Here is a 55,453-nt window from a genome sequence, read left to right as displayed (position 1 = left end):
CGGCTGGAGGGTGCGGATCATGGTGACCCAGTCCGTGAAGTTGTACTTCTGGTTGGTGTTGGGCCAGGGATTGGCGCCGTCGAGCCATACCTCGCTGATCTCGCCGTACTTGGTGAGCAGCTCGTACAGGGTGTTCATGTAGTAGCGGTTGTAGTCGTCGGCGGTGAAGTTGAAGGTCGTGCCGTTCCCGATACCCTTGCTCGGGATCCGGGTGGGCTGCGGTGTGCTGCCGTTGCCGTACCGGCCGCCGTCGTCCCTGGTCTCGTACTCGTGGCCGTCCGCGGGGGAGAGGTAGAAGCCGACCTTGAGACCGTACTTGCGGGCCGAGTCGGTGAACTCCTTGAAGACGTCGCCCCGGCCGTTCCGCCAACTGCTGGAGGCCACCCCGTGATCGGAGTATTCCGAGGGGAACAGCAGCATCCCGTCGTGGTGCTTGGCGGTGAGGATGACCTTCTTGAAGCCCGCTTCCTTGAACGTCCTCGCCCACTGATCGGTGTCCAGGTGGGATGGGTTGAAAACGTCCGGGTCCTCAAGTCCCGACCCCCACTCCGCACCGGTGAAGGTGTTCGGGCCGAAGTGGACGAACCCGGTCAGCTCCTCCCGCTGCCACGCCAACTGCCTCGCCGACGGCGTGACGGACGCCGCCTTCTCAAGGATCTGCGCCTGCGTATCGGAGCTGTTGATCCCGACGACCGGATTCGGCGCCGCCACCGTCACGGGCGGCGCCTCGGGGTGTGCGGCCGCGGCGGCGTTGCCGCCGAGCGCCGCGAACATGCAGAGCGAAGCGATCACGGACCTCCACACGCGCCGGCTTGTGGCTGATTGACCGATGGGTCTCTTGGACATGCGTCCTGCTCCTCCGGATCGGGGTGGAGTGCATTGCCTCGGTGCGCGAACACGGTAGGACCAAAGACACATCCGATCAATACTTCCGACGCAACCGCCCCTCAGCCACATGTCCCCCGAAAACTTCAATGAAGCAATCAAATTAGTCGGACCATTTGCCCTGCGGTGACCATCGTTGGACCAATCGGCGCCGGCGGCGGCAGTGACACGGGTCGCTACAACGCCGCGTGCGTTGTCTCTCCCGGACGGGCTTCACGGCCCCGCGAACTGTGCCGCGGCCAGCGCCGGGGCCACCGCCGCCGAGGCCGTGGCCGCCCCCGAGCACTTCGTTGAGGGCCCCGGCAGCACGTGTGCTTGGGTTCAGGGTCGGCGGATGTCCAGGTGAGGATTCCGGTAGGCGCCGGGGAAAACCAGTAGTCAGTCCTCGTCAGCTCCGGCAACGCTCGCGAACCTGTCGAGCTGTCGCTGCAGACTGAGTTGCAGATGCTCCTCCATGGCCTCGGCCGCGCGCTGGGGGTCGCGTCTGAGCACCGCACGCAGGATCCGGTGGTGTTCCTGGATTGTCGCCGGGCTGTCACCTGCGATGGCGCTCAGACGGAAGAGATGCAGGTGCGAGTGGAGCCGCTCCACCGCTGCGGCCAGCAGTGTGCGCCCCGACGCGACCGCGAGCACATCATGACGTGATTCACCGGTTCGACGAGGTCAGCCTGGACGAATCCGCGCAGATCCGACTACCAAGATCCGGAACACTCACGGCCAGAGTCAACGAACTGGCTGCCAACGACGCGTTGACTGGCATGGATAGGGACTTCGCGACCGTCCCGTCATCACCTCGACTCCGGGGTACCGGACGGGGCAGCCTTGTGGGATCACCACAACGCCCTGCTTCCCTAGGTGAAATCCCCGCGCCTGGTGGGCCGTGTACAAGCGCCCACGTGCCCGCTCCACCGCCACGAGTCAGCAAGGGCCCCGACTCCAAGGACGGCCCAGCCTGCTCAACACAGGCAGCAAACCAGCCAGAACACCGTCCGACAGGGCCTGACGCCCCGTCAGTAAAGTCAGCATTGGGTCAGCATCAGGTCTACTAAAGCTGCTCACACACGACCGCACCTTGCAATCCCGGGCACACGCGACGGACGCTTCCAGAGAGGCGCGAGACCGATTCCGCTCTTGAGTAGGGGGCCGAGTTGCCGCAACTCAAGACACACCTGACCTGGCACACATCAATGCAGATCAGCGCACCCTTCCCCGCGGTTTAAGCGCCACAGGGGGCAGTTCAGGGGCCGGCAGCCGGCCTCCCTCGTACCCATGCACTTCCCCGAATCGAGCACCGGTCGCCCAGTCCGCACGCGCCTGTGCGATATCCTCATGGGACCGCCCGATGAAGTTCCACCACATGACGATCTCCTCCTCGAAGGGCTCGCCGCCGAGGAGCATGAGGCCCGCATCAGTGTCCGCACGCAAGGGGAGTTCGGTGCGGCCGCAGCCGAGGTAGAGCATGGAGCCCGGCAGCATGGGTACGCCGTCGACCTCGGCCTGGCCGGACATCGAGAGCACCGCATACTCGAAGTCGGGATCGAGCGGCAGGCGGGCCCCGGCGTCGGCGGAGAGCGACAGGTCGGCGCCGACGATCGGGGTGTACGCGGTGCCGGGCGAGGTGGCGCCGTCGAGTTCACCCAGGATCAGGGTGGCGGTGAGGCCGGCGGCGGTGACGGTCGGCAGTTCGGTGTGGTGCTGGAAGTGCGGTTCGATGTGACGGTGGGCATCCGGCAGGGCCACCCAGAGCTGGGCGCCGTGCAGAAACCTCGCGTGCGACTTCGGGCTCTCCTCGGAGTGACTGATGGCCCGGCCGGAGGTCATCAGTCCCAGCTCGCGCGGGCGGATCGTCCGGAGGCTGCCGAGGCTGTCCCGGTGCAGGACCTCGCCGTCGTGCAGCCAGCTGACCGTCTGGAGGCCCATGTGAGGGTGGGGCGGCACTTGCATCCCGGGTTCGCCGGCGATGTCGTCGGGGCCGTAGTGATCGACAAAGGCCCATGCGCCGACCATCCGGCGTCCCAGATTGGGCAGCAGCCTGCGGACTTCGGTGGACTCACCCAGCTGGACACGGCGAGGGGTGAGAAGTTCGCGTACGGGCTCGGCGACGACGAAGCCCCGTCCTCCGCAGACGGAGAGTGCGGCCTGGCGATCGAGATTGCTCATGACGCTCAACCTATTCCCGTGTGGGTCCGGGGTGCCGGTACCCACGCCGATTATTTAGTGGAATATTCAACCAGTGCGCCATGTTCCGGTGACTGGAGCATGGCTGAGCGTGTGGCTGGGTCAGGGGCAGGGCGGGTCCCGGAGCAATCCGGGGCGGTCCGCGAACAAGGAGGTCAGAGGTCAAGTGAGCGACACCTATTTCGAGTTCGGCACGGCCGCCGACCGCTGGGACCGTGCGCAGATGTTCTTCGAAGCGAAGGAGTACCTGACCGCGGCCCGGATTCTGGAAGGTCTCGTCGAGGAAGTACCGGAGCAGGTATCCCCGCGGCTGCTGCTGGCGCGGGCCTACTACCACTCGGCCCGGCTCGGCAGGGCCGAGACGGAGCTGCGGGCGGTTCTGGAGCGCGACCCGGTGGAGCCGTATGCCCGGCTGATGCTCGGCCGGACGCTTGAACGCCAGGGGCGGAGTGCGGAGGCGACGGGTCATCTGCGGATGGCGGCGGCGTTCTCCGGTGACCTGGACTTCGACGCGGACCGTACAGGGCTCTAGCGGTCGCGTGGGGCGTTCGACAGGCGGTTCAGCCATTCCGTCAGGAGGGCGCCCTCGGCCGCGCCGAGTGCCGGATCCGGCGACTGTCGCAGCAGCTCGTTCGGCCGGGCCGCGGTGGACGGCACGTGGGCCTCGGACACGGCGGCCCCGTGTCGTCCCCGTCGGCGGAGGCGCCGGACACATCCGGGGTGAAGACCGCAGCGTGTACGGCGTCGCGTACCCGCCGTGACACGCTCGCGTCGCTGAAGGTCGCGGGGCGGGCGACGAGCATCAGTGCCACGCCCACATTGGCCGACATCACCATCTGCACGGCCAGTTCGGGGGTCAGCCGCAGCTTGCCCACAGCCGCGGCCCGTTCCAGGTCCCTGGTGAGGATCCGGTGGGACTCAAGGGCCGCGGCCGGTGGCGCACGCATGGCCGGTGACCGCCCCGCCCTTGCGCAGACGGCGGGCCGACTGCTGGTGACGACGGCAAATCCGTCGGACGCCAGTCGCTCGGCGCTCTCGCGGCCGATGCCCCGGGATCCTCCGGTGACGATTGCTGCCCGGTGCGTGATGGTGTGCTGCTCGCTCATGACGGCGTCACCTGTCTCAGGTGGGCCGGTGGATTCCGTAACCCGGCGAGAGCAACGCCAACACCAACATCGTATCGACGCCACCTATGCCGCGTAACGGCGCTACGTCCACCGCTGCCCCGGTCCCTGCAAGCCCTCAGCAGGACTCCGCCAGAGTCCCCGCCCCGCTTCGGACGCTCCCGTCGGACAATCCGTATGCCTTCCACCCGCCCCGCGTGATACTTCAGTCGGTCATGACCGACCTTGAGACTCCCCGCCTCCTGCTCCGCCTGATGAGCGCCTCCGATGCCTTGCAGGTAATGGCGGGCAAGCCGGGAGACGGTGCTCGCTGGGCGCCCGGATACCCGTCCCCCGGTGAGATGGCCGCGGCCGAGCGCTTCCTCGGCACATACGCGACGACGGGTGATCCCAGCCCCTTCGGTTCGTACGAGATACGTCGCCGCGATGACGGAGAGGTGATCGGCGGGCTGGGATTCCATGGCGCTCCGGACGAGAACGGACACGTCACGATCGGCTACGGCCTCGTCCCCTCGGCTCAGGGCATGGGCTACGCCTCCGAGGCCCTGCGCGCACTGCTCCTGTTCGCCCGAGATCAGGGTGTGAGCTGCGTACACGGCGACACCGATCTGGACAACCTCGCGTCCCAGCACGTCATGACCTCGGTCGGCATGCGTCTGGTAAAGGAGGACGCGTTGCTGAAGCACTACCGGATCGACTGGGACCGGCGGGCCGACAAGTAGCCAACCGGCGGCCGTCGTCCCTCTCTGCACGGGCGGGCAGGTCCGACAGGACGGCGGAGCCCGCCGAGAAGGTCCCGGCGGGCTCCGCTGTTGTCCGGTGGTCAGTGGTGCGTCGGTCAGCCGGCCGCCGTGGCCGCCCGGTTCGCCCCACCGCTTGCGGCGGTGACGGTGCCGGCCCTCGGCACGAGGAGCCGTTCCGTCAGGTAGCCGAAGACGAGGCCGAACCGTCCGGCGTCACGGTCGCGCTGGGCTCTGGGTACGACAGCGCTGATCCGGTGACACTGCGGCTGGTGACAGGCCCGGACGCCGCGCCAACGATCGTGCGGCCATCACCAGCCACCGCCGCATACAGCCGGGCCTTCCAGAGCATTCACGGTTCGGTCAGCCGGTTCGGCGGGAGCGGGAGCGGGAGCGGGCCAGCCAACCGAGGGTGACGGCGATCAGGCCCACCAGCATGGCGACGTAGGCGCCGCCCAGCCCGTTGCCGGTGCCGAGACCCCCGTCGGCGGTGGCCGCGACCGACCAGCCGACGACCACGGCGATCAGACCCGCCACGAGAGCCGTGACGGCCCCGTTCCGCCGGGCCCAGGTGCCGATGCGACCCTGACCGGTGGGGCGGGCCAGGGCCAGGCCGCCATTGACCGCGCCGAGGAGGCCGACCAGCGCGGCAAAGGAGGATCCGATGCGGCCGACGCTCAGGGTGTAGACGCTTGCGGCGACCGGCTGGACACAGGGGTCCTCGGCCGCCGGTTCGGCGAGCGCGAGACCGCTGATCAGGGCGGCTCCGGCCACGACAAGCACAGTGCGGACTGACATGAGGTGCTCCTTCTCCTCACGGGAACTGGATCAGCATGTCCGCCTGACCCGCCCCTTGCCGTCGGCCCCTTCGAGAACTCATCCGATCAGCCCAACGAGGCGCCCCAGCAGCAGGAAACGGCAGGCCCGAGCCCCTCGGAACCTACCGGCGGGCTACTTGTTCCCTGGCGTCCGAGCCAGGACTACTGGGCCGTGACGGCTCGCCGCCCACGTGAGCGCGACAACGGCCGCACCGCGGTGCTGGAGCGCTTCGCCGCGGCGCTGGCGGAGACCACCATCGCAGTCACCCTGAGGCGCGGGCAGCTGGTCGTCGACCAGCGGCGTATCGCCCATGGCCGTACCGCGCAGGGACACCAGCTGGAGGCGTTGATCGGTTCACCGTTCCGGTCGCCGAACTGTGCCTCGATGTCGAAGCCCGCGTCGGCCAGGAACGCGTTGAGTGCGACTACATCGAGGAAGCGGAGACTTGCTCGATCGATGCGAAGCACGGTGCCGTCCGGCGCAGCCGTCGTCCCATGAAACGTCCCGTTCGAGTGAAGTGCAGAGAAGCACCGGTGACCAGAAAGGCCCTCATGCCACCCCGTCCGGGGAGCCGCCCGGGACGGGCGGCTCCCCGGACCCTACGCGTCGCGGTACGCCTCCAGCAGGCGCAGCCAAGCCTCGCTGATCGTCGGGTAGGCGGGGACGGCGTGCCACAGCCGGCCGATGGGGACCTCACCCGCCACCGCGATCGTCGCCGAGTGCAGCAGCTCGCCGATGCCCGGTCCCACGAAGGTGACACCGAGCAGGATCTCCCGGTCGAGGTCCACGATCATGCGGGCGCGGCCGCGGTAGCCGTCCGCGTACAGGCCGGAGCCCGCCACCGCCGCGAGGTCGTAATCGACGACGCGCACCCGGTGGCCGGCCTGCTCGGCCTCTGCGAGGGTGAGGCCGACCGAGCCGGCCTCGGGGTCGGTGAAGACGACCTGGGGGACGGCCGCGTGGTCGGCGGTGGCCGCGTGGGCGCCCCAGCGGTCGGTCTCCAGCAGCGGCACTCCCGCGGCGCGGGCGGCGATCACGGCGCCCGCGATACGCGCCTGGTACTTGCCCTGGTGAGTGAGGAGCGCCCGGTGGTTGACGTCGCCGACGGCGTAGAGCCAGGTGGTGCCTTCGACGAGGCAGCTGTCGTCGACGGTGAGCCAGGAGCCGGGCGTGAGGCCCACCGTCTCCAGACCCACGTCGTCGGTGCGCGGGGCGCGGCCGGTGGCGAAGAGGATCTCGTCGGCCTCGACGCGCTCGCCGTTGTCCAGTTCCGCGACCACCGGCCCGTCCGGGACCGTACGCCGTACGGAGGTCGCCGAGACTCCGGTACGGATGTCGGCGCCCGCCTCCGTCAGCGCCTGCGCGACCAGTTCGCCCGCGAAGGGTTCCATCTTCGGGAGGAGTCCCTTGCCGCGGATCAGCATCGTCACCCGGGCACCGAGGGCCTGCCAGACGGTGGCCATCTCCGCCCCGACCACGCCGCCTCCGACGATCACCAGGCGGCCGGGCACCTTCTTGGCGCTCGTCGCCTCCCGGCTGGTCCAGGGACGGACCCCCTCGATGCCGGGCAGGGCGGGGACGACGGCGCGGCTGCCGGTGCAGACGGCGACGGCCTGTCGGGCCGTGAGCCGGTGCACCGTGCCGTCGGGAGAGGTGACGGAGACGGTCTTCTCGCCGGTGAGCCGGCCCCGGCCGCGGTAGATGTCCGCTCCGATGCCCTCCAGCCAGGCGGCCTGTCCGTCGTCCTTCCAGTGCGAGGTGTACGCGTCGCGGCGGGCGAGGACCGCCGCCGCGTCGAGCGGTCCCTGGACGGCGTCGCTGAGGCCGGGCAGGCGGCGGGCGTCGGCGCGGGCGACGGCCGGCCGCAGCAGGGCCTTGCTGGGCATGCAGGCCCAGTAGGAGCACTCGCCGCCGATGAGTTCCGTCTCGACGACCGCCGTGCTCAGCCCGGCGGCACGCGCCCGGTCGGCAACGTTCTCACCCACCGGACCTGCTCCGATCACCACTACGTCGTATTCGGCGTTCAGGGAAGCTTCTGTCATGGGAACAGTCTGATCGCGGGTGTGCGCGGCGGCCACATGGGCAGGCGGAATAGCGCACGTACCGGCACGGTTGTGCCGAACAGGTCCGAGCGGGCAGAGGAAGAGGTAGCAGAGTATGAGCACCGTTGAGCTCACCAAGGAAAACTTCGATCAGGTCGTCAGTGACAACGACTTCGTCCTGATCGACTTCTGGGCTTCCTGGTGCGGCCCGTGCAGGCAGTTCGCGCCGGTCTACGACGCGGCGTCGGAGCGCCACGACGACCTGGTCTTCGCCAAGGTCGACACCGAGGCGCAGCAGGAGTTGGCGGCGGCCTTCGAGGTCCGTTCCATTCCCACGCTGATGATCGTCCGGGACAACGTGGCGGTGTTCGCTCAGCCGGGGGCGCTGCCGGAGACGGCGCTGGAGGATGTCATCGGACAGGCCAGGAAGCTGGACATGGACGAGGTCCGCAAGTCCATCGAGAACCAGCAGAAGGAGCAGAAGTAGGCTCCACGCGCGCATGAGCGGGGTGAGGGGCCCGACCGGACCGCGGACGCGGACCGGTCGGGCCCTTTTCCGTGACATCGGCGGCCTGCGCGGCCTCAGCCGCCGGCGCTGCTGTCGGCACCGTTGTCGGCGCTGCTGTCGTCGTCGGCGTTCTTCTCCTTGATCCGGACCGAGAGGCCGTAGTCCAGTTCGGCGCCGTCGACCAGCAGGGCCTCGACCGCGTGCGTCGCCGGGTCGATGTCCGCAACGACGCCTTCACCCGAATAGCGGGGGTAACCCGATGCTCCCGTCTCGCCGGTCGCCGCCACGACCGCCGAGCGGATGGCGCCACTGTTCCCGGCGGCTTCGGTGGTGTCCTCGACGTGTTCGGGGACCAGCAGGATCTCGTAACTCTGCGGATGGCTCATGGTCATGACGCTAGGCAAGCGGCACGCGGTGCGCACTTTGCCGCGCTGTCGTGCGGACCCGGCGGCTCAGCTGGATTCGCGGTGGACCGTCCTGGCCCGGAGCAGGTCGTGGTGCTCGGGGGCGCTGCCGGGGTGCCGCACCAGCCGGTGGACGAGATCCGCCAGCGGCTGTGCCGCGGCCATCTCCAGCCGTACGCTGCTGAGCCGGGGCCGCAGCAGCCTGCCGAGCATCAGGTCGTCGGCACCGATCACGGCCGTCTCGCGGGGCACCTCAATGCCCGCGTCCTGAAGGGCCCGCATCAGGAGCATCGCGTATGCGTCGTTGTACGCGAAGACGGCGTCGAGGCCCAGGGTGCGCCAGCGGGCGGCCAGCCGGTCGGCCGACTCCTCCTCGTACCGCAGCGGCAGCGGTTCGATGACGGCCCCTTGGCTCTGCGCGGCCTGCCGGGCCCCGGTCAGCCGGGGTTGGGCGAACAGGCCGAGGCCGCCTTCCTCGGGCATGATCACGCCGATGCGACGCCGGCCGCGCGCCAGCAGATGCCCGATCGCGACGCTGCCGACCTTCCGCTGGTCCATGAGCAGCGCGTGGGCGCCGTCCACCGGTCGCGGGCCGAGGGTGATGACGGCCTTGGCTCCGGCTCGTCTGAGTACGGATATGCCCTGCGGGGTGAGGGCGATCGTGCCGGGTGCGATGACGGCGACGGGACGGAGTTCGGCCCAGGCGCGGGGTGCGTCGTCGGCGTCCAGGCCGGTGCTGCCGTACTGGACCACCGTGTAGTCGAGGCGGCGCAGCCCGGATTCCAGTTCGTGGACGAAGCGTTGGTGGAGCGGATCGGCCGGGAAGTTCACGGTGGGCAGCACCACCATGCGGGTGTGCCCGGCGCGCAGGCTGCGGGCCGCTGCGTGCGGTACGTACCCCAGCTCGGCAGCGGCCTCCCTGACCCGGCGGCGGGTGGGCTCGCTGATCCGCACGGTCGCGATGTCGTTCAGTACGTAGGACACGGTGGCCCGGGAGACTCCGGCGAGCCGTGCCACGTCGGCACTGGTCGGAACGGGGCCTTCGGTGGGCTGATTCGGTAACTGGCTCATGGCGTCGGGCAGTCTTCCAGACCTGCGCGGCGTGGGTACGCTCCGGGTCATGGATGACTCCTCGATGGTGGGACTGCTCGGTCGGGTGACCGGAACGGTGGGGCCGGGGCTGGTCGGCGAGGTGATCGTACGGATCCGGGGCGGCGCCGAGCACTTCCTCGCACATCCTGCCTCGGCGAAGGACCGCATCGAGGTGGGCACGGTGGTGACGGTTATCGAGCATCTGCCGCCGCGCACGGTGTATGTGGCTCGCGCGTACGGCAGTTGAGGATCCCGTGGGAGGGACTTCATCCTCTTCGTGGTCAAGAATGCGGCAAGGATCCGCACACGTCTTCTCGCCCGCCCCGGGCAGGAGAAGACTCCCTCTGTTCAGCGGTGCCGACTGGGCACCGCGACAAGGGGGCGCATGCCGATGGTCATCGGCGTCACGGCGGGACTCGTACTCGCCGCCATCACGGTGTTGATCGGCCTGTTCAAGCTGATGTGGCGCGTGGCCGAGCCGAACGAAGCACTGGTCATCTCCGGTTCCAAGCACGAGACCGAGGGGCTCGGACAGGGCATGGGATTCCGGATCGTCACCGGTCACGGCACGCTCGTCCTGCCCGGGGTCCAGGCGGTGCGGAAGATGTCCCTGGATCTCAACGAGACCGAGCTGTCCGTCGATTGCGTCACGCATCAGGGGATTCCGTTGCGGGTCCGGGGCGTTGTCATCTTCAAGGTGGGCGACGACTTCGTGTCGATCGCCAATGCGGCCCGCCGCTTCCTCGATCAGCAGAAGATGATGCCGGAGCGGCTGCACAACGTGTTCGCCGGTCATCTGCGGTCCATCGTGGGCGGGTTGACGGTCGAGGACATGATCCGGGACCGGGAGAAGCTTACCGGGCAGACCCGGGCGGCGTGCGGGACCGAGATGGAAAAGCTCGGGCTGATCGTCGATTCGCTCCAGATCCATGAGATCGAGGACCCGACGGGCTACATCAAGAACCTGGCGATGCCGCATGCTGCGGCGGTGCAGCGGGATGCGCGCATCGCGCAGGCGGAGGCCAACCGCCGGGCGACGGAGGCGGAGCAGCAGGCCGCCGCCCGCATGTCGGAGGCGACCAGGGACAGCGAGATCCTGCAGGCCGGGTACCAGGCCGAGCGCGACAAGGCCGCGGCCAGCTCGCGGCAGGCGGGTCCACTGGCCGACGCGGCGGCCCGGCAGGAGGTCGTGGTCCAGGAGACCAGGGTCGCCGAGCTGGAGGCCCACCGGCGTGAGCAGCAGTTGCAGGCCGATGTGCGAAAGCCCGCGGACGCGCAGGCGTACGAGAAGCGCACGCTGGCGGAGGGCGAGCGCGACGCCCGGATCTCGGCCGCCGAGGCCAAGGCGCGGGAGACGGAGCTCGCCGCGGTCGCGGAGGCCAACCGGGTCAAGACGGCGGCGCTCGCCGAGGCCGAGGCGACGAAGGCGCGCGGCGCCGCCGCCGCGACGGCGACCAGGGCGACGGGTGAGGCGGAGGCCGCCGCGGACCGGGCCAAGGGGCTCGCGCTGGCCGAGGCGAACCGTGCCAAGGGGCTGGCGGAGGCGGAGGCGATCAAGGCGAGGGCCTCGGCCCTGGCGGAGAACCAGGAAGCGGTCGTCGCCCAGCAGTTGGCCGAGAAGTGGCCGGAGATCGTCGAGGCGGGCGCGGGCGCCTTCAGCAGCGTGGATCACATGGTGCTGCTGAACGGGGCCGACGGGCTGTCGGACATGTTCGCGAAGGCGCTGACGATGGGGGGCACGGGCCTGGGACTGGCCCGGCAACTGCTGGCGACCATGGGGCAGGACAGCCCGGCGCAACCGCCACCGCGGGTCAAGGGGGACGCACCGGCCGTGCCGTCGTCGCCGCGCAAGCAACACATTCCGGTGACGGATGATCAGGCCGCTCAGGCCGCTCAGGCGGACGGTGCGCCTTCCTGACCGGTCCGGTCGGCGGTGGCCGGTGCGCCCCCCGCGGCCTCGGGCGGGCGCCGGCCACCACTTCCGGTCTCGAAGTCGAGCGACCGCCGGGCCGTGTCGAGTACGACGGCCAGACCGGGACGGCGCGCGCGGACGCCCGTTCCGACGCGGACCGTGAACCTCGATCCGAACCTCTGGTAGAGCTTCAGCTTGACGCCGGGGCAGCTGTGTACGGTGCGGGTGAAGCGCCCGGCCCTGCGGCCCGTTCACCGGACCCGCTCCACGAAATGGGCCGTACAGGTCCTACGGTGTGGGGATGAGCATCCAGCACCGTGACCACAGCACCGACAGCCAGGCCGGTTTCCCCGGCCGCCCCGGACCCTGCGCGACCTCCGAGGCCGACCCGCGCGACGTGGGCCCGGTCCGCACCGCGTACGCCCCCGACCGGGACGGCGACCCGGACCCCGGCGAGATCGTCTGGACCTGGGTGCCGTTCGAGGAGAACGACGGGCGTGGCAAGGACCGTCCGGTTCTGGTGGTGGCCCGGGAGGCGGTGGGCACGCTGCTCGCCGTGCAGCTGTCGAGCAAGCAGCACGACGGGGACCACGAGTGGGTGGCGCTCGGGGCCGGACCGTGGGACAGCTCGGGCCGTCCGTCGTGGGTCGATCTGGACCGGGTGCTGCGGGTGCACGAGGACGGGATGCGGCGTGAGGCGTGCGCGCTGGACCGGGACCGGTTCGATCTGGTCGTCGGCCGGCTGCGGGAGCGCTACGGCTGGAGCTGACCGCCGAACGTCCGGCTGAAGGCGGACCGGGTGGCGGAATCGGGGCTGCGGTCGAGGATCCCGAAGACGATCTGCTCGAAGTGCCCGGCGAACCTGCCGGCGTCCAGCAGCAGCGCCCGGAACGCACCGGCCACCTGCGCCGGGTCGTTGCGGAACACGCCGCAGCCCCAGGCGCCCAGCACCAGCCTGCGGTACCCGCGTACCGCCGCGACCTCCAGCACCCGCTCGGCACGGGACGCGAGCGCGGCGGGGATGCGGTGGGCCTCCTCGGGGGTGCGGCTGCGGATGACTCCGGCATTGGGTGCCGGAGAGGTGAGGAAACCCGCGGTGTACGGGGCGTCGAGCAGCCGCCCACGGTCGTCCCGGAACACCGGCACCCCAGGTGAGTGAATCACCCGGTCGGTGTAGAAGGCGCTGCGTTCCGCCCGGTGGTGGGCGTAGTAGTCGGGAGCGCGCAGCAGCGTGGCGTACAGCGCCGAGCCCCGGCACAGGGCCTCTTCCTGGGCCTGTGCGCCGTTGAGGTATCCGCCGCCGGGATTGCGGGCGGAGGCGTAGTTCAGGACGGCGACCTTACCGGGCCCCTCACCGGTCATCCGGCGCGCCGCCCGCAGGCTGCTCTCGTCGGTGACCTCGACGGCCGGTGTGCGGTCGCAGTCGAGTGCGGCGACGGGCACCGGCTCGGGGCCGTACAGCCTGGTGCCCGAGAGTGCGGCGGTCAGCGCACGCTCGATGCTCACCTCGCGCCCTTCCTGCGTACGGTAGCGGCCGGCCCCGACAATGGCCTCGGTCTCTCGCGCGATGCCGCGCAGCCGTGCGCTCATCGGTGCTCCCCCGTGTGGTGCATACGGGGCATGCTCGGCCCTCCAGCGGCATGGATGCAACCGGATTTCCGACGCGCAGGGGCACTCTTGTGCGATCACCCCGTACGGGTTTGGGTGGTACGGACGAACCGAGCAGAAGGAGGCCCCGGCATGTCATCCGACACACCCGGCGACCACGGTCCGCCCGGCCAGGCCCCGCCCCTCGGCGAGGGCGAAGCTGAGGATTTACTGCGCTGCATCTGCTTCAAGACCGGACCGCCCCACGCGGTCGGCGTCGAACTCGAATGGCTCATTCACCACCGGGATCAGCCCCGTGTCCCCGTCCCCCACCACCGTCTCGACACGGCCGCCGCCCTGCTGCGGGCCCTGCCCCTGCGCGCGGCGCTCACCTTCGAACCCGGCGGCCAGCTGGAGCTCAGCTCGCGCCCCGCCGACTCCCTGATGGCGTGCATCGATGCCACCGCCGCCGATCTCACCGCCGTACGTGACGCCCTCGACCGGATGGGGCTCGCACCGGCGGGGCTCGGCGTCGATCCGTGGCATCCGCCGCGCCGTCTGCTGCACGAGCCCCGCTACGACGCCATGGAGGTCTCGCTCGACCGGTCGGGACCGGCGGGCCGCGCCATGATGTGCACCACCGCGTCCGTCCAGGTCTGTCTGGACGCCGGAGAGGAGGAACCCGGTCCGCTCGGCTACGGGCGGCGCTGGCAGCTGTCCCATCTGCTGGGCGCGGTGCTGGTTGCGGTCTTCGCCAACTCGCCCTTCCAGTACGGCCGCCCGACACCATGGCGGTCCACCCGGCAGTCGCTGTGGGCCGGCCTCGATCCGTGGCGGACCCTGGCACCGCCCGGCCATCGGCCACCCCGCGACGCCTGGGCCACGCACGTTCTGGACACTCCGGTGATGTGCATCCGGGACGACGACGGGCCGTGGGCCGTGCCGGACGGGCTGACCTTCCGTGACTGGATCCGTACCGGCGCGCCCAGACCACCGGTGCGCGCCGATCTCGACTACCACATCAGCACCCTCTTTCCGCCTGTGCGCCCGCGCGGACACCTTGAGCTGCGCATGATCGACGCGCAGCACGGCGCGGACGGGTGGCTGGTGCCGCTCGCCGTCACCACCGCCCTGTTCGACGACCCGGAGGCCGCCGAGACCGTGTACCGCACTGTCAAACCACTGGCCGAGACGGCCGGGCCGGGCCCGGCGCCGCGCAATCCGCTCTGGGTGGGCGCCGCCCGCGACGGCCTGACCGATCCCGAACTGCGGGCGGCGGCCGCCACCTGTTTCGCACTCGCGCTGGAGGCGCTGCCCCGGATGGGAGCGACCACAGCCGTGCAGGAAGCGGTGGCGGACTTCAACGACCGCTTCGTCGCCCGGGGCCGATGCCCGGCCGACGATCTTCCCGAACTGCTCGCGCTCGATTCGGCCGGCGGTTCGGACCACCACTTCGAGGGGCCCCGCTCATGACCGACTCCCCCGCACCCGACGCATCCGGTCCGGGTGATCCGACCAGGCCGGACGAGGCGGACACCGAGGCGCTCCGCCGGCGTGCCCTCGCCGCGCTGCTCACCGCCCGGGAACGCACGACGCTTCTCACCGAGAGTGTGGACGACCAAGAACTGACCGCCCAGCACTCGCCGTTGATGTCTCCGCTGGTCTGGGACCTCGCGCACATCGGCAATCAGGAGGAGCTGTGGCTGCTGCGCGGGGTGGCCGGGCGGGAGGCGATGCGCCCGGAGATCGACGGGTTGTACGACGCCTTCGAGCATCCCCGCGCGGCCCGCCCCTCGCTGCCGCTGCTGGCACCCGCCGAGGCCCGGGTCTACGCCGCGGAGGTACGTGACCGGGCGCTCGACGTGCTCGACAGCACTGCACTGCGCGGTGACCGTCGGCTGGTGCGGGACGGGTTCGCCTTCGGCATGATCGCCCAGCACGAACAGCAGCACGACGAAACGATGCTGATCACCCATCAGCTGCGGTCCGGTCCTGCGGTACTGACTGCGCCCGTGCCGCCCGGCCCCACCGACGCGGCCGGTCTGCCCGCCGAAGTCCTGGTCCCGGGCGGCCCGTTCACCATGGGGACGTCCACCGAGCCGTGGGCCCTGGACAACGAGCGCCCCGCGCACGTGCGCGACGTACCGGGCTTCTTCCTCGACACGACCCCGGTCACCTGCGGCGCGTACCAGCGGTTCATCGAGGACGGCGGCTACGCCGAGCGGCGCTGGTGGGCCCCCGAGGGATGGGCGATGGTCCGTGAACACGAGCTGGCCGCTCCGCTGTTCTGGCACCGGGACGCCGGTCAGTGGCTGCGCCGCCGTTTCGGAGTGACCGAGACGGTGCCCGGACACGAACCGGTGCTCCATGTCAGCTGGTACGAGGCGGACGCGTACGCGCGCTGGGCCGGGCGCCGACTGCCGTCGGAGGCGGAGTGGGAGAAGGCGGCGCGCCACGACCCGGCGTCGGGCCGTTCGCTGCGCTATCCGTGGGGCGACGAGGACCCGAGCCCCGAGCGGGCCAACCTGGGCCAGCGCCATCTGCGGCCCGCGCCCGCGGGAGCGTACGCCGCGGGCCGGTCGCCGCTCGGCGTACGGCAGTTGATCGGTGACGTGTGGGAGTGGACGTCGAGCGACTTCGAACCCTATCCGGGCTTCTCGGCGTTCCCGTACCGCGAGTACTCCGAGGTGTTCTTCGGACCGGCCCACAAGGTGCTGCGCGGTGGTTCGTTCGCCGTGGATCCCGTGGTGTGCAGGGGGACGTTCCGCAACTGGGACCTGCCGGTGCGGCGCCAGATCTTCTCCGGTTTCCGTACCGCAAGGGATTTCTGATGTGTCGTCATATCGCTTATTTGGGGCCGTCGGTGGCTCTCGGTGAACTGCTGACGCAACCGCCGCACAGTCTGGTGCGCCAGTCCTGGGCGCCGAGACACCAGCGGCACGGGACCGTCAACGCCGACGGTTTCGGCGTCGGCTGGTACGCGGACGGTGACCCGGTGCCGGGACGCTACCGGCGCGAGGGCCCCGTCTGGGGCGACGGAACGTTCGCCGATCTGGCCCGAGTGGTGCGCAGTACGGCGCTGCTCGCGGCGGTACGTGATGCCACCGAGGCGGGCGCGGACGGTGAGGCGGCGGCCGCACCGTTCGCCGCCGGACGGCTGCTGTTCAGTCACAACGGTGCGGTGCGGGGCTGGCCGGATTCCCTGGCCCCGCTCGCCGCCGCGCTGCCCCCGGCCGAGCTGCTGACCCTCACCGCCCGTTGCGACTCGGCCCTGGTCTGGGCCCTCGTACGCCACCGTCTCGCCGACGGTGACGAACTGCCGCAGGCCGTCGCCGACACCGTGCAGGACGTGGCGGCCGCGGCGCCTCGATCGCGGCTGAATCTGCTGCTCGTCGACGGCGCCACGATCGTGGCGACGGCCTGGGGCGACACCCTGTGGTACCTCTCCGAGCCGGGAGTGCGCACGGTCGTGGGCTCGGAGCCGTACGACGACGATCCGCAGTGGCGCACGGTCCCCGACCGGACGTTGCTGACGGCGACCCGCACCGAAGTTCTGCTGACCCCGCTCAAGGAGCCCACGGAGTGAGTCCCTTTCTGCTGACCCGAACCCTGCCGGTGGACGCGACGGACGCGGCGCTGCGCGCCGATGTGCTGCACGGCCTGACCCGGCATCCGAAGGTGCTGCCGCCCAAGTGGTTCTACGACGCGCACGGCAGTGAACTGTTCGAGACGATCACCCGGCTTCCCGAGTACTACCCGACCCGCGCCGAGCGCGAGATCCTGATCGACCGCGCCGAGGAGATCGCCGCGGCGTCCGGGGCGCGGACCCTGATCGAGCTGGGATCGGGGTCGTCGGAGAAGACCCGGCACCTGTTGGACGCGCTGCCCGCGCTGCACAGTTATGTACCGGTCGATGTCAGCGAGAGCGCCCTGCGCGGCGCCGCCGAGGCGCTGCTCGCGCACCGGCCTGATCTCTCCGTCCACGCGCTGATCGCCGACTTCACCGGCGGTCTCGCGCTGCCGGGCACCCCGGGGCCGCGGCTGATCGCATTCCTCGGGGGCACGATCGGCAATCTGCTCCCCGACGAGCGGTCGGTGTTCCTGAAGTCGGTGCGGTCGTTGCTCTCCCCCGGCGACGGGCTGCTGCTCGGCACGGATCTGGTGAAGGACGAGGAGGTGCTGGTCGCCGCGTACGACGACGCGGCCGGGGTGACGGCGGAGTTCAACAAGAACGTACTGAGGGTCGTCGACCGGGAGTTGGGGGCGGATTTCGACCCGGCCGACTTCGATCACGTGGCGCTGTGGGACCCGGAACGGGAGTGGATCGAGATGCGGCTGCGGGCCCGTGCGGCGCTCACGGTGAAGATCCCGGATCTCAATCTGGTGGTGCCCTTCGAGGCCGGCGAGGAGTTGCGTACGGAGGTGTCGGCCAAGTTCCGCAAGGAGGGCGTCCGGGCCGAACTCGCTGCGGCCGGACTGCGGTTGGATCAGTGGTGGACGGATTCCGGAGACCGGTTCGCGCTGTCGCTGGCGACGGCGGTCTGAGGCTCGGTCCGGGGCGCCCCGGGCCGGACACGGCGTTCCGGCCGGTTGCCTGCCGGGATCGGGACAAGGGCGCCCGTCCCGGCAACTGCCGAGGGGTTCACCGCAGTTCGGTCAGTGCGAGGAAGTGGCGCAAATAGCGGGGGTCGGTGCGGCGCAGCGACAGCAGCACGTACAGGTCGGCGACGTCGAAGTCGGGGTCGTACGCGGGTGCTCCACAGACTTGGGCGCCCAGTCGCAGATAGCCGCGGAGAAGAGGCGGGAGCGTGGTGAGTCCGGTGGGCACGTCTCCTCGCCCTGCGGCGGTGGGCTGCCAGAGGCGGTGGGGAGTGACCCAGTGGTCCTCGGGCGCCAGGTGCTTCGTCCGTACGGTCTCCCATGCCCCGGCCGCGGCGACGCCGCCGTCCGCGAGGGGTATCGAGCAGCAGCCGGCCAGCCAGTTGTGTCCGGTGCGTTGCATGTAGCGGGCGAGTCCGGCCCAGATCAGTGCGATCACGGCGCCGTCCCGGTGGGCCGGGTGGACACAGGACCGGCCGACCTCGACCAGGTCGTCGCGGATCGGGCCGAGCCGCGCGAGGTCGAACTCGCTCTCCGCGTAGAGGCGCCCGGCGATCCTCGCCCGCTCGGGCGGCAGCACACGGTAGGTGGCGACGACGTCGCCGGTGGCCTCTTCCCGTACCAGCAGATGGTCGCAGTACGCGTCGAACGCATCGCTGTCCAGGCCGGGCTCGGCTCCTTCCAGCCGGGCGCCGAGCTCACCCGCGAAGACCAGATGGCGCAGGCGCTGGGCCGCACGCACCTCGTCCTGGTCGACGGCGAGGGACACCCTGTAGCGCGGTGGGACGGACGGGACGGGCTGCGCGGGGACGACGGGGGCGGCGGGGAGTGAGGTGACGGGCAGCGCGTTCATGACGGTCTCCGGGGACGGATCGGCAAGGGCGGCCGCCGGGCCGTCGCACTGCCGCGAAAGCCCGGCCCCCTACTTCTTCCGTGACCGGCTGGATTCGATATGACCGCATGGGAGACCCGGGATGTGCGAAGGCTGAATCCCGGGTGCGCCCCGGCGCGGGCCGGATCTGCCCGCCGCGCCGTGGTACGCCCGGTTCAGCTGCCCGCGAGCAGTTCGGTGATCTTCTCCGAGGCGGCCTTCGCCTCTTTCTGCGGGTCGCCGCCCTCAAGGACTGCCGTCATGTACGGCTTGATCGGGTTGTCGGCCTCGACACTCGCCCACTGCGGCGAGTTGGGCGTCGCGCGCCCCTTCGTGGCGCCCCGGGCCATCGCGGCCGTGCCCTCCTGGCCCACGACGGCACGCGCGAGGTCGGGCTTGTTGGGCACGTAGCTCATGGCCTTGGCAAGTTCTTCCTGCCACTTCCGGCCGGCCAGTGCCTTGATCACGTCGATGCCCGCGGCGCGCTGTCCCGCCTTCTCGGGAACGATCAGATCGGATCCGCCGGTGAAAACGGAGCCGGGGGTCTTCGCGGTCTTTCCGGGGATCGGGAAGTAGCCCAGTTTTCCCTTGAGTTCGGGGTTCAGTTGCTCGATCTGCGCGGCGGTGCCGGGCACCGAAATGATCTGTGCGACATCGCCCTTGGCGAAGACCTTGGCCTGCGGGGGCTTTTCCTCGTCCGCGTTCTTGGGGCCGTCACCGAGCGCCTGGAGTTCCTTGTAGAAGCTCATGCCGCGGAGTGCGCCGGGGCCGCCCAGGGCGCCTTCCCACTCGCCGCCCCTGTCGACGGCCAGTTGGCCGCCCTCGTCCCAGATGAATCCGGAGAGGACGTACCAGTTCTGGCCCGCGAGGTAGATGCCCTGGTTGCCGTTCCTGTTCAGCTGTTCGCTGTCCGCGATCCATTCGTCCCGGGTCTTCGGCGGGGTCTCGATTCCGGCCTGTTCGAAGAGGTCCTTGTTGTAGATGACCACTCGATTGGCCGCGTACCACGGGATTCCGTACTGGACGCCGTCGACGCTGCCCGGCTCGGCGAGACCGGGCAGCCAGTCCTCGCTGCCGAGGTCGCGCACGGACTCCAGGGTGAGGTCGCGCAGCCCGCCGCTCTCCGCGTACTGGGCGACCTGGGTGTTTCCGACCTCGATGACGTCCGGGGTGTCCTTGCCCTGGAGCGCGTCGATGACTTTCGGTCCGATGCCGGTCCAGCTCTGGATCTTGAAGTCGAGCCGGACGGTCGGGTGCTCCTCCTCGTACGCCTTCGTGAAGCGCTTGAGGAAATCGGCGGACACGCTGTTCTTCATCAGCCAGATCGTGACCGTCTTGCTGTCGGACGCCTCCGAGCCCGGGACGAGTCCGCATCCACCCAGCGCACAGGTGGAAACGAGCGCGACGGCTCCGACAAGTATGCGGTTCTTCACCAGGTTCACCTTCTGTGAAACTGCACGACGAATTCCAGAACCCGGTGTGGGGGGACTGCGGGCGGTGCTCGCACGGGCGTGGCTGGATTTTGGTATGGACCATTGCTCCGGTCAAGGCCCGTTCGCCACGCGTTCCGCACACCGACCCCTCGCGTACCCGGGCCAGGTGGGGCACCGTGGTAGGGACGAGAGGAGACATAAGATGACAAATCACACCTACCGAGTCACCGAAATCGTGGGAAGCTCCCATGAAGGCGTCGACGACGCCATCCGCAGAGGCATCGCAAGAGCTTCGGAAACGTTGCACAATCTCGATTGGTTCGAGATCACGCAGGTTCGCGGAGAGATCAAGGACGGCCGAATCGAGCACTTCCAGGTGGGCCTGAAAGTGGGCTTCCGGCTCGACGAGCCGAGCTGATCCGGCACGCCCCTGCGCACGCCGGGTCGCGACCGGCCCCGCCCGGACTCAGGTACGGCCCTCGCGCCCCTGCGCATCCCTGAGCGCGGGCGACGTCTGTGCCCAGCGGGCCCGGAACACGGCGAAGCCGGCCAGCTCCGCCGCATCGCAGACGAGTTCGTCGTCGTCGACCAGCATCCGCACCTCACGCTCCCGGCCCAGCCGCTCCAGGACTTCCAGCTTGGTGTGCCGGGCCGGCCTGCGGTCGTCGTTGCGGCGCATGTGCAACCGCCCCTCGGGCAGCCCCTGTTCCACCAGCCAGGCCACGGTGTCCCGACGGCACCGCTCGGGCCGTCCGGTGAGATACCGGACCTCGCACTCCACGGCGCTGCTCAGCACCAGCCGTACGCCTTCGAGGAGCGGCGGGTCGTCCACGGCGGCGGAGAAGAAGCCGTCCCAGTCACGCCGCCGCCCTTCCAGGAAGTGCTGACGATGACCGCTGTCCGCGAGCGTGCCGTCCACGTCGAATACGGCCAGGGGCCGGTGGTCGCTTCTCACTCCACCAGCAAATCAGACGAGCGCCACCACCAGCAGTACCAGCACGACGACCACGGCCACCACCGCCGCCACCCGCAGGGAGCGGCGCCGCGACCAGATCGGCAGGACCTCCGGACCCTCGCGCCCGGGAAAGACGTAGAAGACGTGGTCGGGATCGTCGGGGATCGTGACCGCGGCCAAGGGCAGCCAACGGATGTCGACGCGCCGGGCCACCTCGTCCTGCCGTGGCGCGAGGGCCGATTCGACGGCCTTGATGTGTGCCGGGTCCAGACCCTCGGGGAGCGGGTCACCGGCCGAGGCCAGGGTGACCCGCTCCCACGCGTCGACGCGTCCGGTCTGCTGCCGGACGCGCAGCGGCGGCGCCGGCTCCGGCAGCTTCAGCAGGGCCCGGTCGGGCGCCTGCTTGACGGATCCCGCGGTCCACAGCGTGATCAGGCCGGTGCCCCCGCACGGGGTGTGCGCCGCCGTCCTCTCGCCCTCGCAGACCGGGCAGGGCCTGAAGCCCGTGTCGTCGCACCGCGGACACTTCTTGGTGCCCCATCCGTGACATTCCGGACAAGCGGTGCGGGGCTTACGGCACTTCACGCAGGCGGTCCGCCCGGCAGCCGGATTCTCCCGCGCCGGCTCGGCCCCCGCACGGTCCTTGCGGCGTTTGCCCGTGCCGTCGCACCAGGTACAGGGATCGACGCCCTTGCAGGCTGGGCATATGGGGCCGATGTCGCAGCGCAACTTGCCTGTGGCCCGGCACCGCGAGCAGGGCTGCCGTCCGCCGTCGCAGCCGCAGGGCACCGTTCGCACCGAGCCGCGGAGCACCAGTTCCACCGTTCGTGACACCGCCGGATCCTTCGGCGGCTCGACGGGGTGGTCGCGCAGATCGCCTTCGTACGTGGGCCGCCCCGACGTGTCGTAGGTACCGGGCCGGGACTCCTCCCGCGTGGTACGGGTCTCCAGGCACCGGACGATGCCCAGGTCGAGCATCGGGAGCCGGGCGATGTCGGCGCCGGTCCGCCGCAGTCGGGGCCCCTGTCCGGGCCGGCCGATGTGCCGGGCGATCGCTTCGAGGATGTCGTCATCGGACAGTGCGTCAGCCATGACGGCGCTTCCACCTCCCGGTCGGGCGCGCCCGCGCGCCGGACGCAGCGTACGGGCGGAGCTGCCCGGCGCTCAAGAGGGCGTCGCGGGGGCCCCGCAGGCCCCTCACGCGACCGCCCGGGGAAGGCCTCACCATCTCAACGCGCGCGCCCGCTCGCACGCGCGGATGTGTGATCATGTACCTACGTTCCACGCAGATCACAAAAAGTTGTACAGGATGTGCATGGAATCAAAAGCGTCCGTAAAGCTATATTCAGGTTTGTGGCATCCAACGTTAACCATGTGAAGCGAATACTCCTGCGTTCCGGGAAGAGCCCCTACGACGTCGTCCCGGTCGAGCGCGCTCTCCACGAGGACGTGTTCGCCACCAACTCGGGCAATCTGATCTTCAGCGACGCCGCTCACAAGATCCTTGAGACGCCGCGTTCCGAGGTGGTGTCGAACGGTATCGCCACCAGGGTCGCCGACGCCGACCGCATCAACAGCGAGTACGACGTCTTCGTCATCCCGCTCGCCAACGCCTTCCGGCCGTCCTTCGAGCGCCAGTTGGAGCGTCTGACCCAGCTCATCTCGAAGCTGAAGATACCCGTCGTCGTCCCGGGTGTGGGTGCCCAGACGGGCGTCGACTACACCGCGGACCGGCTGCGTCCCATGCAGCCCACGGTCTACGCGTTCGTGTCGGCCGTGCTCGACCACAGCGCCTCCATCGGTGTGCGCGGGGAGTTCACCGAGCGGTATCTGCGGGACATGGGTTTTCGCGACGTGGACGTCATCGGCTGTCCCTCGATGTTCCTCAACGGCAGCAAACTCGACATCCGGAAGAGCCGCCGGCCCCTCGGACCCGAGGCGCGGATCGCCGTCAACGGATCGCACGACGCCGTGCGGAAGCACAAGCTCGGGCAGATCATCCGCCGTACCCACGCGCACTATCCCCACCTCCGGTTCATCGGCCAGAACCTCTCCGACGCCCGTCAGCTGCACTGGCGCGACCTGTCCCACCAGAACGCCTCGGTCACCGCCATCCCCACCCACCCCGACCACCCCATGTACGGGGAGGACAAGGTCCGCGTCTACATCGACCCGGTCACCTGGATGGACGACCTGCGGGGTTTCGACTTCTCCTTCGGCTCCCGCATCCACGGCAACATCGCGGCGCTGCTGGCCGGCACGCCCGCCACCGTGCTCTGCGGCGACTCCCGGACACTGGAGCTGTGCCGCTACTTCGACATCCCGCACAGGATGCTCGCCGAGGCCCCCTCCGACCTCGACCCCGCCGAACTCTACGCCGAAGCGGACTTCGAGCCGCTGACGCGCGGCCACCGGGAACGGTTCGACCGGTTCACGAACTTCCTCGACAAGAACGGCCTGGAGAACACCTTCACCCACGGCGACGACGGCGCGGCCTTCGAGGCACGAATGAGCAAACTGGCCTTCCCTGCGGGCATCCGCCCCTGGACCGGCGCCGGTGCCGCCACGATGGGTGACCGCCTCAACTGGCTCCAGTCCCAGCTGACGGAGCTCACCGCCAAGAACACCCAGCTCCAGCGGAAGCTGGCGAAGGGCTCCGCGCTGCCCGCCCAGCGCTCCACGTACCAGCGGGCCCGCAGCGTCGTGGGACGTCCCATCAAGCGCGCCCTGCGCCCCTCGCGCTAGGGACTCTCCGAAGCCGGACCGGGGCCGGGCCGACCGGCCCCCGCCACTCCTGGCGCCTAGAATCGTGGTGTTTGTCCCCAGGCTGTCGGCCTGCCCCGATCCGTACGGAGTCCCGCGCGCATGTCCACCCCCCACGATCCGTACGTCCGGGTGCGCGGCGCCCGCGAGCACAACCTCCAGGACGTCTCGGTCGACATCCCGCGCGACACGCTCACCGTGTTCACCGGAGTGTCGGGCTCCGGGAAGTCCTCCCTCGCGTTCGGCACGATCTACGCCGAGGCGCAGCGCCGCTACTTCGAGTCCGTCGCCCCGTACGCCCGCCGGCTGATCCACCAGGTCGGCGCGCCCGCGGTCGGTGAGGTCACCGGGCTGCCGCCCGCCGTCTCGCTGGAGCAGCGCCGCTCGGCGCCCGGTGCCCGTTCGTCCGTAGGGACGGTCACCACGCTCTCCAACTCCCTGCGCATGCTGTTCTCGCGCGCCGGGGACTATCCGGCCGGTGCCGAACGGCTGGACTCCGACGCGTTCTCGCCGAACACCGCGGCCGGGGCGTGTCCGGAGTGCCACGGTCTCGGCCGCATCCACCGCACCACCGAGGAACTGCTCGTCCCCGACCCCTCGCTGTCGATCCGGGACGGTGCGATCGCCGCCTGGCCGGGGGCCTGGCAGGGCAAGAACCTGCGCGATGTGCTGGACGCGCTGGGCTACGACATCGACCGTCCGTGGCGCGAGCTGGACGCCGGGGACCGGGAGTGGATCCTGTTCACCGATGAGCAGCCGGTGGTGACGGTCCATCCGGTGCGTGACGCGGGGCGCATCCAACGCCCTTACCAGGGTACGTACATGAGTGCCCGCCGCTACGTGATGCACACCTTCGCGGACTCCAAGAGCCGCACCCTTCGGGCCAAGGCCGAGCGCTTCCTGACCAGTGCCCCCTGTCCGGTCTGCGGCGGCAGCCGGCTGCGTCCGGAGGCGATGGCGGTCACCTTCGCCGGCCGTTCGATCGCCGAACTGGCCGGACTGCCGCTCACCTCGCTCGCCGAGGTGCTGCGCACGGCGGGCGGCGGTGACGCGGCGCGGGTGCTGACGACGGATCTGCTCGCCCGGATCGAGACGGTCACCGAGCTCGGTCTCGGCTATCTCAGCCTCGACCGGACCGCTCCGACGCTGTCCTCCGGCGAGCTGCAACGGCTACGGCTCGCCACCCAGTTGCGCTCCGGTCTGTTCGGTGTCGTCTATGTGCTGGACGAGCCGTCGGCCGGTCTGCACCCGGCGGACACCGAGTCGCTGCTGGGGGTGCTCGGCCGGCTGAAGGAGGCCGGGAACTCGGTCTTCGTCGTGGAGCATCAGATGGATGTGGTGCGCCGGGCGGACTGGCTGGTCGATGTGGGACCGCTGGCGGGTGAGCACGGGGGGCGGGTGCTGCACAGCGGTCCCCCGGCCGGACTCGCGGAGGTGGCGGAGTCGGCCACCCGGCGCTTCCTCTTCGACGACGGGCCCGCTCCGGTGCGCGAGGTTCGTACGCCGTCGGGGTGGCTGAGGCTGAACGGGGTCGACCGCCACAATGTGCGGGGCGTGGACGCCGAGTTCCCGCTCGGGGTGTTCACGGCCGTCACCGGGGTCTCGGGGTCGGGGAAGTCGACGCTGGTGGGTCAGGTGCTGGCCGGTGTCCTCGCCGACCGGCAGGCCTCCGCCGCCGCCGGTCTGCCCGCGGAGCGTCCCACGCCCGGGTGTGCCTCGGCACAGGGGCTGGAGGCGGTGGACCGGCTCGTGCAGGTCGACCAGAAGCCGATCGGCCGTACCCCACGGTCCAATCTGGCCACGTACACCGGGCTCTTCGACGTCGTACGGAGGCTGTTCACCGAGACGGACACGGCACGTGAGCGCGGCTACAAGGCCGGACGGTTCTCCTTCAACGTGGCGGGCGGACGCTGCGAGACCTGCCAGGGTGAGGGGTTCGTCTCCGTGGAACTGCTCTTCCTGCCCAGTACGTACGCACCCTGCCCGGACTGCCACGGCGCCCGGTACAACCCGCAGACCCTGGAGGTCACCCTGCGCGGTCTCGACATCGCGCAGGTGCTGGATCTGACGGTGGAGTCGGCGGCCGGGTTCTTCGCCGGTACGCCCGCCGCCGAGCGCAGCCTGCGGACACTGCTCGATGTCGGACTCGGCTATCTGCGGCTCGGTCAGCCCGCCACGGAACTGTCGGGCGGCGAGGCACAGCGGATCAAGCTGGCCGCCGAGCTCCAGCGCACCCGTCGGGGACACACCCTGTATCTGCTGGACGAGCCGACGACCGGGCTGCATCCCGCCGATGTCGAGGTGCTGATGCGGCAGTTGCACGGTCTGGTCGACGCGGGCAACACCGTGGTGGTCGTCGAGCACGACATGGCGGTGGTGGCGGGCGCCGACCGGGTGATCGACCTGGGGCCGGGCGGTGGCGACCGCGGCGGCCGGATCGTGGCGGCGGGACCGCCCGTGGACGTGGCCCGGGTTCCGGAGAGCCGCACGGCTCCGTACCTCCGGGCCGCACTCCATCTCGACTGACCGCCCAATCGTCGCCAACTACCCTATTTACCACGTGAGTTGCCAGCCCAGGCGGCGACAGCCCGGCCGCGCTCTCACAGGCGTCCGGCGCCAAGTACCTGACCATGGCCTTCATCCAGACTAAGGACCGCGGTTCCTGCACCCCTTACTGGAACGGCGATTCGGGCACACCCATCGCCCAGACCGGCACCGCGGGCACGCTCAGCCACGCAGCGACCTTCACACTGACGGTGTCCGGTCCGGCCGGCGGTACGGGCGCCCTGAACGGCGACGCCGAGACCGTTCGCTCGCTCCCTGGAGCTGTGAGAACGGCGGCGCGGTCGCCTCCAACCCGGCGCACGGCGGCGCGCACGCACTGGCGGCCGCGGCCGCCGCGTCGCAGACCGGCGAGTGCACGCAGACGCTCACCCTGCCCCCCACACACACACCACGTACACGCTCAGCAGTTGGGTGCAGGGAAACATCGGCTGTCTCGGCGCACGGGGTGACGCGACGGCCGGCACCTGGGGCTCGTCGAGCAGTTGGACCAAGCAGTCGGTCTCCTTCACCACCGGCTCCACGGGTGCGGTGACGGTCTGTCTGCACGGCTGGTGCGCACAGGGCACGGTCTACGGCGACGACAAATCTGTCACCTCCTGACCGGCCGGCCATCCGGAGACCTCCTGGGGAGGGGGCGATCAGCAGAGACAGTGCCGCACACTCTAGACATCCGATCTGTCATCCGATGAAATGGCCTCGCCCTCGGCATGCGTCGGCGTATCCCCTCCATCTCTCCATTAAAGAACCGATCAATGGGCCAGGAGGTCTCTCGTGACCAATGAACCCCAACCGCAGAGACGAAGCATCCTCAAGTTCGGCGGTGCCCTCGCCCTCACACCGCTGATCACTCAACTGACCGGGGGAATCCCTGTGGGTCAGGCCGTTGCCGCCGGGGCCGCCGCACCGGCGTCCGTCCAGTGGCCGACCCTGTCGCGCAAGGCGCTGAAGTATTCGATCCCCGCCAAGGACTGGCAGTCGCAGGCCCTGCCGATCGGCAACGGCCGGCTCGGCGCCATGCTCTTCGCCAACCCCTCCGAGGAGCGTGTCCAGTTCAACGAGCAGAGTCTCTGGGGTGGTGTCAACAACTACGACAACGCCCTCGCGGGCCAGCCGGACGGCGCTTTCGACACAAGCATGACCGGCTTCGGCTCGTACCGGAACTTCGGTGACGTCGTCGTCACCTTCGGTCGCCGTGCGAAGGTGACGGCCCCGGGGGGACCGTACCGGACCTCCTCGACGGAGGGCGTCGACAAGACGTACGACGGTAACTCGAGCACCAAGTGGTGCATCGAGGCGCCCGGATCGAAGGTGCAGTGGCAGGTCGAGCTTCCTGAACCCGTCGTGGTCGCGTCCTACCGTCTGACGAGTGCCAACGACGTGCCGCAACGCGACCCGCAGGAGTGGACGTTCTCCGGTTCCGCCGACGGCGCCACCTGGACCAGGCTGGACAGCCGCACTCTGGCGGCGCCCTTCGAGAGCCGATTCCAGACGAAGGAATTCACCTGTGCCGACACCGCGGCCTACCGCTTCTACCGGTTCGACTTCATTCCCGAAGCAGGGGTCAGCCACTTCCAGGTGAGCGAGATCGGTCTGTCCGGCGTCGACCTCGGCGGGGCCGGTTCGATGTACCTGTCGTCGCCAAGCGGGCACTCCGAGGGATCCCGTTCCGGGACCGGGTCCCGGGCCACGGACATCTCGAGTTCGGTGGACCGCGATCCGGCCACGGTCTGGCGGGTCGACGCCGACGCACCGGCGATCGTCTGGCAGGCCGACCTGTCCACCACGACCGCCGTCACCTCGTACACGCTGACGGCGGCCCCGGACCGCCCGCAGGACGACCCTCGGCGCTGGGCGCTCGAGGCGTCGCAGGACGGGCAAGCCTGGGTGACCCTCGACACGCAGAACCCCGGCGCGCCCTTCGCCGGCCGCGGCGAGACCCGGACCTTCCGGATCACCAACAGCACGGCCTACCGCACCTATCGGCTCACGTTCACCCCCGGCGAGTCGTCCACCGGCTTCCAGATCGCGGAGGTCGTCCTGGAAGGCAAGGGGTTCGACACGCGCATGCAGTCCACGTTCGTCGACTACCAGCGCGCCCTGGACTTCTTCGAGGGTGTCCATGTCACCCGTTTCGGCGAGCCGGGGCGGCGCGTCCTGCGGGAGGCCTTCGCCAGCCGGTCCGCGGACGTCATGGTCTTCCGGTACACGTCGGACAGCGACCGGGGACTCTCCGGAGCGATCTCGCTGACGTCCGGACAGGATCAGGCCCCGACGACCGTCGACGCCGACGCCCGGCGGATCGCCTTCAGCGGTGTCATGGGCAACGGCCTCAAGCACGCGTCCACCGTCCAGGTCGTACACGCCGACGGCGACTTCAGCACCGACGGGTCGGTGCTCCGGTTCACCGGCTGCACGACCCTGACCCTGCTCCTCGACGCCCGCACCGACTACAAGCTCGACGCCGCCGCCGGGTGGCGCGGAGCCGATCCGGAGGCGGCCGTCGCCGCGGCGCTCGGCAGGGCGGCCGCCCGGTCCTACGACGAGATGCGCGACGAGCACACCGCCGAGATACGCGCCCTCATGAACCGCGTCTCCGTCGCCTGGGGCACCTCCGACGACGCCGTCGTCGCCCTGCCGACCAACGCCCGGCTGGCGCGTTACGCGGCGGGCGGGGAGGACCCGACCCTTGAGCAGACGATGTTCGACTTCAGCCGATACCTGCTGATCAGTTCCTCGCGCCCGAAGGGTCTGCCCGCCAACCTCCAGGGTCTCTGGAACGACAGCAACTCGCCGGCGTGGGCTTCCGACTACCACACCAACATCAATGTCCAGATGAACTACTGGGGAGCCGAGACGACGAACCTGCCGGAGTGCCACGAGGCACTCGTCGGGTTCATCAAGCAGGTGGCGGTGCCCAGCCGCGTGGCGACCCGCAACGCCTTCGGCAAGGACACACGCGGCTGGACTGCCCGAACCAGCCAGAGCATCTTCGGCGGCAACGCGTGGGAGTGGAACACCGTCGCGAGCGCCTGGTACGCACAACACCTGTACGAGCACTGGGCGTTCACCCAGGACCTGGTCTACCTCCGCAAAGTCGCCTACCCGATGATCAAGGAGATCTGCGAGTTCTGGGAGGACCGTCTCAAGGAGCGAGAGGACGGACTCCTCGTCTCGCCGGACGGCTGGTCCCCCGAGCACGGGCCGCGCGAGGACGGCGTCATGTACGACCAGCAGATCATCTGGGACCTGTTCCAGAACTACCTCGACTGCGAGGCGGCGCTCGATGCGGATGCGGGCTACCGGACCAAGGTCAAGGACATGCAGGCGCGCCTCGCGCCGAACAAGATCGGCCGGTGGGGTCAGCTGCAGGAGTGGCAGGAGGACATCGACAGCCCCACCGACATCCACCGCCACACCTCGCACCTCTTCGCGGTCTACCCGGGCCGCCAGATCACCCCGAAGACGCCCGGCTTCGCGGCCGCCGCCCTCGTCTCGCTCAAGGCACGGTGCGGAGAGAAGGAAGGCGTCCCGTTCACGGCCGCAACGGTGTCGGGCGACAGCCGCCGCTCGTGGACCTGGCCCTGGCGGGCAGCCCTCTTCGCCCGCCTCGGTGACGGGCACCGCGCCCAGATCATGCTGCGCGGACTGCTGACCTACAACACGCTGCCCAACATGTTCTGCAACCACCCGCCCTTCCAGATGGACGGCAACTTCGGCATCTCGGGCGCCGTGGCGGAGATGCTCCTGCAGAGCCACGACGGCGCCATCCACCTGCTGCCCGCCCTGCCGGACGAATGGAGGGCCAAGGGTTCCTTCACCGGGCTCCGCGCCCGCGGCGGCTACGAGGTCAGCTGTGCGTGGCGCGACGGGAAGGTCACGTCCTACAGGATCGTGGCCGACCGGGCGCGGAACCAGGGGAACGTCACCGTGCGGGTGAACGGCGTCGACACAAAGGTGAAGCCGATCAAGCCCTGACGTCGGCCGTCCGCCGGCCGAAGCAGCGCGGCACGGGTCGTCGGCACAGCCGGTCTCATCACCGGCTGTGCCGACCGGCATCGGAACAGACCCTAGCGTCGGACCTTCCGGGTCGCCCGCAGCCACTCCTTGTTCATCGCCGAGATCGACGGCAGCGGAATGCCCTTCGGGCAGGCCGTGGCGCACTCCCCGGTGAGGGTGCAGCCGCCGAAGCCCTCGCTGTCCATCTGTCCGACCATGTCGAGGACCCGGGTCTCCCGCTCGGGAGCGCCCTGCGGCAGGACGCCCAGGTGGTTGATCTTCGCCGAGGTGAAGAGCATCGCGGAGCCGTTGGGGCAGGCCGCGACACAGGCGCCGCAGCCGATGCACTCGGCGTGCTCGAAGGCGAAGTCGGCGTCCGGCTTGGGCACCGGCGTGGCGTGTGCCTCGGGGGCGGTGCCGGTGGGTGCGGAGATGTAGCCGCCCGCCTGGATGATCCGGTCGAAGGCCGAGCGGTCCACGACCAGGTCCTTGACGACCGGGAAGGCCGAGGCGCGCCAGGGCTCGATGTCGATGGTGTCGCCGTCCCGGAACGACCGCATGTGGAGCTGGCAGGTGGTGGTGCGTTCGGGGCCGTGGGCGTCGCCGTTGATGACGAGGCTGCACGCGCCGCAGATGCCTTCGCGGCAGTCGTGGTCGAAGGCGACGGGGTCGTCGCCGGCGAGGATGAGTTCCTCGTTGAGGGTGTCGAGCATTTCCAGGAACGACATGTCCTGCGAGATGCCGTCCACTTCGTAGGTGGACATGACGCCGGGGGCGTCGGCGTTCTTCTGGCGCCAGACGCGCAGGGTGAGCTTCATGCGTAGCTCCGCTGAGTGGGGTGGACGTACTCGAAGACGAGGTCTTCCTTGTGCAGGACGGGGGCCTCGCCGGTGCCGGAGAACTCCCAGGCGGCGGCGTACGAGAACTCCTCGTCCCGGCGGGCGGCTTCGCCGTCCGGGGTCTGTGACTCCTCGCGGAAGTGGCCTCCGCAGGACTCGGCGCGGTGCAGGGCGTCGAGGCACATGAGCTCGGCGAGCTCCAGGTAGTCGACGATGCGGTTGGCCTTCTCCAGCGACTGGTTGAACTCTTCGCCGGTGCCGGGCACCTTGATGCGGCGCCAGAACTCCTCGCGGATCCGGGGGATCCGGTCGAGCGCCTTGCGCAGCCCCTCTTCGGTGCGGGCCATGCCGCAGTACTCCCACATGAGTTCACCGATCTCGCGGTGGAAGGAGTCGGGGGTGCGGTCGCCGTCGACGGAGAGCAGCAGGTTCAGCCGGTCCTCGGTGTCGGCGACGACCTCTTCGACGGCGGGGTGCGAGGCGTCGACCTCGTCGTGGTGCGGGTTGCGGGCCAGGTAGTCGTTGATGGTCGACGGCAGGACGAAGTAGCCGTCGGCGAGGCCCTGCATCAGCGCGGAGGCGCCGAGCCGGTTGGCGCCGTGGTCGGAGAAGTTGGCCTCGCCGATCGCGAACAGGCCGGGGATGGTGGTCTGGAGGTCGTAGTCGACCCAGAGCCCGCCCATCGTGTAGTGCACGGCCGGGTAGATCCGCATCGGGGTCTCGTACGGGTTCTCCGCAGTGATCCGTGCGTACATGTCGAAGAGGTTGCCGTACTTCTCCTCGACCTTGGCCCGGCCCATCCGCTGGATGGCCTCGGCGAAGTCGAGGTAGACGCCCTGGCCGCCGGGGCCGACCCCGCGTCCCTCGTCGCAGACGTTCTTCGCGGCGCGGGAGGCGATGTCACGGGGCACGAGGTTGCCGAAGGCGGGGTAGATGCGCTCCAGGTAGTAGTCGCGCTCGTCCTCGGGGATCTCGTTCGCGGGGCGGTTGTCGCCCTGGGCCTTCGGGACCCAGATCCGGCCGTCGTTGCGCAGCGACTCGCTCATCAGCGTCAGCTTGGACTGGTGGTCGCCGGTGCGCGGGATGCAGGTGGGGTGGATCTGGGTGAAGCACGGGTTGGCGAAGTAGGCGCCGCGGCGGTGGGCACGCCAGATGGCGGTGGCGTTGGAGTTCATGGCGTTCGTCGACAGGTAGAAGACGTTGCCGTAGCCGCCACTGGCCAGGACGACCGCGTCGGCGAAGTAGGTGTCGATCTTCCCGGTGATGAGGTCGCGGGCGACGATGCCGCGGGCCTTGCCGTCGACGATGATCAGGTCGAGCATCTCGGTACGGGCGTGCAGTTCGACGTTGCCGGCGGCGATCTGCCTCGACAGTGCCTGGTAGGCGCCGAGGAGGAGCTGCTGTCCCGTCTGGCCGCGGGCGTAGAACGTGCGGGAGACCTGGACGCCGCCGAAGGAACGGTTGTCGAGGAGGCCGCCGTACTCACGGGCGAAGGGAACGCCCTGCGCGACGCACTGGTCGATGATCTCGACGGAGATCTGGGCGAGCCGGTGGACGTTGGACTCGCGGGCGCGGAAGTCGCCGCCCTTGACCGTGTCGTAGAAGAGCCGGTGGACCGAGTCGCCGTCGTTGCGGTAGTTCTTCGCCGCGTTGATGCCGCCCTGGGCGGCGACGGAGTGGGCACGGCGGGGCGAGTCCTGGAAGCAGAACTGGACGACGTGGTAGCCCTGTTCGGCCAGCGTCGCCCCGGCCGAACCGCCCGCGAGGCCGGTGCCGACGACGATGACGGTGTGCTTGCGCCGGTTGGCCGGGTTGACCAGCTTGGCCTGGAAGCGGCGGGTGTCCCAGCGTTCGGCGACGGGGCCTTCGGGGGCCTTGGTGTCGACGACGGGCGCGCCCGTCTCGTAGTGCGAGTAGTCGGTCATGTCAGCTCACGACTCCGGTCATGACGGCGACGGGTACGGAGATGAAGCCCACCGTCAACACCAGGGCGAGGACGTTGGCGATGGTCTTGAGGACCCGGTCACGGGTCGCGTTGCCCGCGCCGAGGGTCTGGGCGGCGCTCCAGAAGCCGTGCTGGACGTGGAGTCCGAGGGCGAGCATGGCGACGATGTAGATCGTGTTGCCGTACCAGGTGGAGAAGGTGTCGACGACGTTCTGGTAGGGGTGCCCGGACTGGAATCCGCCGGAGTGCACGGTGCCCGTCGTCAGGTCGAGGATGTGCCAGACGATGAACAGGGCGAGGATGATCCCGCCCCAGCGCATGGTGCGGGTGGCATAGCCGGCGCGCGGCTTCTTGTGCACGTACTTGGCGGGGCGCGCCTTGATGTCGCGCCGGCTCAGCTGGTACGCGGAGGTGGCGTGCAGCACCACGGCGGCGACGAGCACGACGCTGACGATCCACAGGGCCCACTCGTAGTGCAGGAAGGGCTCCCCCATGATCCGCAGCCAGTGTGCGTAGTGGTTGAACTCGCCGGCCCCGAAGAAGATCTTCAGGTTGCCGATCATGTGGACAACCAAGTAGAGGAGCATGATCAGGCCACTCACGGCCATGATCGTCTTCTTGCCGACGGACGAGTCCCAGAGCGTACGCGTCATGGACGGCCGTCGGTCCGTCCGTGTTGCCAATGCCATGGAGACGAAGCTAGGGCCGAACGACCCCATCAGTCCAAGACATGGAACAGCTCATATTCATAGGTGTTCCCTATCGTGGCCGCTATGCTGTGTGTATGCAGTTCCAGCAGCTGACGTACTTCGTGGCCGTGGCCGAGACCCGTCACTTCACCCGCGCCGCCGAGGAAGTGCATGTCTCACAGCCCTCGCTGTCCCAGCAGATCAGGGCGCTGGAGAACGAGCTGGGAGCGGAGCTGTTCAGCCGGGCCCGCGGCAACATCACCCTCACCGACGCGGGCGAGGCCCTGCTGCCGCTGGCCCGCCGCATCCTCGCGGACGCCGACACGGCACGCCACGAGGTGCAGGAGCTGGCTCAGCTGCGCCGTGGCCGGGTCCGGCTCGGCGCGACGCCCAGCCTCTGCACCGGCCTGCTCCCCGACGTGCTGCGCGCCTTCCACGACCGGCATCCGGGGATCCAGCTGCTGCTGGAGGAGGGCGGCTCGCTGGACCTCGTACGGGAGCTGGCGCGCGGGGCTCTCGATCTTGCCCTGGTCGTGCTGCCGCTGCCCGCGGCGTCGCCCGCCCTCACCACGGTCGAGCTGCTCCAGGAGGACCTGGTCGTGGTGTCGTCGGCGCGGGCGCCGCGGCCCGGCCGGGGCGGCGGCGTACGGATCGCCGACCTTCAGGAGGAGTCCCTCGTGATGTTCCGGCACGGCTACGACCTGCGCGAACTGACGGTGGCCGCCTGCCGGGCGGAGGGCTTCGAGCCGTCGTTCACGGTGGAGGGCGGCGAGATGGACGCGGTGCTCGGCTTCGTCCGGGCGGGGCTCGGGATCGCGGTGGTGCCCAGCATGGTCGCCACCCGGGCAGGCCACGACCTGCGGACCACGCCGCTGGCCCGTCCCGGCCTGCGGCGCACCATCGCGCTCGCGCACCGCACCGATGTGGCGCCGCCCCGTGCGGCCCGCGAGTTGCAGCGGATGCTGCTGGAGAACCGTCCGGAGCCGGTGTAGCGGGTTGCGCGGCCTGCGGCCGCCCGGTGTCCTCGGTCGCCGGACGTGGCTTGTTCTTCCCTGACCGGCCTTCTTCCGCGGGTACCGGACGGGCTCGATCCTCCGCTGATCAAGCCCGTCCGGCCCTCACACCGCGTCGGCCAGCAGCAGCGAGTGGATCCGGTCGGGGGCGCCGGGCCGGGCGTAGTACCACCCCTGGGCCGTGTCGCACCCGAGCTCCCGCAACTGCTCCGCCTGGGCCGCGGTCTCCACGCCCTCCACCGTGACGGCGAGGTCCAGGCTGTGCGCCAGCGAGACGATTCCCTCGACGATCTTCAGATCGACCGGGTCCGCCGGATGCCGCTGCATGCCCTGCGTGAAGGAGCGGTCCAGTTTGAGCACGCTCACCGGAAGCCGGCGCAGGTTCGCCAGGTTCGAGTACCCGGTGCCGAAATCGTCGAGCGCTATGTCGACGCCCATGTCCGCCAGTTGCCGCAGCGGCTTGAGCAGATCGTCGTCCGCGCCGATGAGGGCGGACTCCGTGACCTCCAGACACAGCGCCCCGGCTTCGAGCCCCGACCGCTCCAGCACGTCGACCGTCTCGGCGACCAGCCGCGGATGATGCAACTGGGTGGGCGAGAGGTTGACATTGATCCGCAGCGGGCCGCCGTCGCTGTGCCGCTCCTGCCAGAAGTTGGCCTGGCGCACGGACTCCTCCAGCACCCAGCGGCCGAGCGGCACGATCAGCCCGGTGTGCTCGGCGAGCGGGATGAACCGGTCGGGACCGAGCACCCCGTGCTGCGGGTGGCACCAGCGCACCAGCGCCTCCGCACCGTGCACCGTGCCGTCGCCGAGGTGCACGAGGGGCTGGTACTCGATGAAGAACTCGCCGCGGTCCAGGGCGGTCGGCAGCGCGGTGGTCAGCCCGTGCCGGGTGATGGCGCGGGCGTCCGCCTCGGCGTCGGCGAGCTCGAAGCGGTTGCCACCCGCCGACTTGGCCCGGTACATGGTGATGTCGGCGCTGCGCAGCACCTCGGCGGCGCTCCGTTCACCGGCCGGCCCTTCGACGATCCCGATGGATCCGCGTACGGTCAGCTCACGGCCGTCCAGCCGGATCGGGGTTCCGAGCACGCCGAGGATGCGGCAGGCCAGCTCGTCGACCTCCTTCTGGGTGTCGGGGCCGGTGGTCAGGGCCACGAACTCGTCGCCGCCGAGCCGCGCCACCATCTCGCCGGGTGCCGTCGCGCAGCTCTGCAGCCGGTCGGCCACCTCGACCAGCAGCCGGTCCCCCGACGCGTGGCCGAGGCTGTCGTTGATCGCCTTGAAGCCGTCGAGGTCGAGGTAGCACAGGCCGAAGCGGCTGCCGTCGTCGGCGGAGAGCGCCTTCTCCAGCCGTTCGAAGAACAGCGTCCGGTTGGGCAGGCCGGTGAGCGCGTCATGGGTGGCCTCGTACCGCAGCCGCAGGTTGAGCAGCCGGCGCTCCGTGGTGTCCTCCATCAGGGCCAGCTGATACTCCGGCCGGCCCTCGGAGTCGCGCAGCAGGGACACCGTCAGATTGGTCCACAGCACCGTGCCGTCGTTGCGGTAGTACGGCTTCTCGACCCGGTAGTGCTCGCGTTCGCCGCGTACCAGCTCGTTGTAGTACTTCCAGACCTGCGGCGAGTCCTCGGGGTGCACCCACTCGTTGACCTTGTGGCTGCGCACATGGTGTTCGAGCCCGCCGAACATCCGGGTGAGGGTGTCGTTGATCTCCAGCACATTGCCGTCCAGATCGGCGATCCCGATGCCGATGGCCGCGTCCTTGAAGACGGCTCGAAAGCGCGCCTCGGTGGCGTGCAGGGCCTGCTCGGCGTCCGAGCGGGCGGTGAGCGCGGAGCGGGCGATGGCCTCCTGCTCGGCGAGCGTCCGCTCGCGCAGGGCCTGGGTGAACCCACCCGCGAGGGCGTGCTGTATCCGGGCGCAGCGGGCCCTGCTGTCCTCCGTCGACAGCACCGTCGCGCCGTTGCCGCCGCAATAGAGCACGAGGTACGAGTCGATGACGCCGAGCGTGCTGCTGAGCGCGTCCGGGTCCGTGCAGTGCGCGGCGACGAGAGCGACGCCGACCCCGCTCGCGGACGCCGCGTCGAAGGGCCGTGCGTGCAGGATGTCGCTGAGCCCGCGGGCCAGCGGCAGCAGATGCTGTTCGAACTCGGTGCGCGTCATGGAGGTGGCCGTCGAGGGGAAGATGGCCCGGCTCCAGATCGTGGCGAATCTCCGGAGCCGGTCCTCGGGGCCGTCGGGCTCCGTGTCGGGCGCTCCGGACGATTGGGCGGGAATGCTCACGCCTTGCGTCCCACTCCCGCGAAGCCCGAGAAGGCGAATGGGTCCTCGTGCTCCGGTGCCAGGGGGGTGTCGGGGCGCCAGTTCGGCATCGACACGAGTCCGGGCTCAACCATCGCGTACCCCTCGAAGAACCGGGTGACCTCGTCGCGCGACCGCATGACCAGGGGGTTGCGGATGTCCCGGTAGACGCCGACGGTGCCGCCCGCCTCCTCCTGGGTGAGCGGAATCCCCTCGTACGAGGCGTGGGTGATGACGACGAGGCTGCCGGGGGCGAGGACTTCGCGCAGCTCGGCGACGGCGGTGTGCGGGTCGTCGGAGTCCTCGATGAAGTGGAGTACCGCGACGAGCAGCAGGGCCACCGGACGGTCCAGGTCGAGCAGTCCGGTGATCTCCGGGCTCTTCACGATCTCCTGCGGGTTACGGAGATCCGCGGTGGCGATCACCGCCCGCTCGTTTCCTTCGAGTACGACCCGGCTGTGCGCGACCGCGACGGGGTCGTGATCGACATACGCGACGCGGGCCTCGGGGTCGGCCGCCTGGGCGACTTCGTGCACATTGCCGAAAGTCGGTATTCCGGAGCCGATGTCCAGGAACTGGTTGATGCCCTCGCTCACCGCATAACGCACGGCCCGGCGCATAAAGGCCCGATTCGCCTGCATGATCTTGGGGAGTCCCGGCATGAACTCCATGGCCTTGCGAGCCGCTTCCCGGTCCACCTCGAAATTGTGCGATCCGCCCAGATAGAAGTCGTACATGCGAGACACACTCGGCACCGAAATGTCAATGCCTTGCGGTGCCCAGGCGGGACGCTCCATCGATGTCTCCAACAAGTCGCCACGGCGATCCGGCCATGTTCATGGTCAGTGTTGACCAGAGGCTACTGATCGTCCGCCAAGAGGGCGAGCGGAAACGGAAATTAGCCGTCCGTTATTGGTCACACACCACTGGCATGTGCAACTGTCCCGTCGCTACGGGTGACATCGGGCGGCGAAACGGTCCGGAGAGGCGCTCCGGCGTTCTTCGACGGCGCCAATCGGTTCGGCTGCGGGGACGCCGCGTACCATGTGCCCCCAAAGGCCCGGTCGTTGGACCTGTCGGCAGTCATTGGCTCGGATCTTGAGTTTCCTCGGTCCGATCGAAGGTGACAAAGCCCTGGTGGCGGCGCCTTTGACGGCTTTCCTTGCCAATGGGGCGAAGGCGGAGCGTAAAGCCCCCACCGCTCCTGCCAGTTGTGACCGCTGAATTTCCTGAGCCGCAAACATCCGGCACCCCAGGTCCCCACTATCAGGGGAATCCGGACCGTCCCGGGCGTGCCCCGCGGCCAGTCGGAACATGCTCCCCGTCGTGTACGGATCACTCATAGGGCGGCTCATGGCAGCCGTCGTACTCCTCTGGCTGCTGACCGCCCCGGCCCCCGCCGTGGCGGACAACTGCGCGTATGCCTCCATCGGTGAGGGCGACGGGAATTCGGCGGTCGCCGTGTCGGGCAACGGCCCCTGTCACGCGGGCCCGGCGCCCGAGCCGACCCGGCGGCCCGCGCCACCACCCCGGCCCCCGGCACCACCACCTCCGCCTCCGCCACCTCCGCCGCCTCCGCCGGCACCCGCACCGCCCGCACCGCCCGCACCGCCCGCACCGCCCGCACCGCCCGCACCGCCCGCACCGGAACCGGAGCCCGTGCCGCCGCCTCCTTCACCCACACCCCCACCCTCGCCGTCCGTACGCCCCACGCCTCCCGCGCCCCGGGCCGTGGCGCTCCCCACCTACCGCAAGCCGCCGCGCAAGGTCCCGCGGCGCGGCACCTCCCTGGTCACCCTCACCCTGCTGATCACCGCGCCCGCGGTGTTCGCCGTCGCCGTGCTGCGTCCCCGCTCCCGATGACCTCCGGAGAAACCCATGTCGGAATGGCTTGTTCTCACCCTCGCGATGGTCGCGGCCAGCGCCGTCGTCCTGACCATCGCCGTACTCAGCAACCGCCGGATCGGAGCGGATGACGACCCGTCCGAGACCCCTGACGTCATCGAGTACATGACGATGATGATCGGCGTGGTCTACGCGATCGTGCTGGGCCTCGCCATCGCGGGCGTCTGGGAGGGCCGCAGCGCCGCCCAGGAGTACGTACGCCAGGAGGCCCAGGCGCTGCACGAGGTGAGCGTTCGCTCCGCCGTCTACCCGGCCGAGGTGCGTACGCGCATCCGCGCCGACGTCGACGCGTACGTGCACCACGTCGTCCACGTCGAGTGGCGGTCGATGACCGAGCACGGCTCCCTCGACGACGAAGGGGCCCGGCTCCTGGGCCGGGTGCGCGCCGATGTCACCGACTACCAACCGAAGAACGACCATGAAGGGCAGGCATATCAGCCACTGGTCGATGAGGTCGCCGCCGTCGACGACGCCCGCAGCGCACGCGGGCAGAGCGCCGGTGCGACCATGCCGGGCGTGGTCTGGTTCGGCCTGGTCATCGGGGCGCTGGTGACCGTGGGACTGATCTTCACGCTGCAGATCCGCAGAACCTTCCGCGAACTGCTGCTGGCCGGTCTCTTCAGCGTTCTGATCGCCTTTCTGCTCTTTCTGATCTGGGACTTCGACTCCCCCTTCGGCCGGGGCATCTCGGCCACCGCCGCTCCGTTCCTCGATCTGTTCCCCGGCGCGGCGGGCGGATAGCGGTCCCGTCGAAGTGCGGTCCCAGTGCGCCGCTCGGGGGAAACCGGTGCCCCGGGCGGCGCACTCCGATCGCCGGTGAAATGTGCGACTTCTAGCGTTTGGCGGGTCGAGGTGCATTTCTGACGCTTTGTGGAAAACCGTTCCGCAACTGCTCCTCGGGGAACCGGAGGAATCACCCATGCGCGCAATAGGCGTCGCACCCGTCGCCCTGCTCGGCGCCGCCGTTCTCGCCCTGACCGCTCCGGCCGCGACCGCGTGGGCCGAGACGTCGGGAGGCGCGTCCTCCGCGACCGGATACACCGTCACTCCGTCGGTGATCGCGCCGGGGAGCCAGGTCGGCCTGGCCGCCCGGGGGTGCTCCACAACCGCCACGGCCGGCTCCGGAGTATTCGACACGGTCACCATCCCCAGGGGCGGCACCGCCGCGGCCACGGTCGACCGGGACGCCCGGCCCGGCGCCGTCTACCAGGTGACGTTCATCTGCAACACGTCGCCCGGTGTCACGGCGAAGGTCGGTCTCACGGTCGGCACGCCCTCCGCCGCACCCACCGCGAGTGCCCCGGTCGCTCCGGCCGGTGTGCGGGGCGGACTCGGCGGCGACATCGGCCGGGTGAACGCCGCGGAAATCGCCGCCGGAACGGCGCTGGCGGTGGTCACGGCCACCGGCACCATCTATGTGGTGCGTCAGCGCAAGGAGAGCCGCCCGCACTGAGAGCAGGGCAGTGCGGCCCGTTACGCCCGTCGCCCCGGGTCCTGTTCGCAGGACTCGGGGCGACGGGCGTAACGGGCCGGTGCCACCCGTTCGCCCTTCCCTGATCGCCGCCCGGCCGTCCGGCGCCTAGCGTTCGAGGTGTCGCGACGAAGGGAGAACCATGAGCCGGGGCAGCTGGCGCGCCGAACGGACCAGGTATTCACCGTGGGGCGCCGTCGCCCTGGTGGTGCTCACCGGTCTGGCCCTGGCGCGCAATGGCGCGGACTTCTCACTGGGCCCTCCCCGGCCGGTCGCCGCCGCCTCGGCCGACGTCCAGGGGGCAGCCGCCGGAACAGGTGTCGCGGGCATCGCTGCCCGGCCGCACCCGGTGGGGCCGCTGCCTCCGGGCGGCGGCCGCGCACCCACCGTCGCCGGGACACCGTGATCCGGTAGCCGCCGTGCCCGCCCGGGGCGGCGTCGGCGCCGGGAGCGGATAGCCTCACTGCCGTGACAGACCAGCAGCCCCACCAGTTCGAACGTGGCACAGACGGCCCGAAAGTGATCGTCTCCGGCCTCGACGGGTCCGATTCCTCCATGCGTGCCGCGGCGTACGCGGCGGGGCTCGCCCGTCGGCAGGGAGCGATGCTCGCCCTCGTCTACGTCCAGCCCGTGCTGCCCGCGGGCGCCGCGCTCGGAGCGCCCGTCGCCGATGCGGCCGGCGAGGTCGCGGAGGGGCTGGTGAACGAGATCCGGCAGGCGACGGAGCGGATGAAGGACATATGGGATGTGCGCTGGGAGTTCCACACCTTCCGCGGTGACCCCTACAACGGGCTCGTGACGGCTGCGGACGAACTGAAGGCCGATGCCGTCGTGGTGGGCGCGTCGGAGTCGGCCGGGCACCGCTTCATCGGTTCGGTGGCGATCCGGCTGGTGAAGGCGGGCCGTTGGCCCGTCACGGTAGTCCCGTGACGGTCGCGGAATCCTCACCTCCGCCGGACGGCACGCCGTCTTCCGCACCGGCCCCGCCTGGGTCATCATGAGCGCCCGTCAGGGACAGCCGTCAGCGGAGAGGTGACTCATGGCTAGGCTCCGAGTGGGCGAGGGTGTGCTGCGCCGCAAGCCGATCGAGCAGATCGACGAGAAGGGGCCGGCGGCGGACGTCACCACTCAGCTCACCAGAACGCTCGGCCTGTGGCAGCTCACGGCGATCGGCGTGGGCGGGATCATCGGCGCGGGCATCTTCACCCTTGCCGGCACGGTGGCGAACGGCACCGCCGGGCCTGCGGTGCTCGTCTCCTTCCTGATCGCGGGTGTGGCGAGCGCGGCGGCCGCGTTCAGTTACGCGGAGTTCGCGGGCCTGATCCCGAAGGCCGGCTCCGCCTACACCTACGGATACGCGGTGCTCGGCGAGCTGGTGGGCTGGTTCATCGGCTGGGACCTGCTGCTGGAGTACACGGCGATCGTCGCCGTCGTCGCGATCGGCATCTCCGGCTACTTCGGCTTCCTGCTCGGGGAGATGGGGCTGGACGTACCGAAGTGGATGCTGGGCGCGCCCGGCACCGGGGACGGCCATCGGGTGGACCTGTTCGCCGCGGTGCTCTGTCTGCTCGTGGCGTACCTGCTGACTCTCGGCATCAAGAACGCGGCCCGCTTCGAAACGATCGTGGTCGTCCTGAAGGTCCTGGTCGTTCTGCTGGTCATCGGCGTCGGCGTGTTCCACATCAACACCGCCAACTACCACCCCTTCTTCCCGTTCGGGGTGAGCGGCGCCTTCACCGGTGCGGCCACGGTGTTCTTCGCGGTGTTCGGGTACGACGCCATGTCGACGGCCGCCGAGGAGTCCAAGGACGCGCAGCGGCACATGCCCAAGGCGATCCTGTATTCGCTGGGGATCTCCATGGTGCTGTACGTGGCGGCGTGTCTGGTGCTGACGGGGATGCAGAGCTACCAGGAGATCGACCCCGAGTCCGGCTTCTCCACGGCATTCAAGTCGGTGGGGCTGAACAGGCTCGCCGATGTGATCGCGGTGGGCGCGATCATCGGCATCCTCACCGTGATGTTCACCTTCATGCTCGGTGTGACCCGGGTGTGGTTCTCGATGAGCCGCGACGGACTGCTGCCGAAGTGGTTCGCCAAGACCCACCCGACCCGGCACGTGCCGACCCGGGTGACCTGGATCGTCGGCGCGGCCTCGGCCGTGATCGCCGGGTTCCTGCCGATCGGCGCGGCCGCCGAGCTCACGAACATCGGCATTCTGCTGGCCTTCGTGGTGGTGTGCATCGCGGTGATCGTGCTGCGTTACAAGCAACCCGATCTGCCGCGTACGTTCCGCACGCCCGGCATGCCGTTCGTGCCGGCTCTCGGGGTGGTGTTCTCGATCTGGCTGATCACCTTCCTGCAGTGGCAGACGTGGGTGCGGTTCGTGGTGTGGTTCCTGGTCGGTCTGGTGATCTATTTCGGCTACTCGTACCGGAAGTCGGAGATGGCGAAGACACCGGAACCGGACACGGGAGCCGGAACGGGCTGACCCGTCGCCCGTACGGACACCGCACCGCCCCTCGCCCACCTCCCGTACGGGCACCCGCCCCGGCAACCGCCCGACCGTTCACCGCACCATTCGCCGCACTGTGCGACCGCTCGTCGCACGGAGCCGCCCATCGCCTGTTCCCCGGCGCCCCGATGCGTTCGTATACGGCAGTCGGCAGCGAAGCGGCAGGGGCCTCGGCGGAGAAGGGCGTTCACGATGACCACCACGACGACCGATGAGCGGACCCTCGCGGATCTCCAGCGGGAGCACGGCCCCGCCCTGTTCCACTTCCTGCTCGGGCTGACCTTCGGCGACCGGCAGCGGGCCGAGGATCTGCTGCAGGAGACGCTGGTACGGGCCTGGCAGCATCCGGAGGCCTTCGACGCTCCGTACGAGTCGATGCGGCCCTGGCTCTTCACCGTCGCGCGGCGTCTCGCCATCGACGCGCGCCGGTCCAGGCAGGCCCGGCCGGCCGAGGTCAGCGATGTCGTGCTGGAGACCGCCGCGGGTGCGCAGGACACCGCGGAGGCCGCGGTCTCGGCCCTCGACGTACGCGATGCGATGCGCGCCCTCAGCCCGGAACACCGTGCCGTCCTCGTCCAGATATATTTCCGCGGGCTGAGCGTGGGCGAGACGGCGCGGACCCTCGATATTCCGGCGGGCACCGTCAAGTCCCGGTCCTACTACGCGCTGCGCCAGCTCTCCCGCAGCCTGCCGGGCTACTCCAGCAGGTCCTCCTCGCTCAGCAGGGCGAGGGCCGCAACGGCCTCCGCGACCTCCACGTAGTCGGCCGTGCAGCGGTCGCAGGACAGCAGATGGCGGGAGACCGCGCGGGTCTCGCCGGCCATGAGCGCGTCGAGCACATAGGCGCCGAGCAACTGCCGCACGTGCGGGCCCTCCCCGGGATCGGTGGTCATCGCATCCTCGTGTCGTGGACGGATCCTGTCCTTCTGGCCACGCGGGGCGTGCTCCCCCGGTTCAATGCTCCGTGAAGCCCGGTGCCGAGAAGAGAAAGAGGCGAGACGGGATGCACCCGGAACGTCAGGATGGAACCACTGGGGGCGGGCTGCTGGTCCCGATGACCTGGATGTACGCCGAGTACATCGCCGACGAGCTGCTGCGGACCGGCGATCTGATGGAGCCGTCCACGCTGGAGTACCGCGCGGGCCGCGACGCGCTCGCGCTCACCATCTTCCTCTCCGACGACGGGGCGGACACCGCCCTGCCCGCTGCCCGGCTGGACGAGCTGCGGCTGTTGACGGCGTACGGGGCGGCCTGGGCGGGCTGGGTCCGTGACCGGCTCCACGCACCGGACGCTGCGCCGCAGCCCGTGCCCGGCGCCGCGGATCCCGATCTGGCGCTGGCCCGCGCCGCCTGGCGGTGGCTGGAGGAGACCGAGCTGCTCGCGGCCGATCTCGATGCGCTCCGCCCGCCGCCCCGGGAGCCGGCGGGCGGCGGGGCGGACGCGGAGGAGGCGGCCCAGGTGTGGACGCCGGCCTGGCAGCTGGGGCTGCCGCTGGGGCATCTGGCAGTCCATCTCCACTGATCGCCGCCGCGACCGCCGGTCAGGAGCCGTGCACTCCCGCACGGTACTTCGGCAGCCGTACCGTGATCTTCATCCCGGCGCCGATGCCGGTCTCGATGACGAGCCCGTAGTCGTCCCCGTACACCTGGCGCAGCCGTTCGTCGACGTTCAGCAGTCCGATTCCGGTGGAGTTGCCGCCCTCGCCGCGCAGGATGTGCCGCAGGCGCTCCGGGTCCATTCCGGTGCCGTCGTCCTCGATGACGACCTCGGCCTCGGAGCCGGCGTCCAGTGCGCTGATGGTGATGCGACTGCTGGTGACGGCTCCTTCGAGGCCGTGTTTGACGGCGTTCTCGACGAGCGGCTGAAGGCAGAGGAACGGCAGGGCGACGGGCAGCACTTCGGGGGCGACCTGGAGGGTGACGGCGAGCCGTTCGCCGAAGCGGGCCCGCACCAGTGCCAGGTACTGGTCGATGGAGTGGAGTTCATCGGCGAGGGTGGTGAAGTCGCCGTGGCTGCGGAACGAGTAGCGGGTGAAGTCGGCGAATTCGAGGAGGAGTTCGCGAGCCTGCTCAGGATCGGTGCGGACGAACGAGGCGATGGCGGCGAGGGAGTTGAAGATGAAGTGCGGGGAGATCTGGGCCCGCAGCGCCCTGATCTCGGCTTCGATGAGCTGGGTGCGGGAGCGGTCGAGTTCGGCGAGTTCCAGCTGTACGCAGACCCAGCGGGCCACTTCTCCGGCCGCTCGCGCGAGCACCGCGGATTCGCGCGGGGCGTAGGCGATGAGGGTGCCGAGGACCCGGTGGTCGACAGTGAGCGGCACGGCCACGGCCCAGCGCAGCGGGCAGTCGAGGTCGTCGCAGTCGCTGACGAAGGCGGTGTCGCGGCCGCTGGCGAGGAGGCCCCGCACCTGGTCCATGACGTGCCGGCCGTGGTGTTCGCCCGCGCCGTCCCAGACGAGCACCCGGTCGCGGTCGGTGAGGCAGAGGGCGTCGGTGCCGAGCAGGGAGCGGAGTCCGCGGGCGGATTTGCGGGCGCTCTCCTCGGTGAGTCCGGCACGCAGCGGGGGCGCGGCGAGGGAGGCGGTGTGCAGGGTCTCGAAGGTGGCGTGCTCGACGGGGGTTCCGACGTCGCTGGTGCGGACGGGGCGGGCGGTGCGGCGGCCGAGCAGGAAGCCCGCGCCGAGCAGCAGAAGGACGAGCAGGACGACTGCCGCGTATCCGGCCCCGGTCATCGGTGTCTCCCCGAAGTCAGCACTTCCGGCAGGTGGAAGCGGGTCATGGCGGCGTTCGTGCCGGGTGGTATCCGGCCGGGCGTGGCGAGGGACACCAGGACCATGGCGAGAAAGCCGACCGGCACCGACCACACGGCGGGCCAGGCAAGCAGGGCGTGCGGCCAGCCGGGCGGGCGTACCGCGCCGCTGACGGTGATGGCGACGGACAGGAACGCGGAGCCGCCGCCGAGCAGCAGTCCGGCGATCGCGCCCGGCGGGGTGAGCCGCCGCCACCAGATGCCGAGGACCAGCAGCGGACAGAAGGAGGACGCGGAGACGGCGAACGCCATCCCCACCGAGTCGGCCACCGGGACCCGGCTGACCAGCAGCGAACCGGCCAGCGGTACGCACATGGCGAGGACGGTGGCGAGCCGGAAGTGCCGTACCCCGCGCGACGGGAGTACGTCCTGGGTGATGACGCCCGCGACGGCCATCGTGAGGCCGGAGGCGGTCGACAGGAACGCGGCGAAGGCGCCGCCCGCGATGAGCGCGCCGAGCAGGTCCCCGCCGAGCCCGCCGATGACCCGGCCGGGCAGCAGCAGTACGGCGGCGTCCGCGTCCCCGCCGTGGATCAGCTCGGGGGCGTACAGCCTGCCCAGTGCGCCGTAGACCGGCGGCAGCAGGTAGAACACGCCGATGAGGGCGAGGACGGCGACCGTCGTGCGGCGGGCGTCGCGGCCGTTGGGGCTGGTGTAGAAGCGGACGACGACATGGGGCAGGCCCATGGTGCCGAGGAACGTCGCGACGATCAGTCCGTAGGTGGCGTACAGCGGATGGTCGGCGCGGAAGACGGTGAGCTGTTCGTCGAAGTGGACGCGGGGCCGCCCGTCGCCCCGCCAGGCGAGCACCAGGAAGATCGCGGGGACGAGGAGTGCGGTCAGTTTCAGCCAGTACTGGAAGACCTGTACGAAGGTGATGGACCGCATGCCGCCCGCGGCGACGGCGATGACGACGACGGACGCCACGAGCACGTCGCCGAGCCAGCCGGGTGCCCCGGTCAGGATCTTGAGCGTCAGTCCCGCGCCCTGGAGCTGCGGTACGAGATAGAGCCAGCCCGCCGCGACGACGAAGACGCTCACCAGCCTGCGCACCTGCCGTGATTCCAGCCGTCCTTCGGCGAAGTCGGGCAGGGTGTACGCCCCCGAGCGGCGCAGCGGTGCTGCGACGAAGACCAGCAGCACCAGATAACCCGCGGTGTAGCCGACCGGGTACCAGAGCATGTCCGGGCCGTGCACGAGGACCAGGCCCGCGATGCCGAGGAAGGAGGCTGCGGAGAGGTATTCGCCGCTGATCGCCGCGGCGTTGAGCCGCGGCCGTACGGTGCGCGAGGCGACGTAGAAGTCGGAGGTGGTACGGGAGATGCGCAGCCCGAAGCCGCCGACGAGGACGGTCGCGACCACGACGGAGCCGACGGCCGCCACCGCGTACGTGCGGCTCACGGTGCGGGGCGGCCTTCCACGAGCCGGGCGAAGTCGCGTTCGTTGCGCTCGGCTCGTCGCACGTACCACCAGGCGGTCAGGGTCAGGGGCGGATAGGCGGCGAACCCGAGGACCGCCCAGACGAGCGCGGCGCTGTGCAGGGCCTCGAAGACCAGGGGCAGTGTGCCGACGACCACCGCGAGGACGATGAAGGCGGTGAGTCCGGCGCGCAACTGGCCGCGCATCAGCGAACGGACGTACGCGCCGCCCAGTGCGGTCTGCTCGTCGATCTCCGACTGGGTGCGGTAACGCGGCAGCGGGCGCACCCGCCGGGGCTCCCCCGTCACCACTTCACGCCGGGGTGTTGGCTCTGCGGACATGGGCCCGGAGTGTACGCAGCACCGGACCCTCGTGGGAAGGGGTTCGAGTCCGGGTAGTGCCTGGTCAGCGGCCGGGCCGGCGCATCAGCAGATCGCGCAGGGCGCGGGCGTGGCGACGGCTCACGGCGAGCTCGGCGGTGCCGACGCGCACGCTCATGCTGCCCGCGTCGAGGCGGAGTTCGTCGATCCGGCCCAGCGCGACGAGATGGCGCCGGTGGATGCGTACGAAGCCGCGGGTGCGCCAGCGTTCCTCCAGGGTGGTGAGGGGGACGCGGACCAGATGACTGCCGGTGGTGGTGTGCAGCCGGGCGTAGTCGCCCTGGGCCTCGGCGTAGGCGATGTCATCGATCGGGATGAACCGGGTCACTCCGCCGAGCTCCACCGGTATCTGATCGTTGGCGGTGTCGAGCACGGGTGCCGAGCGGTCGCCGACCTGTTCGGCCACGCGGCGGACCGCTTCGGCGAGGCGTTCGCGGCGGACCGGCTTGAGGACGTAGTCCACGGCTTTCAGGTCGAAGGCGTGGACGGCGAATCCCTCGTGCGCGGTGACGAAGACGATGAGCGGGGGTGCGGCGAACCCGGCCAGCAGCTGGGCGACGTCGAGGCCGGTGAGGCCCGCCATGTGGATGTCGAGGAAGACGACGTCGATGGCGGACGGGTCGTCGGGACCCGCCTCGACGGCGCTGCCGATGCGGCGCAGTGCCTCGGTGGCCCCGGTGGCGCCCTCGGCGCTGCGGATGCGGGGATCGGCGCGCAGGAGGTAGAGGAGCTCCTCCAGGGCAGGTTCTTCGTCGTCGACGGCGAGTACGCGCAGCATGGGCGGAGTGTAGAACGTGCGTGGGGGTACCGGGCCGTCGTGCGGGGCACCCGCCGGACCGGGCTACTTGAGCAGTCGGGACAGACGGCGGTCGGCCAGCGGTTTGCCGCCGGTCTGGCAGGTGGGGCAGTACTGGAGCGAGGAGTCGCTGAACGACACCTCCCGGATGGTGTCCCCACAGACGGGGCACGCCTCGCCGGTGCGTCCGTGGACGCGCATCCCGCTCTTCTTCTCGGCCTTGAGCTCTCCGGCCCCCAGTCCGCCGGAGCGGGCGACCGCTTCGCGCAGTGTGGTGCGCAGCGCGATGTGCAACCTGCTGATCTGGTCGTCGGTGAGGTTCGCGGTGAGCAGATACGGCGACATCTTCGCCGCGTGCAGGATCTCGTCGCTGTAGGCGTTGCCGATGCCCGCGATCAGGGACTGGTCGCGCAGGGCGCCCTTGATCCGGCGGCGTTCCCCGGCGAGCAGCGCGGCGAACGCGTCCCGGTCGAAGGAGTCGTCGAGGGGGTCGGGGCCGAGGCGGGCGATGCCGGGCACCTCGGCCGGGTCGTGCACCAGGTATACGGCGAGGCGTTTGGCGGTACCCGCCTCGGTGAGGTCGAAGCCGTCGCCTCCGGTGAGTACGGTGCGCAGCGCCAGGGGCCCCTTGCCGGGGCGCGGCGGCGTGGCGGGGAAGCCGTCCTTCCACCGCAGCCGGCCGGCCCGGGCGAGATGGGTGATCAGGTGGAGCGGGCCGGCGCCGATGTCCAGGAACTTGCCGTGCCGGGCGATGTCCGTGACCGTGGAGCCGTGCAGCGCGGTGAGGGGCGGGTCGTACGTCTTGAGGACGCTGACGGCGAGCGGGAGAACGCGGTCGATCTCCCTGCCGACGAGGTGGTCGTCGAGGAAGACCCGCAGGGCTTCGACTTCCGGCAGTTCGGGCATGGTTCCAGACTGCCAAAAGCGTCGGCCGGACGCCTGTCAGAGGCCGTACACGCGCTTGGCCGTGGCGGCGAGGACGCGGTGCCGCTCGTCCTCGGTGAGGGCGTCGGTCAGGGTGCGTGCCGTGTCGACGACCTCCGTGTACGTGGCGGCGAGCCGGCACACCGGCCAGTCCGAGCCGAACATCAGCCGGTCGGGCCCGAAGGCGTCGAGGACGGTGTCGGCGTAGGGGCGCAGATCGCTCACGGTCCAGGAGTGCACATCGGCCTCGGTGACGAGGCCGGAGAGTTTGCACACGGTGTTGGGGCGGGCGGCGAGGGCCCGCAGGTCGTCGGCCCAGGGGTGCAGTTCACCGGTGGCGACGGGCGGCTTGCCGGCGTGGTCGAGTACGAAGGTCAGCCCGGGCAGCAGGGTGGCGGCCTGGACGGTGGCGGGCAGTTGGCTGGCCTGGACGACGAGGTCGTAGACGAGCCCCGCGTCGGCGACGGCGGCCAGTCCGCGCCGGACGTCGGGGCGCAGCAGCCATGCGGGGTCGGGTTCGCCCTGGACCTGGTGGCGGATGCCGACGAGCCGGTCGCCGCCGGGGAGTTCACGCAGCGCGGCCAGGGTGTCGGCGATGTCCGGGGCGGTGAGGTCGCACCAGCCGACGACGCCCGCGACGAAGTCGTTGCCGTGGGCGAGGGCCAGGAACTCGGGGGTTTCCGCGAGGACGGTGACGGTCTGGACGAGGACGGTGGCGTACACCCCGGCGGCGCGTGCCTCGGGCTCCAGGTCGGCGTGGGTGAAGGTGCGTCGGAGCGGGGCGAGTTCGTCGCCGGTGATCCAGTCCTGGTCGCGTACCGACAGGTCCCACACATGGTGGTGGGCGTCGACGATCCGTTCCTGACCGCTCATGTCACAGCTCCCAGGCGATGGGGAGACCGGCTTCGGCACCGTCCGAGGAGTAGTCGTGCGCGACGTCGAGCAGCTCGGCCATCCTGGCCTGCCAGGCGACGTTGACCGGGAGTTTCTCCAGTTCGGCGAGGAGTGCGGCGTAGTCCTCGCAGTCGATGACGTGGAAGAGGTCGGTGCCGCTGCGCCAGATCGTCCAGGAGGTGGCGCCCGCCGCGCGGATCGCGGTGGTGAGCTCCGCGGGGACTTCGCCGTGCGCGGCCTCGTACTCCTCGATGCGGTCGGCGCGGACCTTGGTGTGCAGGGCGATTCTCATGTCAGTGTCCGTCCTCGGTCAGCAGGCCCTCGGCGCGCAGGTCGTCCCAGAGCCCGTCCGGGATCTCGCGGCGGAGCAGGGCGGCGGCGTCGCGCACCTCGTCCGGGGAGCGGGTACCGACGAGCACTCCGGCGACGGCCGGGTGCGCGAGCGGGTAGTGGAGGGCGGCGGCCCGCAGCGGGATGCCGTGGCCCTCGGTGACGGCCTTGATCCGCAGCGCCCGGTCCAGGAGGGCCAGGGGCGCGGCCGTGTAGTCGTACGTGGCACCGGGGCGCGGGTCGGCGAGCAGCCCGGAGTTGAAGACCCCGCCGACGACGACGCTGCGGCCGCGGGCGGCGGCCTCGGGCAGCAGCTCAATGAGGGCGGACTGGTCGAGGAGGGTGTACCGGCCCGCGCAGAGCACGACGTCGACGTCGGTGTCGCGCAGGAAGCGGGTGAGCATGGCGGTCTGGTTCATCCCGGCACCGATGGCGCCGATGACGCCCTGTGCGCGCAGCTTCTCCAGTGCCGGGTAGGCCTCGTGGAACGCGGCCTCCGCGTGGTCGTCCGGGTCGTGCAGATAGGCGATGTCGACGCGGTCGAGTCCGAGCCGTTCCAGGCTGTCCTCGATGCTGCGGCGCACGCCGTCGGCGCTGAAGTCCCAGCGGCGGCGGTGCGTGGCCGGCACGGCGAAGCCCTCGGAGAGGCCGTCGGACATGTTCTCGAAGGCGGTGCCGGCGGGCAGCGGGTCGAGCACCCGTCCCACCTTGGTGGACAGCACGTAGGAGTCGCGGGGTCTGCCGCGCAGGGCCTCGCCGAGCCGTCGTTCGGAAAGGCCGAGTCCATAGTGCGGCGCGGTGTCGAAGTAGCGGATGCCCTCGACCCATGCGGCGTCCACTGCGGCCGCCACCTGCGCGGGGTCGACGGCTCTGAAGAGATTGCCGATGGCGGCGGCTCCGAAGGACAGTTCGGTGACCTCGACCGTGCTGCTGCCCAGCCTGTTGCGCCGCATGCTTCCGTCGCCCTCCCCGGTGATCACTTCCTGCACACAGCGAATATTCATCGGATCACTTGGGCACGTCAACACCTCCGGCATCACGATCTGCGGCACTTTTCCAGAGACCTGTCCGATCTATGGCCGATCCGGTGCGGACCGTTCAGCCGGTCGGCAGCAGTTCGAGCAGGTGCGCCACCTCGTCATGGGCGCAGCTCGCCAGCCGCTCCAGATCGGGCAGCGCCTTGCCGTCGGCCACCAGCCCGACCCGCACCCGGCCGCCGTACGTGGACAGGGCGATGGCCAGCGACTGGCCGCGGGCCAGCGGCGCCATCGGGTAGACGGCGCGCAGCGGGCAGCCGCCGAGCGAGAGCGCCGAGCGCGGCAGGGGCACGCTGGTGACCAGGACGTCGAAGAGCATCCGGGCCGCGTTCCCGGCGATGGGCGCGCCGAAGCGGTGGGCCAGCGACGGCAGTTGATCGGCGAGCACGGCGACCGCACCGGCACCGCGGAAGGGCCCCGCGGACTTGTTGCGGTCCATGGCGGTGCGGACGGTACGGAGCCGTTTGCAGGGGTCGGGTTCGCGGACCGGGAGTCCCAGCAGATAGGCGGAGAGCTTGTTCCCGGAGGCGGCGGCCTGGCCCGGTCTGCGGCGGGAGACCGGCACCAGGGCGCGCGGGTCCTCGGCCGGCAGTGCTTCTCCGCGCTCCAGCATCCAGCGGCGCAGGGCCCCGGCGACGACCGCGAGGAGGACGTCGTTGGTCGTGCCTCCGGCGGCGCGGCGGATCCGCTGGACCGCGTCGAGGTCCAGGTCGGCGGTGGCGAGCCGCCGGGTGCCGCTGGAGCTCGCGGTGAGCGCGGGCGCGCCGCGCAGATCGAGACGGCTGGCCCGCACCATGGAGGCACCGACTCCGAAGGCACGCCCGAGGTCCTCGATCCGGCCCAGCGCGAGGCCGGCGACCTGGCGCGGGCCCGGCATCCAGGAGCGGGGCGGGACCGCGCGCGCCCGGCGGGTGGGGATGCCGCTGCGGGCGCGGCCGGCGGCGGAGGCGATCTCGTCGAAGATCCCGGCGCCGATGGCGACCGCGCGCATTCCGTCGGCGAGGGCGTGGTGGAGCTTGACGAGCACGGCGAAGGGACCGCCGTCGGCGCCGCCGATCACGTACATCTGCCAGGGCGGCAGGCCCCGTTCGAGCGGCCGTTCCATCAGCTCGCCCGCCAGCCGGGTGGCGCCCGCCATGAATCCGTCGTCCCCGCCGCGCGACTCCGCCTCGGTCAGCCGCACCCGCGCGACATGTCGCCGCACGTCGAAGTCCTTGTCCACGAACCAGGCCGCGCCCCCGACCGGCAGCAGTACGTCCCTGACCCGCATCCGCAGCCGTGGAATCGCGGCGGCGCGGGTCCCCAGCAGTTCCAGCACGGTCTCGGCGCTCGCGCCGTGCGCCGGGTCGGGGGCCGGGGAGAAGACGGCGAGCGCACCGAGGTGCATGGGGTGAGCATCGGATTCGAGGTGCCAGAAGGCCAGGTCGAGGGGTGCCAGCAGCTCAGTGCCCAACGGATCCTCATGTCATCGAAAGACAGGACTGACGGAGTGGCAGTCAATCGCTTGCGGTCGGTTACGGTCAAGCACAGACATGTTACGTTCTGTTACTGTCGGGTAGTGCTCAGCATCTGTCGGGCCCGTACGCGGCGTCCCCTGGGGGGCCAGTGCTCAGCATTTCCGTCATCCGCGATATCCGCACCATCCGGGCCATCCGGGCCATTCGCGTCATTCGCGTCATTCGCTTTCCGGAATGACGAATTCACACCACACGCACTTGCCGACGCCCCGCGATTCCACACCCCAGAGGTCCGCCAGCCGGTCCACCAGCATCAGCCCCCGCCCGGAGACCCCGGCCTCCCCCGCGTCCCGGCGTCGGGGCAGCGCGCTGGAACGGTCCTCGACATCGACCCGCAGGCGTCGCTCGGACCCGGTGAGCACCCGGATCGTGGCGATCGCCCCGCCGTCGGTGTGCATCAGCGCATTGGTGATCAGCTCGTCGGCCGCCAGCTCGACCTCGTCGGCCCGCGTCTTGGCACCCCAGGCCCGTGCCGCCGCCCGGATCATGTGCCGCGCGGAGCTCAGCGCCTCCGGGTCGCCCTGGGCGACATGCTGCTGGAGCCTGCCGCCCGGCCGGGGTGCGTGAGCGACCTTGCGGCCCAGCAGCAGGACCGCCACATCGTCCTCGCCGCCGCGCTCGTCGACCTCTTCGCAGAGCCGGTCGGCCAGCTTCTGCAGGTCCTGCGGACCGTTGCGCACCATGGACGTCAGCAGCTGGATGCCCTCGTCGAGATCGACACCGGGCGTCTCCACCAGCCCGTCGGTGAACAGCACCAGCGCCTGACCGGGGTCCAGCTCGACCGTGCCGACCGGATATTCGAGCCGTCCGAACTCGGCGGAGAGCCCCAGCGGCAGGCCGCCCTCCGCGACCAGCCTGTGGCAGTCGCCGTCGATGTCGCGCAGCAGCGGATCGACGTGACCGGCCCGGACCAGCTGCACCACTCCGGTCGTCAGGTCGACCTCGGCGTAGGTGCAGGTCGCGAAGCGGTCGGTGTCCAGTTCGTGGAGGAAGACGGAGGCGCGGGCCATCACCGTGGCAGGGCTGTGCCCCTCGGCCGCGTAGGCCCGCAGCACGATACGAAGCTGCCCCATGACCGCCGCGGCGTGCGTGTCATGGCCCTGTACATCCCCGATGACGGCCCCGACCCGGCCGCCGGGCAGCGGGATGACGTCGTACCAGTCGCCCCCGATGTCCCGGCCCAGCCGGGCCGACCGGTACCGCACGGCGACCTGCGCCCCCGGCACGTCGGGGATCCGGCGCGGCAGCATGGCCTGCTGGAGGCCCTCGGCGAGATCGTGCTCCTGTTCGTACAGCATGGCCCGCTGCAGGCTCTGGGCGATGGAGCTGCCGAGCGCGACGAGCAGATTGCGTTCGTCGCCGGTGAAGCCCGCCTTGTCGTTGTAGAGCAGCCCAAGGGCGCCTATGGGCCGGGCCTGGGCGATCAGCGGCAGATACGCGGCGGATGTGATGCCGAGGTGGCTGATGTGCGGCCAGAGAATCGGGTACGAGGTGGCGAAGTCCGTGGCGGAGTCGATGAAGCGGGGCGCCAGGGTGCGTACGACTTCGCTCATCGGGTACTCCTCGTCCGTACGGGTGTACCGCGTACCGGGGACGAACGAACCCTCCGGGCCGTCCGCCACCAGATGGATGCGTCCGGCCTCGATCAGTCCGACGACCAGGCTGGTAGCACCGAGATGCGCCAGCCCCTGGGAGTTCTTCAGCACCTCGATGACGTCGCGGACCGTCCGCGCATGGGCGAGTGCGGCCGTGGTGCCCTCCACCAGACTGGTGCGGCGCTGCCGCTCCATGTCCAGTTCCCGGCGGGCCGTCGAGTCGGCCAGCTCCTGGGTGGCGTCGCGGACGATACCGATGATGCGATGGGGACGGCCGCTCTCGTCGCGCCGGATGAAGCCCTGGGTGTGGGTCCAGCGCAGCGTGCCGTCGCGCCTCAGGATCCTGAAGTACGCGCCGTAGTTCCGCTGCCCGCCCTTGAGGGCCTGCGCGACCATCGCGTCGAGCCGGACACCCTCGTCGGGCGGCACCCGCGACGCCATCGACTCCGGCCGGTTGTCGAATTCCCCGTCCCGCAGGTCGAACACCTCGAGTGCGGCACGGTCCATGTGCATGAGGCCACTGTCGAGGTCCCAGTCGAAGCTGCCCATACGGTTCAGGGCGAGGCTGAGATCCGGGTGGGCGGGCCAGTCGTCCGGGAGTGACAGG

The 55,453-nt window shown here is 70.3% G+C and carries 52 protein-coding genes and 2 pseudogenes (2 of these 54 cut by a window edge); 25 read left to right on the top strand and 29 right to left on the bottom strand.

The window, feature by feature from the left end; genetic code table 11:
• From ACFVV1_RS29440 to ACFVV1_RS29430, 3 genes and pseudogenes are all read right to left on the bottom strand, one after another.
• Positions 1 to 792, bottom strand: partial view of an alpha-L-fucosidase gene (locus tag ACFVV1_RS29440; RefSeq protein ID WP_389995251.1) — the start only. 1,320 nt of this gene lie to the left of the window's left edge; the window shows 792 of its 2,112 coding nt (coding positions 1-792); its start codon is at positions 790 to 792; its stop codon lies beyond the left edge, outside the window.
• A 471-nt stretch (positions 793 to 1,263) separates the two neighbouring features.
• Positions 1,264 to 1,524: pseudogene (locus ACFVV1_RS29435) on the bottom strand (FCD domain-containing protein); the annotation flags it as partial.
• Between the two features lie 555 nt (positions 1,525 to 2,079).
• Positions 2,080 to 3,045 (bottom strand): pirin family protein, encoded by a 966-nt coding sequence (locus ACFVV1_RS29430; RefSeq protein ID WP_389995249.1) that lies wholly within the window; start codon positions 3,043 to 3,045, stop codon positions 2,080 to 2,082.
• A gap of 184 nt (positions 3,046 to 3,229) precedes the next feature.
• Between ACFVV1_RS29430 and ACFVV1_RS29425 the strand changes: the two genes are divergently transcribed.
• A complete protein-coding gene (locus ACFVV1_RS29425) occupies positions 3,230 to 3,595 on the top strand; it encodes a tetratricopeptide repeat protein (RefSeq protein WP_389995245.1) in 366 nt (121 codons plus the stop codon).
• 457 nt (positions 3,596 to 4,052) lie between these two features.
• On the opposite strand, the pseudogene ACFVV1_RS29420 reads toward ACFVV1_RS29425, so the two are convergent.
• Positions 4,053 to 4,169 (bottom strand): annotated as a pseudogene (locus tag ACFVV1_RS29420) (SDR family NAD(P)-dependent oxidoreductase); the annotation flags it as partial.
• Between the two features lie 233 nt (positions 4,170 to 4,402).
• On the opposite strand from ACFVV1_RS29420, the gene ACFVV1_RS29415 reads away from it, so the two are divergent.
• On the top strand, positions 4,403 to 4,909 hold the full coding sequence (locus ACFVV1_RS29415; RefSeq protein WP_389995242.1) for a GNAT family N-acetyltransferase: 507 nt from the start codon (positions 4,403 to 4,405) through the stop codon (positions 4,907 to 4,909).
• Positions 4,910 to 5,290: 381 nt separating this feature from the next.
• Here ACFVV1_RS29415 and ACFVV1_RS29410 read toward each other — a convergent pair whose 3' ends face one another.
• Positions 5,291 to 5,725 carry a DUF6223 family protein gene (locus ACFVV1_RS29410; protein ID WP_389995240.1) on the bottom strand — a complete coding sequence of 145 codons (435 nt, stop codon included), beginning with the start codon at positions 5,723 to 5,725 and terminating at the stop codon, positions 5,291 to 5,293.
• A gap of 192 nt (positions 5,726 to 5,917) precedes the next feature.
• Here ACFVV1_RS29410 and ACFVV1_RS29405 point away from each other — a divergent pair, with 192 nt between their 5' ends.
• Positions 5,918 to 6,244 carry a hypothetical protein gene (locus tag ACFVV1_RS29405; protein ID WP_389995238.1) on the top strand — a complete coding sequence of 109 codons (327 nt, stop codon included), beginning with the start codon at positions 5,918 to 5,920 and terminating at the stop codon, positions 6,242 to 6,244.
• A gap of 101 nt (positions 6,245 to 6,345) precedes the next feature.
• On the opposite strand, the gene ACFVV1_RS29400 is transcribed toward ACFVV1_RS29405, so the two are convergent.
• On the bottom strand, positions 6,346 to 7,788 hold the full coding sequence (locus tag ACFVV1_RS29400) for a dihydrolipoyl dehydrogenase family protein (protein WP_389995236.1): 1,443 nt from the start codon (positions 7,786 to 7,788) through the stop codon (positions 6,346 to 6,348).
• Positions 7,789 to 7,903: 115 nt separating this feature from the next.
• On the opposite strand from ACFVV1_RS29400, the gene trxA reads away from it, so the two are divergent.
• Positions 7,904 to 8,275: a thioredoxin gene (gene trxA, locus ACFVV1_RS29395; RefSeq protein ID WP_389995234.1), complete on the top strand. Its 372-nt coding sequence runs from the start codon at positions 7,904 to 7,906 to the stop codon at positions 8,273 to 8,275.
• Positions 8,276 to 8,370: 95 nt separating this feature from the next.
• Here the strand turns inward: trxA and ACFVV1_RS29390 are convergent, their stop codons facing one another.
• Entirely contained in the window at positions 8,371 to 8,682 is a 312-nt protein-coding gene (locus ACFVV1_RS29390; RefSeq protein WP_389995231.1) for a hypothetical protein, read from the bottom strand.
• 66 nt (positions 8,683 to 8,748) lie between these two features.
• Positions 8,749 to 9,771, bottom strand: coding sequence for a LacI family DNA-binding transcriptional regulator (locus tag ACFVV1_RS29385; RefSeq protein WP_389995229.1), 1,023 nt, complete (start codon positions 9,769 to 9,771; stop codon positions 8,749 to 8,751).
• Positions 9,772 to 9,820: 49 nt separating this feature from the next.
• Between ACFVV1_RS29385 and ACFVV1_RS29380 the strand changes: the two genes are divergently transcribed.
• The 3 genes from ACFVV1_RS29380 (at position 9,821) to ACFVV1_RS29370 (ending at position 12,473) form a co-directional block, all read left to right on the top strand.
• Positions 9,821 to 10,039, top strand: a complete 219-nt coding sequence (locus ACFVV1_RS29380; RefSeq protein WP_362202958.1) for a hypothetical protein — start codon at positions 9,821 to 9,823, stop codon at positions 10,037 to 10,039.
• Positions 10,040 to 10,177: 138 nt separating this feature from the next.
• Complete coding sequence (locus ACFVV1_RS29375; RefSeq protein ID WP_389995226.1) at positions 10,178 to 11,710, top strand: flotillin family protein; 1,533 nt, start codon at positions 10,178 to 10,180, stop codon at positions 11,708 to 11,710.
• 295 nt (positions 11,711 to 12,005) lie between these two features.
• Entirely contained in the window at positions 12,006 to 12,473 is a 468-nt protein-coding gene (locus ACFVV1_RS29370; RefSeq protein ID WP_389995223.1) for a type II toxin-antitoxin system PemK/MazF family toxin, read from the top strand.
• Here ACFVV1_RS29370 and ACFVV1_RS29365 read toward each other — a convergent pair.
• Positions 12,458 to 13,294, bottom strand: a complete 837-nt coding sequence (locus ACFVV1_RS29365; protein WP_389995220.1) for a TIGR02452 family protein — start codon at positions 13,292 to 13,294, stop codon at positions 12,458 to 12,460. The two genes, ACFVV1_RS29370 and ACFVV1_RS29365, sit on opposite strands and share 16 nt — an antisense overlap.
• A 150-nt stretch (positions 13,295 to 13,444) precedes the next feature.
• Between ACFVV1_RS29365 and egtA the strand changes: the two genes are divergently transcribed.
• Genes egtA through egtD form a run of 4 tightly spaced genes read left to right on the top strand, consistent with a single transcriptional unit; the run spans position 13,445 to position 17,836 of the window.
• Entirely contained in the window at positions 13,445 to 14,764 is a 1,320-nt protein-coding gene (egtA, locus tag ACFVV1_RS29360; protein ID WP_389995217.1) for an ergothioneine biosynthesis glutamate--cysteine ligase EgtA, read from the top strand.
• Positions 14,761 to 16,122 carry an ergothioneine biosynthesis protein EgtB gene (egtB, locus tag ACFVV1_RS29355; protein ID WP_389995214.1) on the top strand — a complete coding sequence of 454 codons (1,362 nt, stop codon included), beginning with the start codon at positions 14,761 to 14,763 and terminating at the stop codon, positions 16,120 to 16,122. The genes egtA and egtB overlap by 4 nt, the downstream gene beginning before the upstream one ends.
• Entirely contained in the window at positions 16,122 to 16,877 is a 756-nt protein-coding gene (egtC, locus tag ACFVV1_RS29350; RefSeq protein WP_389995211.1) for an ergothioneine biosynthesis protein EgtC, read from the top strand. Before egtB ends, egtC begins: the two co-directional genes overlap by 1 nt.
• Positions 16,874 to 17,836 (top strand): L-histidine N(alpha)-methyltransferase, encoded by a 963-nt coding sequence (gene egtD / locus ACFVV1_RS29345; protein ID WP_389995208.1) that lies wholly within the window; start codon positions 16,874 to 16,876, stop codon positions 17,834 to 17,836. Before egtC ends, egtD begins: the two co-directional genes overlap by 4 nt.
• 97 nt (positions 17,837 to 17,933) lie before the next feature.
• Here egtD and ACFVV1_RS29340 read toward each other — a convergent pair whose 3' ends face one another.
• Both ACFVV1_RS29340 and ACFVV1_RS29335 read right to left on the bottom strand, forming a co-directional pair.
• Positions 17,934 to 18,743, bottom strand: a complete 810-nt coding sequence (locus ACFVV1_RS29340; RefSeq protein ID WP_389995205.1) for a GNAT family N-acetyltransferase — start codon at positions 18,741 to 18,743, stop codon at positions 17,934 to 17,936.
• Between the two features lie 194 nt (positions 18,744 to 18,937).
• A complete protein-coding gene (locus tag ACFVV1_RS29335; RefSeq protein ID WP_389995202.1) occupies positions 18,938 to 20,194 on the bottom strand; it encodes an extracellular solute-binding protein in 1,257 nt (418 codons plus the stop codon).
• Between the two features lie 202 nt (positions 20,195 to 20,396).
• On the opposite strand from ACFVV1_RS29335, the gene ACFVV1_RS29330 reads away from it, so the two are divergent.
• Positions 20,397 to 20,612 carry a dodecin gene (locus ACFVV1_RS29330; RefSeq protein ID WP_389995199.1) on the top strand — a complete coding sequence of 72 codons (216 nt, stop codon included), beginning with the start codon at positions 20,397 to 20,399 and terminating at the stop codon, positions 20,610 to 20,612.
• Between the two features lie 48 nt (positions 20,613 to 20,660).
• On the opposite strand, the gene ACFVV1_RS29325 is transcribed toward ACFVV1_RS29330, so the two are convergent.
• Positions 20,661 to 21,149, bottom strand: a complete 489-nt coding sequence (locus ACFVV1_RS29325; RefSeq protein WP_389995196.1) for a hypothetical protein — start codon at positions 21,147 to 21,149, stop codon at positions 20,661 to 20,663.
• Between the two features lie 12 nt (positions 21,150 to 21,161).
• On the bottom strand, positions 21,162 to 22,241 hold the full coding sequence (locus ACFVV1_RS29320) for a hypothetical protein (RefSeq protein WP_389995193.1): 1,080 nt from the start codon (positions 22,239 to 22,241) through the stop codon (positions 21,162 to 21,164).
• Positions 22,242 to 22,502: 261 nt separating this feature from the next.
• Between ACFVV1_RS29320 and ACFVV1_RS29315 the strand changes: the two genes are divergently transcribed.
• The 4 genes from ACFVV1_RS29315 (at position 22,503) to ACFVV1_RS29300 (ending at position 30,452) form a co-directional block, all read left to right on the top strand.
• A complete protein-coding gene (locus ACFVV1_RS29315) occupies positions 22,503 to 23,894 on the top strand; it encodes a polysaccharide pyruvyl transferase family protein (protein WP_389995190.1) in 1,392 nt (463 codons plus the stop codon).
• Positions 23,895 to 24,014: 120 nt separating this feature from the next.
• A complete protein-coding gene (locus ACFVV1_RS29310) occupies positions 24,015 to 26,438 on the top strand; it encodes an ABC transporter (RefSeq protein ID WP_389995187.1) in 2,424 nt (807 codons plus the stop codon).
• A gap of 450 nt (positions 26,439 to 26,888) precedes the next feature.
• Positions 26,889 to 27,077, top strand: a complete 189-nt coding sequence (locus ACFVV1_RS29305; RefSeq protein ID WP_389995184.1) for a hypothetical protein — start codon at positions 26,889 to 26,891, stop codon at positions 27,075 to 27,077.
• 171 nt (positions 27,078 to 27,248) lie between these two features.
• Positions 27,249 to 30,452 carry a glycoside hydrolase N-terminal domain-containing protein gene (locus ACFVV1_RS29300; RefSeq protein WP_389995181.1) on the top strand — a complete coding sequence of 1,068 codons (3,204 nt, stop codon included), beginning with the start codon at positions 27,249 to 27,251 and terminating at the stop codon, positions 30,450 to 30,452.
• A 92-nt stretch (positions 30,453 to 30,544) separates the two neighbouring features.
• On the opposite strand, the gene ACFVV1_RS29295 is transcribed toward ACFVV1_RS29300, so the two are convergent.
• The 3 genes from ACFVV1_RS29295 to ACFVV1_RS29285 are packed head-to-tail and all read right to left on the bottom strand — an operon-like array spanning position 30,545 to position 33,946.
• The gene (locus ACFVV1_RS29295; protein ID WP_389995178.1) at positions 30,545 to 31,291 is read right to left on the bottom strand and encodes a succinate dehydrogenase/fumarate reductase iron-sulfur subunit; all 747 of its coding nucleotides are present in this window, start codon (positions 31,289 to 31,291) and stop codon (positions 30,545 to 30,547) included.
• Entirely contained in the window at positions 31,288 to 33,237 is a 1,950-nt protein-coding gene (locus tag ACFVV1_RS29290) for a fumarate reductase/succinate dehydrogenase flavoprotein subunit (RefSeq protein WP_389995175.1), read from the bottom strand. Before ACFVV1_RS29290 ends, ACFVV1_RS29295 begins: the two co-directional genes overlap by 4 nt.
• A 1-nt stretch (position 33,238) precedes the next feature.
• Positions 33,239 to 33,946, bottom strand: coding sequence for a succinate dehydrogenase (locus ACFVV1_RS29285; protein ID WP_389995172.1), 708 nt, complete (start codon positions 33,944 to 33,946; stop codon positions 33,239 to 33,241).
• A gap of 95 nt (positions 33,947 to 34,041) precedes the next feature.
• Between ACFVV1_RS29285 and ACFVV1_RS29280 the strand changes: the two genes are divergently transcribed.
• Entirely contained in the window at positions 34,042 to 34,938 is an 897-nt protein-coding gene (locus tag ACFVV1_RS29280; RefSeq protein ID WP_389995169.1) for a LysR family transcriptional regulator, read from the top strand.
• Between the two features lie 126 nt (positions 34,939 to 35,064).
• On the opposite strand, the gene ACFVV1_RS29275 is transcribed toward ACFVV1_RS29280, so the two are convergent.
• Both ACFVV1_RS29275 and ACFVV1_RS29270 read right to left on the bottom strand, forming a co-directional pair.
• Entirely contained in the window at positions 35,065 to 37,239 is a 2,175-nt protein-coding gene (locus ACFVV1_RS29275; RefSeq protein ID WP_389995166.1) for a putative bifunctional diguanylate cyclase/phosphodiesterase, read from the bottom strand.
• Positions 37,236 to 38,054, bottom strand: coding sequence for an SAM-dependent methyltransferase (locus ACFVV1_RS29270; RefSeq protein WP_389995163.1), 819 nt, complete (start codon positions 38,052 to 38,054; stop codon positions 37,236 to 37,238). The genes ACFVV1_RS29275 and ACFVV1_RS29270 overlap by 4 nt, the downstream gene beginning before the upstream one ends.
• Before the next feature lie 529 nt (positions 38,055 to 38,583).
• Here ACFVV1_RS29270 and ACFVV1_RS29265 point away from each other — a divergent pair.
• The 7 genes from ACFVV1_RS29265 (at position 38,584) to ACFVV1_RS29235 (ending at position 43,907) form a co-directional block, all read left to right on the top strand.
• A complete protein-coding gene (locus tag ACFVV1_RS29265; RefSeq protein ID WP_389995371.1) occupies positions 38,584 to 39,120 on the top strand; it encodes a hypothetical protein in 537 nt (178 codons plus the stop codon).
• Between the two features lie 15 nt (positions 39,121 to 39,135).
• Positions 39,136 to 39,903 carry a hypothetical protein gene (locus ACFVV1_RS29260; protein ID WP_389995160.1) on the top strand — a complete coding sequence of 256 codons (768 nt, stop codon included), beginning with the start codon at positions 39,136 to 39,138 and terminating at the stop codon, positions 39,901 to 39,903.
• A 178-nt stretch (positions 39,904 to 40,081) separates the two neighbouring features.
• A complete protein-coding gene (locus tag ACFVV1_RS29255; protein ID WP_389995157.1) occupies positions 40,082 to 40,615 on the top strand; it encodes a hypothetical protein in 534 nt (177 codons plus the stop codon).
• 160 nt (positions 40,616 to 40,775) lie between these two features.
• Positions 40,776 to 41,039, top strand: coding sequence for a hypothetical protein (locus ACFVV1_RS29250; RefSeq protein WP_389995155.1), 264 nt, complete (start codon positions 40,776 to 40,778; stop codon positions 41,037 to 41,039).
• A gap of 62 nt (positions 41,040 to 41,101) precedes the next feature.
• Positions 41,102 to 41,563: a universal stress protein gene (locus ACFVV1_RS29245; RefSeq protein ID WP_389995153.1), complete on the top strand. Its 462-nt coding sequence runs from the start codon at positions 41,102 to 41,104 to the stop codon at positions 41,561 to 41,563.
• Between the two features lie 109 nt (positions 41,564 to 41,672).
• Positions 41,673 to 43,121, top strand: coding sequence for an amino acid permease (locus ACFVV1_RS29240; protein ID WP_389995150.1), 1,449 nt, complete (start codon positions 41,673 to 41,675; stop codon positions 43,119 to 43,121).
• Positions 43,122 to 43,337: 216 nt separating this feature from the next.
• Positions 43,338 to 43,907, top strand: a complete 570-nt coding sequence (locus ACFVV1_RS29235; RefSeq protein ID WP_389995148.1) for a sigma-70 family RNA polymerase sigma factor — start codon at positions 43,338 to 43,340, stop codon at positions 43,905 to 43,907.
• Here ACFVV1_RS29235 and ACFVV1_RS29230 read toward each other — a convergent pair.
• Positions 43,841 to 44,038 (bottom strand): zf-HC2 domain-containing protein, encoded by a 198-nt coding sequence (locus ACFVV1_RS29230; protein ID WP_389995146.1) that lies wholly within the window; start codon positions 44,036 to 44,038, stop codon positions 43,841 to 43,843. The two genes, ACFVV1_RS29235 and ACFVV1_RS29230, sit on opposite strands and share 67 nt — an antisense overlap.
• A 110-nt stretch (positions 44,039 to 44,148) precedes the next feature.
• Here ACFVV1_RS29230 and ACFVV1_RS29225 point away from each other — a divergent pair, with 110 nt between their 5' ends.
• Entirely contained in the window at positions 44,149 to 44,667 is a 519-nt protein-coding gene (locus ACFVV1_RS29225; protein WP_389995143.1) for a hypothetical protein, read from the top strand.
• Between the two features lie 19 nt (positions 44,668 to 44,686).
• Here ACFVV1_RS29225 and ACFVV1_RS29220 read toward each other — a convergent pair whose 3' ends face one another.
• The 10 genes from ACFVV1_RS29220 to ACFVV1_RS29175 all read right to left on the bottom strand — a co-directional run.
• Positions 44,687 to 45,877 (bottom strand): sensor histidine kinase, encoded by a 1,191-nt coding sequence (locus ACFVV1_RS29220; protein ID WP_389995140.1) that lies wholly within the window; start codon positions 45,875 to 45,877, stop codon positions 44,687 to 44,689.
• Positions 45,874 to 47,355 (bottom strand): cation acetate symporter, encoded by a 1,482-nt coding sequence (locus ACFVV1_RS29215; RefSeq protein WP_389995137.1) that lies wholly within the window; start codon positions 47,353 to 47,355, stop codon positions 45,874 to 45,876. The genes ACFVV1_RS29220 and ACFVV1_RS29215 overlap by 4 nt, the downstream gene beginning before the upstream one ends.
• Positions 47,352 to 47,714, bottom strand: a complete 363-nt coding sequence (locus ACFVV1_RS29210) for a hypothetical protein (protein WP_389995134.1) — start codon at positions 47,712 to 47,714, stop codon at positions 47,352 to 47,354. The genes ACFVV1_RS29215 and ACFVV1_RS29210 overlap by 4 nt, the downstream gene beginning before the upstream one ends.
• A gap of 64 nt (positions 47,715 to 47,778) precedes the next feature.
• Entirely contained in the window at positions 47,779 to 48,531 is a 753-nt protein-coding gene (locus tag ACFVV1_RS29205) for a LytR/AlgR family response regulator transcription factor (protein ID WP_389995132.1), read from the bottom strand.
• Positions 48,532 to 48,594: 63 nt separating this feature from the next.
• Positions 48,595 to 49,455 (bottom strand): Fpg/Nei family DNA glycosylase, encoded by an 861-nt coding sequence (locus ACFVV1_RS29200; RefSeq protein ID WP_389995129.1) that lies wholly within the window; start codon positions 49,453 to 49,455, stop codon positions 48,595 to 48,597.
• A gap of 36 nt (positions 49,456 to 49,491) precedes the next feature.
• Positions 49,492 to 50,346, bottom strand: coding sequence for an amidohydrolase family protein (locus ACFVV1_RS29195; RefSeq protein ID WP_389995126.1), 855 nt, complete (start codon positions 50,344 to 50,346; stop codon positions 49,492 to 49,494).
• Position 50,347: 1 nt separating this feature from the next.
• Positions 50,348 to 50,659 carry an L-rhamnose mutarotase gene (locus tag ACFVV1_RS29190; protein WP_389995123.1) on the bottom strand — a complete coding sequence of 104 codons (312 nt, stop codon included), beginning with the start codon at positions 50,657 to 50,659 and terminating at the stop codon, positions 50,348 to 50,350.
• Position 50,660: 1 nt separating this feature from the next.
• Positions 50,661 to 51,650 (bottom strand): aldo/keto reductase, encoded by a 990-nt coding sequence (locus ACFVV1_RS29185; protein WP_389995359.1) that lies wholly within the window; start codon positions 51,648 to 51,650, stop codon positions 50,661 to 50,663.
• A gap of 145 nt (positions 51,651 to 51,795) precedes the next feature.
• On the bottom strand, positions 51,796 to 53,187 hold the full coding sequence (locus ACFVV1_RS29180) for a wax ester/triacylglycerol synthase family O-acyltransferase (protein ID WP_389995120.1): 1,392 nt from the start codon (positions 53,185 to 53,187) through the stop codon (positions 51,796 to 51,798).
• Positions 53,188 to 53,409: 222 nt separating this feature from the next.
• Positions 53,410 to 55,453 carry the 3' portion of a SpoIIE family protein phosphatase gene (locus ACFVV1_RS29175; protein ID WP_389995117.1) on the bottom strand. It continues 23 nt past the right edge of the window, so only the last 2,044 of its 2,067 coding nucleotides appear in the window; the start codon falls outside the window, past its right edge; its stop codon occupies positions 53,410 to 53,412.

Origin of the sequence: Streptomyces sp. NPDC058092, from assembly GCF_042884935.1 — a bacterium.
Lineage (GTDB): Bacteria > Actinomycetota > Actinomycetes > Streptomycetales > Streptomycetaceae > Streptomyces.
This window is presented reverse-complemented; position numbering and strand designations above follow the sequence as displayed.

What these genes read in the sequence shown, in the direction of transcription:
- ACFVV1_RS29295 (WP_389995178.1), bottom strand. Translation starts at nt 31,291, where the DNA reads ATGAAGCTCACCCTGCGCGTCTGGCGCCAGAAGAACGCCGACGCCCCC.
- egtC (WP_389995211.1), top strand. Translation starts at nt 16,122, where the DNA reads ATGTGTCGTCATATCGCTTATTTGGGGCCGTCGGTGGCTCTCGGTGAA.
- ACFVV1_RS29255 (WP_389995157.1), top strand. Translation starts at nt 40,082, where the DNA reads ATGCGCGCAATAGGCGTCGCACCCGTCGCCCTGCTCGGCGCCGCCGTT.
- ACFVV1_RS29290 (WP_389995175.1), bottom strand. Translation starts at nt 33,237, where the DNA reads ATGACCGACTACTCGCACTACGAGACGGGCGCGCCCGTCGTCGACACC.
- ACFVV1_RS29200 (WP_389995129.1), bottom strand. Translation starts at nt 49,455, where the DNA reads ATGCCCGAACTGCCGGAAGTCGAAGCCCTGCGGGTCTTCCTCGACGAC.
- ACFVV1_RS29250 (WP_389995155.1), top strand. Translation starts at nt 40,776, where the DNA reads ATGAGCCGGGGCAGCTGGCGCGCCGAACGGACCAGGTATTCACCGTGG.
- ACFVV1_RS29330 (WP_389995199.1), top strand. Translation starts at nt 20,397, where the DNA reads ATGACAAATCACACCTACCGAGTCACCGAAATCGTGGGAAGCTCCCAT.
- ACFVV1_RS29225 (WP_389995143.1), top strand. Translation starts at nt 44,149, where the DNA reads ATGCACCCGGAACGTCAGGATGGAACCACTGGGGGCGGGCTGCTGGTC.
- egtB (WP_389995214.1), top strand. Translation starts at nt 14,761, where the DNA reads ATGACCGACTCCCCCGCACCCGACGCATCCGGTCCGGGTGATCCGACC.
- ACFVV1_RS29320 (WP_389995193.1), bottom strand. Translation starts at nt 22,241, where the DNA reads ATGGCTGACGCACTGTCCGATGACGACATCCTCGAAGCGATCGCCCGG.
- ACFVV1_RS29260 (WP_389995160.1), top strand. Translation starts at nt 39,136, where the DNA reads ATGTCGGAATGGCTTGTTCTCACCCTCGCGATGGTCGCGGCCAGCGCC.
- ACFVV1_RS29310 (WP_389995187.1), top strand. Translation starts at nt 24,015, where the DNA reads ATGTCCACCCCCCACGATCCGTACGTCCGGGTGCGCGGCGCCCGCGAG.
- ACFVV1_RS29385 (WP_389995229.1), bottom strand. Translation starts at nt 9,771, where the DNA reads ATGAGCCAGTTACCGAATCAGCCCACCGAAGGCCCCGTTCCGACCAGT.
- ACFVV1_RS29430 (WP_389995249.1), bottom strand. Translation starts at nt 3,045, where the DNA reads ATGAGCAATCTCGATCGCCAGGCCGCACTCTCCGTCTGCGGAGGACGG.
- ACFVV1_RS29390 (WP_389995231.1), bottom strand. Translation starts at nt 8,682, where the DNA reads ATGAGCCATCCGCAGAGTTACGAGATCCTGCTGGTCCCCGAACACGTC.
- ACFVV1_RS29190 (WP_389995123.1), bottom strand. Translation starts at nt 50,659, where the DNA reads ATGAGAATCGCCCTGCACACCAAGGTCCGCGCCGACCGCATCGAGGAG.
- trxA (WP_389995234.1), top strand. Translation starts at nt 7,904, where the DNA reads ATGAGCACCGTTGAGCTCACCAAGGAAAACTTCGATCAGGTCGTCAGT.
- ACFVV1_RS29415 (WP_389995242.1), top strand. Translation starts at nt 4,403, where the DNA reads ATGACCGACCTTGAGACTCCCCGCCTCCTGCTCCGCCTGATGAGCGCC.
- ACFVV1_RS29365 (WP_389995220.1), bottom strand. Translation starts at nt 13,294, where the DNA reads ATGAGCGCACGGCTGCGCGGCATCGCGCGAGAGACCGAGGCCATTGTC.
- ACFVV1_RS29240 (WP_389995150.1), top strand. Translation starts at nt 41,673, where the DNA reads ATGGCTAGGCTCCGAGTGGGCGAGGGTGTGCTGCGCCGCAAGCCGATC.
- ACFVV1_RS29220 (WP_389995140.1), bottom strand. Translation starts at nt 45,877, where the DNA reads ATGACCGGGGCCGGATACGCGGCAGTCGTCCTGCTCGTCCTTCTGCTG.
- ACFVV1_RS29280 (WP_389995169.1), top strand. Translation starts at nt 34,042, where the DNA reads ATGCAGTTCCAGCAGCTGACGTACTTCGTGGCCGTGGCCGAGACCCGT.
- ACFVV1_RS29185 (WP_389995359.1), bottom strand. Translation starts at nt 51,650, where the DNA reads ATGCGGCGCAACAGGCTGGGCAGCAGCACGGTCGAGGTCACCGAACTG.
- ACFVV1_RS29340 (WP_389995205.1), bottom strand. Translation starts at nt 18,743, where the DNA reads ATGAACGCGCTGCCCGTCACCTCACTCCCCGCCGCCCCCGTCGTCCCC.
- ACFVV1_RS29400 (WP_389995236.1), bottom strand. Translation starts at nt 7,788, where the DNA reads ATGACAGAAGCTTCCCTGAACGCCGAATACGACGTAGTGGTGATCGGA.
- ACFVV1_RS29270 (WP_389995163.1), bottom strand. Translation starts at nt 38,054, where the DNA reads ATGGAGCGTCCCGCCTGGGCACCGCAAGGCATTGACATTTCGGTGCCG.
- ACFVV1_RS29195 (WP_389995126.1), bottom strand. Translation starts at nt 50,346, where the DNA reads ATGAGCGGTCAGGAACGGATCGTCGACGCCCACCACCATGTGTGGGAC.
- ACFVV1_RS29285 (WP_389995172.1), bottom strand. Translation starts at nt 33,946, where the DNA reads ATGGCATTGGCAACACGGACGGACCGACGGCCGTCCATGACGCGTACG.
- ACFVV1_RS29370 (WP_389995223.1), top strand. Translation starts at nt 12,006, where the DNA reads ATGAGCATCCAGCACCGTGACCACAGCACCGACAGCCAGGCCGGTTTC.
- ACFVV1_RS29230 (WP_389995146.1), bottom strand. Translation starts at nt 44,038, where the DNA reads ATGACCACCGATCCCGGGGAGGGCCCGCACGTGCGGCAGTTGCTCGGC.
- egtA (WP_389995217.1), top strand. Translation starts at nt 13,445, where the DNA reads ATGTCATCCGACACACCCGGCGACCACGGTCCGCCCGGCCAGGCCCCG.
- ACFVV1_RS29375 (WP_389995226.1), top strand. Translation starts at nt 10,178, where the DNA reads ATGCCGATGGTCATCGGCGTCACGGCGGGACTCGTACTCGCCGCCATC.
- ACFVV1_RS29380 (WP_362202958.1), top strand. Translation starts at nt 9,821, where the DNA reads ATGGATGACTCCTCGATGGTGGGACTGCTCGGTCGGGTGACCGGAACG.
- ACFVV1_RS29235 (WP_389995148.1), top strand. Translation starts at nt 43,338, where the DNA reads ATGACCACCACGACGACCGATGAGCGGACCCTCGCGGATCTCCAGCGG.
- ACFVV1_RS29205 (WP_389995132.1), bottom strand. Translation starts at nt 48,531, where the DNA reads ATGCTGCGCGTACTCGCCGTCGACGACGAAGAACCTGCCCTGGAGGAG.
- ACFVV1_RS29210 (WP_389995134.1), bottom strand. Translation starts at nt 47,714, where the DNA reads ATGTCCGCAGAGCCAACACCCCGGCGTGAAGTGGTGACGGGGGAGCCC.
- ACFVV1_RS29410 (WP_389995240.1), bottom strand. Translation starts at nt 5,725, where the DNA reads ATGTCAGTCCGCACTGTGCTTGTCGTGGCCGGAGCCGCCCTGATCAGC.